Here is a 56092-nt window from a genome sequence, read left to right as displayed (position 1 = left end):
CCGGGTCCGCGCGCGGCTCAGGCGCTGATGCTGGCGGTCCGCGCGCGGGCCCTGCTGCAGGGCCGCCTGGCCCCGTCGGCCGAGGATGTCGCCGCGCTGGCGCGTCCGGTGCTCATTCACCGGATGGCGCTGTCCTTTGCCGCCCGGGCGCGCGGCGAATCGCTGGGCGGCGTGATCGACCGGATCGCGGGCCGTGTCACCGGCACGCTCGAGGTGGCTGCGTGACACCACCCGCATCCCATGGCGGTGCAGATCTCAGGCGCTCGGGCGAGGCGCTGTCGGGCGGGTTGCCCCCGCTTCTGGTCGCCGCCGATCATCTGGCAAGCTCGGTCCTGCCCGGCGCGCATGGTCGCCGGCGTGCAGGCTCGGGGGCCGAGTTCTGGCAATTCCGCCCGCTGAGCCCCGGCGACGGGATCACCCGCATCGACTGGCGCCGCTCGGCGCGTGGCGATGATGTTTATCTGCGCGAAACCGAATGGCAGGCTGCGCGGGCCGTGAGCCTGTGGGTCGATAGCGGCGCCGCGATGAATTTCACGGGCGATGACGGGCGCGAGACCAAGTCGCGCCGCGCGCGTCTTCTGGCGATGGCGCTGGGTCTTGCCTTGCTGCGCGGCGGTGAGCGCGTGGGGCTGGCCGAGGCCGACATGCCCCCCCGCGCGGGCCGCGCGCAGGCCAATGCGCTGGCCGTGGCCCTGGCCGAAGAGCCGGGCGCCGGGGCCGAGCATGGCGCCATCGACCTGCATACCGCGCCGACCGGCGGGCATGTGGTGATTTTCTCGGATTTTCTGGGCGCGCTCGACCCGATCGAGCAGGCGCTGGCGCTGGCTGCCGCGCGCACGATGCGCGGGATTCTGGTGCAGGTGCTGGACCCGGTGGAAGAGGGCTTTCCCTTCGACGGTCGCACCCGGTTTGAAAGCATGTCGGGGCATATGGCTTTCGAGACATTGCGCGCGGGCGACCTGAAAGCCGCCTACCTGGAGCGGCTGGCGCAGCGCAAGGACCGCTTGCAGGCGCTGGCGCGGCAATCGGGCTGGCACGCGACGACGCTGCATACGGATCGCCCGGCCTCGGAAGGGCTGCTGTGGCTCTATCAGGCGCTGGGCGGAGGGCGGCGATGAACGCTCTGGGCTTCTCTGCGCCCGTGCTGCTCTGGGCGCTGCTGGCGCTGCCGATCCTGTGGTGGCTTCTGCGCGCCGTGCCGCCCGCGCCAGTGCGTCGCCGCTTTCCCGGCATCGCGCTGCTGCTGGGTCTGAAGGACCGCGATCCCGAAAGCCAGCGGACGCCGTGGTGGCTGCTGCTGATCCGCATCGCCGCGCTGGGCGCGCTGATCGTGGCGCTGGCGGGGCCGGTGCTGAACCCGACCCGCGCCTTGCCGGGGCAGGGGCCGCTGGTCGTGGTGATGGATGCCAGCTGGGCCAGCGCGCGCGACTGGCCGCGCCGGATCGAGCGGGCGACGCAGGCCCTGGACGAGGCGCAGCGCGCCGGGCGTCCGGTGGCGGTGGTCACGCTGACCGATCCGCCCGTGGGCGCGCTGGACTTCCGCGCGGCCGAGCATTGGCGCGAGCGTCTGCCCGGCGTGACGCCGCGTCCCTGGTCGCCGGAGGCGGACCTCCCCGACTGGGTGGCGGACCTGCCCGAGGGGGCCGAAACCCTGTGGTTCAGCGACGGTCTGGCCCGCGACGGGCGGGCCGCGCTGCTGGCTGCCTTGTCGCAGACCGGCCCGGTTCAGGTCTTCGAGCCCGAAACGCCGGTGATCGCGCTGGCCCCTGCGACCTTTGACGGCGAGGGCGTGCATGTCACCGCGCGCCGCACCGGCGGCCCGGCCCAGGCGCTGACGCTGCTGGCCGTGGGCCGCGACCCGGCGGGCGCGCAGCGCGACCTTGCCCGCGCGCCGCTGAGCTTCGAGGCGGGCGCGACCAGTGCCGAGGCCAGCTTCGACCTGCCGCCCGAATTGCGCAACCGCATCACCCGCTTCCAGGTCGAAGGGCTGCGCGGCGCGGGCGCGGTCAGCATCGCCGATGACAGCCTGCGCCGGCGCAAGGTGGGGCTGCTGGCGGTGCGCGAGGGGAATGAATCGCTCGCCCTGCTGTCGCCGCTGCATTACCTGCGCCAGGCGCTCGAACCGAGCGCCGATCTGATCGAAAGCGTGTCGATCGACGATCTTCTGCTCGCCGGGCCCGACGTGATCGTGCTGGCCGACATGCCCGCGATGACCGAGGGCGAAACGCGGGACCTGTCCGACTGGGTCGAGGATGGCGGCTTGCTGCTGCGTTTTGCCGGGCCGCGCATGGCGGGTGCCGGGGCCTCGGCCTCGGGCTTCGTTGCGCAGGCCGAGGACCCGCTTCTGCCGGTGCCGCTGCGCGCGGGCGGGCGCACGGTGGGCGGCGCGATGAGCTGGGGCGATCCGCGCACGCTGGCGCCCTTCGCCGATGAATCGCCCTTTGCCGGCCTGCCGATTCCCGCCGATGTCGGCATTCGGGCGCAGGTTCTGGCGCAGCCGGGCCCCGATCTGGCCGACCGCACCATCGCCGCGCTGGCAGATGGCACGCCGCTGGTCACGCGGGCGGCGCGGGGCGCGGGGCAGGTGGTGCTGTTCCACGTCACCGCCAATGCCGAATGGTCGAACCTGCCGTTGTCGGGGCTCTTCGTCGACATGCTGGACCGGCTGTCGGTCTCGACCCGGGGCACGGTGCCCGAGGCGGGCGAGCTGCAGGGCACAAGCTGGCAGCCCGAAGAGGTGATGGACGGCTTCGGCTTGCTGACGGATGCCGAGGATCGCGCCGCCATCGCGGGCGAGGATCTGGCGCCCGTCCTGCGCGGCGAGGCGCAGCCGGGCCCCGACATCCCGCCGGGTCTTTACGCCGGAACGGCGTTGCGGCTGGCGGTCAATGCGACCGGCGCGCAGACGCCGCTCAATGCCGCGCAATGGCCGGTCGGGACCAATCTGGAAACAGGGCTCGAGCGGCAGGAAGTGCCGCTGGCGGGCTATGTCTTCGCGCTGGCCGCGGTGGTCCTGATGCTCGATTCGCTGGCCACGCTGGCGCTGGGCGGGCGGCTTCTGCGCGCGGCGATGGTGGTTCTGGCGCTGGGCGTGATCGCCCCCCGCGCCGAGGCGCAGCCGGTCGATACCCGCATCCTGGAAGCGACCGAGGCGGTGGTCCTGGGCGCCGTCTCGTCGGGCGATCCGCAGGTCGACGATGTCGCGCTGGCCGGGCTGCGCGGGCTGTCGACGGCGCTGTACCTGCGCTCGTCGGTGGAACCCAGCCTGCCGATGGCGGTCGATATCGAAACCGACGAGTTGTCGGTCTTTCCCTTCCTCTACTGGCCGGTGACCGCCGAAAGCCCGCTGCCCTCGACCGAAGCCTATGCCCGGCTCAATGCCTATCTGCGCACCGGCGGCATGATCCTGTTCGACACGCGCGACGCCGAGCAGGCGCGCCTGACGGGCGGAACCACCGCGCAGGCCCGACGCCTGCAGCAGATCGCCGCCGGTCTGGATATTCCGCCGCTCGAACCCGTGCCCGACGACCATGTCCTGACCCGCACCTTCTATCTGCTCAGCGATTATCCCGGCCGCTATCAGGGCGGCACCGTCTGGGTCGAAGCGTCGCCCGCCGATGCCGAACAGGCCGAGGGCATGCCGTTTCGCAATCTCAATGACGGCGTGACGCCCGTTGTGATCGGCTCGAATGACTGGGCCTCGGCCTGGGCAGTGGATGACAGCGGCATGCCGCTTCTGCCGGTCGGGCGGGGGACCACGGGCGAGCGCCAGCGCGAGCTGGCGCTGCGCTTCGGCGTCAACCTGATCATGCATGTGCTGTCGGGGAACTACAAATCCGATCAGGTCCATGTTCCCGCATTGCTTGAAAGGCTTGGCCAATGACCGGCGCCTCGGTGGTTTTCGACCCGCTTCTGGGCTGGCTGCCGCTGGCCGTTCTGGCCGCGCTGGCGCTGGCCGTGACGCTTGTGTCGGTGCTGCGCGGGCTGGCGGGCTGGCCGTTCCGGTTTCTCGGCTTCGTGCTGATCCTCGCCGCGCTGGCCAATCCGTCGCTGCAAAGCGAAGACCGCCAGCCGCTGCCCGACATCGCGCTGATCCTGCGTGACGAGACCGGCTCGAACCGGCTGGCCGGGCGACCGGACCAGAGCGATGCGGCGGTCGACCAGCTCGGCGCCGAACTGGCGCGGCTGGGCGTCGAAGAGCGCGTGGTGTCCGTGCCCGATGCGCCCGACAATGGCGGCTCGACCCTGCACGGCGCTCTCGACGCCGCGCTGGCCGATCTGCCGCGCGACCGGCTGGCGGGGGTGTTCGTGGTGTCGGACGGTCTGGCGCAGGACGCGCTGCGCGCTCCGCCACAGGCGCCCGTTCACCTGCTGCAGACCGGCGAGCCGGGCGACTGGGACCGCCGCCTGATCGTGCGCAACGCGCCGGCCTATGGCATTCTGGGCGAAACCATGACCCTGACCCTGCGGATCGAGGACGAGGGCGACGTGCCCGAGGACATTCGGGGCCGCCCGGTCCAGGTGGGCTTTGCGCTGAACGGCGAAGACCTGCGCTATGCCACCGCGCCCGTGGGCGTGGACATGAATCTGGACCTGACGCTGGATCGGGGCGGCATGAACGTCCTGCGATTCGAGCTGCCCACCGGCGCGGGCGAGCTGACTGACCGCAACAATTCCGCCGTGGTCCAGATCAATGGCATCCGCGACCGGCTGCGCGTGCTTCTTGTCTCGGGTGAGCCGCATACCGGCCAGCGCACCTGGCGCAACCTGCTGAAATCCGATCCGTCCGTGGATCTCGTGCATTTCACCATCCTGCGCCCGCCGGATCGTCAGGACGGTGTGCCGGTCAACGAGCTTTCTCTCATCGCCTTCCCGACGCGCGAGCTTTTCGTCGAGAAGATCGACGAATTCGACCTCATCATCTTCGACCGCTACCGCCGCCGGGGGATCCTGCCGACCTCGTATTTCAGCAATATCCAGCGTTACGTGACCGAGGGGGGCGCGCTCTTGGTCGCGGGGGGGCCGGAACTGGCCTCGGCCGAAAGCATCTACCACTCGCCCCTGGGCCGCATCCTGCCCGCCGAACCCACCGCGCGGGTCTTCGAGCAGCCCTTCACGCCGCGCCTGTCGGATCTGGGCCAGCGCCACCCGGTCACCGCCGGGCTCGACGCCGATTTTCCGCCCGAGGCCGAGGGCGAGGCGCCCGGCTGGGGCCGCTGGCTGCGCCAGATCGAGCTGATCCCGGGCTCGGGCCAGGTGGTGATGGACGGCGCGGGCGACCGCCCGCTTCTGGTGCTCGACCGCGCGGGCGAGGGGCGGGTGGCGATGCTCGCCTCGGATCAGGCATGGCTGTGGGATCGCGGCTTCGAAGGGGGCGGTCCCCAGGCCGAATTGCTGCGCCGCCTCGCCCATTGGATGATGCGCGAGCCCGAACTGGAGGAAGAGGCGCTGGTGGCCGAGGCGCAGGGCCTGACCCTGCAGATCACCCGCCGCTCGCTCTCGGACGGGCCGCATTCGGTGACGATCACGCGCCCCGATGACAGCCGCGTCGAGATCCCGCTCGAAGAAACGGCGCCGGGTCGCTTCACCGCCGACTGGCAGGGTGACGAACCGGGGCTCTACCGGCTGCAATCGGCCGATCTCGACACCGTGGCCGTGCTGGGCACCGCCAATCCGCGCGAATACGAACGCGTCGTTGCTGATCCCGCGCCGCTCGGCGCGCTGATCGAGGCCACGCGCGGCGGTATTGCCCCGGTCGCCGCGGGTCTTCCCGCCTTGCGCGCGGTCGATGCCGGGCGGCAGGCCTTCGGGCGCGGCTGGCTGGGGATCACCCCGCGCAACGCCTACGTCACGACCGATCTGCGGCTCACGCCGATGCTGCCCGCCTGGGCGTGGCTCCTGCTGGGCGCCAGCTTCATCCTCGGCGCGTGGATCCGCGAGGCGCGGCGCTGAGCCTCGGGTCCCGGCGCCGCACCGTCTTTGTTCCGGAAATATCCTCAGGGGGTGCGGGGGCAGAATGCCCCCGCCGGGTCGCGCGAGGCGCCCGTGCCGAAGGCGCGGGGGACGAGGGCGAAACCCCTCCCCCGTGACAAATCAGAAGAACTGCTCGCGGATCAGCCGCTCTTCCAGCCCGTGACCGGGGTCGAACAGCAACCGATGGCGCACGCCCGGATCCGAGCGGATCTCGACCGAGACGACATCGCGCACCGATTGCCCGTCGCCCTCGGCCATGACCGGCCGCTTGGCGGGATCCAGCACCTCGAAGCGCACCTTCGCCGATTTCGGCAGCAGGGCGCCGCGCCAGCGGCGCGGGCGGAAGGCCGCGACCGGAGTCAGCGCCAGCACGTCGGCGCCGATCGGCAGGATCGGGCCATGGGCCGAATAATTGTACGCCGTGGACCCCGCCGGCGTCGCCACCAGCGCGCCGTCGCAGACGAGCTCTTCCATCCGCACCAGCCCGTCGATCGAGATCCGCAACCGCGCCGCCTGCGGTCCCGCGCGCAACAGCGAGACCTCGTTGATCGCCAGCGCCTCGTGCACCCGTCCCTGCGCGTCGGTGGCTTTCATCGACAGCGGGTTCAGCACGTTTTCCTGCGCCGCGGCCAGCCGTGCGGGCAGGTCCTCGGTATCGTAGCTGTTCATCAGAAAGCCCACGGTGCCGCGATTCATCCCGTAGACCGGCACGTCGCGATGCTGGGTCGCGTGCAGCGTCTCCAGCATGAACCCGTCGCCGCCCAGTGCCACGATGGCCCCGGCCTGCGCCAGCGGCGCATCGCCGTACAGCGCCACAAGTTCCGCGCGCGCCTGTTGCGCGGCATCGGTCTGGCTGGCCAGAAACACGATCGGCCCGCGCCGCGGCGTCTGCTGCCCGTCTTGCTGGTCCGCCACGCTGTTCTCCCACAGGCCCGCTTTCGTCAGGTTTCGCAAATGCGCGCCGGGCTCGCAATCGGAAAGGGCATTTCGCATCCGGCCCAGAATGCGGCGTTTTCATCGCTTTCCCGCGTCGCGGCCCTGCGATAAACAGCGCCAACCGCCATCGCCGCCACTGCCGGAGACGTCCATGACTGCCCAGAACGGTTTCTTCACCGAAGACCTCGCCACCCGCGATCCCGAGATCGCCCGCGCCATCGGCCTCGAACTGGGTCGCCAGCGCGACGAGATCGAGCTGATCGCGTCCGAGAACATCGTCTCGAAGGCGGTGATGGAGGCGCAGGGTTCGGTGATGACGAACAAGTACGCCGAGGGCTATCCGGGCAAGCGCTATTACGGTGGCTGCCAGTATGTCGATATCGCCGAGGAACTGGCAATCGAGCGGGCAAAAGAACTGTTCGGCTGCAACTTCGCGAACGTGCAGCCCAATTCGGGCAGCCAGATGAATCAGGCCGTGTTCCTGGCACTGCTGAAGCCCGGCGACACCTTCATGGGGCTCGACCTGAACTCGGGCGGTCACCTGACCCATGGCTCGCCGGTCAACATGTCGGGCAAATGGTTCAACGTCGTGTCCTACGGCGTGCGCCAGCAGGACCAGATGCTGGACATGGACGAGGTCCGCGCCAAGGCGCGCGAGCACAAGCCCAAGCTGATCCTTGCCGGTGGCACGGCCTATAGCCGCACCTGGGACTGGGCCGCCTTCCGCGAGATCGCCGACGAGATCGGCGCCTATCTGCATGTCGACATGGCGCATATCGCGGGTCTCGTGGCCGGCGGGCAGCATCCCTCGCCGCTGGAGCACGCGCATGTCGTCACCTCGACCACGCACAAATCCCTGCGCGGTCCGCGCGGCGGCCTGATCCTGACCAATGACGCCGACATCGCCAAGAAGATCAACTCGGCGGTCTTCCCCGGTCTGCAGGGCGGCCCGCTGATGCATGTGATCGCGGCCAAGGCCGTGGCGTTCGGCGAAGCGCTGAAGCCCGGCTTCAAGGATTACGCGGCGCAGGTCGTCAAGAACGCGCAGGCGATGGCCGACCAGCTGATGAAGGGCGGGATCGACATCGTGTCGGGCGGCACCGACAACCACCTGATGCTGGCCGACCTGCGGCCGAAGAAAGTGACCGGCAAGGCTGCCGAGGCCGCGCTGGGCCGTGCGCATATCACCTGCAACAAGAACGGCGTGCCGTTCGACCCGGAAAAGCCCTTCGTGACCTCGGGCATCCGTCTGGGTACGCCCGCCGGCACCACGCGCGGTTTCGGCGAGGCCGAGTTCCGTGACATCGCCGACTGGATCGTCGAAGTGGTCGACGGGCTGGCTGCGAATGGCGAGGACGGCAACGCCGCGGTCGAGGACGCCGTGCGCGCCAAGGTCCAGGCGCTGTGCGACCGCTTCCCGCTCTATCCGGGGCTCTGACCGCTTGAGCGGTCAGGCAACACGCAGCCTTGAGCGCGCGCTGGGCGATTTCGCCCGCGCGCGCCTTCCGCATGCGGTGCAAGAGCCAGCGATGTTCGTGCTGAAGCATCTGTGGGCGGGCCTGTTCGGCGGGGTGCTGATGGTCGCCATCTTTGCCACCAACGCGGTCTGGAATGACGCCTGGACCGTCGCGCGTTATGACGTGCTGCTGGCGATTGCGGTCGTGGTGCAGGGGGGATTCATCCTGTTCCGGCTGGAAAGCCGCGAGGAAATCGCCGCGCTGGTGGGGTTCTCGATCCTCGGGATGGGGATGGAATGGTACAACACCGCCGCCGGCAACTGGACCTATCCCGAACACGGGGTCTTCGCCATCGCGCATGTGCCGCTTTTCGTGGGGGCGATGTACTCGGCCGTCGGTGTCTGCGTGATCCGCATGATCCGCATTTTCGAGATGAGTTTCACCCCCTTCCCGCCGCGCTGGGCGGCGCTGGGGCTCGCGGCCCTGATCTATGTGAATTTCTTCACCCAGCACGTCTTTTTCGACATCCGATACGCGCTGTTCGCGGCGCTCGCCGTCCTGTTCTGGCGCACGAAGATCTGGTTCACTCCGTTCCGTGGCCGGCGCTGGTACATGCCGATGCTGCTGTCGCTGTTCCTGTCCGCCCTGGGCGTCTGGCTGGCCGAGAATCTGGGCACGCTGACCGGGACCTGGCTTTACGACGGGCAGGAAACCCATGAATGGGTCAGCCTTGCCACGCTGGGATCCTGGGCTTTGTTCCTCTATGTTGCGCTGATGGTGGCGCTGGCCGTGATGCCGGGGGCCACGCGGCGCCAATCCGTCATTCCCCGCACAGCCTGAGATCTTCATGCCGCTTCTGACCCTGACCCGCGACGGAACACCCTCGGAAATGCCGGGCCTGCTGATCGTGCATGGCCTGTTCGGCTCGGCGCGGAACTGGGGGGCGATTGCCAAGCGGATGTCGGACAGCCGCAGCGTCGTGTCCGTCGACATGCGCAACCATGCCGACAGTTTCTGGGACGACGCGCACGACTATCCCGCCATGGCCGCCGATCTGGCTGCCGTGATCGAGGCCGAGGGCGCGCCCATGGACGTGATGGGCCATTCGATGGGCGGCAAGGCGGCGATGCTGCTGGCGCTGACGCGCCCCGATCTGGTCAACCGGCTGGTCGTCGCCGATATCGCGCCGGTCGCCTATACCCATACCCAGAACCATCTGGTCGAGGCGATGCAGGCCATGGACCTGACCGGGATCGAGAACCGGCGCGAGGCGGATGCCCGGCTGGCGCAATCCGTGGACACGCCCGCCGTGCGGGCCTTCCTGCTGCAATCGCTGGATCTGAAGCCGGAACCGGCGCGCTGGAAGCTCAATCTGGATGTTCTGGGCCGGTCGATGGATCAGATCATCGGTTGGGTCGATACCGAGGGCCTGACGCCCTTCACCGGCCCCACGCTGTTCCTGTCGGGCGCCGAGTCCGATTACGTCCAGCGAGACGCCCGCCCCGGGATCCTGTCGCTGTTCCCTGAAGCGAAATTCGCCAAGATCCCCGGCGCGGGCCACTGGCTGCACGCCGAGAAACCGCGCGAATTCGAGGCGGCGCTGCGGGTCTTCCTGGATTGATGGGCCGGGTCGGCCCGCTCAGATGTTTTCCAGCTTGCGCGCCACGAGCCAGCTGACCGGCAGCCCAAGGACGGCGCCGATCACGGCGGCGACGATGATCGCCTGGAACTCGTACAGGTTCAGCGAGACCGCCGCGACGACACCGATCCCGGCAAGGGTCGTGCCGATCACCGCGTAGAGAATCATCATCAATCTGGCCATGAGGGGTCCTCGTTCCGTGGTCGTTTGTCCCGAGTTTCACCCTGCGCGGGCGCAATGTCCTTGATCTCGCGCAAGTGACGCGGCGAAAGCAAAGGGCAGGCTCATGCAGCCGGGCAACGCACGCGGAAATTCATCACCCCGCTATCCCCGTCCGCGCTGCCCTCGATCACCTGGCAGCCGGTGGCCCGTTCGGCGGCGACCCGCATCGCGCCCAGGATCTCGACATGCTCGCGCCGTCGCGCATAGCCCATGCGGATCACCTGCACATGGGTGCGCGTCCCGCTTTCGCGGCGATACACGGCATAGTCGCGCCCGGCGATGGTGACGGTTTGCGCCTCGGCCCCCCAGTAACGGCGGTCGGGGGACGCACAGGCGGCCAGCATCAGCACGATCAGGAACGGAACGATACGCATCGGCGCAGGATGCCGGGGCGCGGTTAACGGGCGGTTAACAGCGAGGGGCCCGCGTTGTGCGACGAGCGCTCTTGCAGGGTCGCGCCGCCATGCGCTATCAGGGCCGCGCGGGTGATTAGCTCAGTTGGTAGAGCGTCTCGTTTACACCGAGAATGTCGGCGGTTCGAGTCCGTCATCACCCACCAGCCTTCCTTCATGTTTGGGTCTGCACGAGCCGCGGTGCCGGTTGCCTTCGCCTGCGGCGCCCGCACCCGGCGCGGCAGGCATCGGCGCTGAGGAACTCCGGCATCGTCACCGTCGGGGCAGCCGGGTTCTGCATGGGCCCGGGTGCCGAGTCGCCCTGTCGCTGTCCGGGCAGCGTGAGCAGCGGCTTTCGCGCCTGGAATCAAGTCGATTCGCGCCGTGATTCCCTGCCGAAACGGGTGCGGGAACGCCACGTCTCTGCCGAAAATCTCAAATAAAATATCAATCAAACAATGGGTTATGAGATTTCCGTCTATCTCCCACAATAAGTGTGTTTACAACACTATCACTTAGTGTCATAACTACACCATAGAAAGACAGAACACCAACCCACACACAGCTCAAAAGGAAAACACCATGTTCAAGATCGCCCTCATCGCCACCGCCCTGTCCGTCACCGCCCTTGGCGCCCACGCCGCGCCGACGAGCCTGGACACCCTCGCCCCCGCCAGCCCGCAGGCCTCGCTTCTCGACATCGCCGGGCCGGCAGCCGAGGCCGCCGCCGACTACGAACAGACCGCCTATTACTGCGGCTGGGTCACGGTCTACGACGCCTGGGGCAACTGGGTGACCGTCTGGCAGTGCTACTGATCCGACGGGCGGTGCCGCCGCTCCCGCGGCACCGCGAAACCCCCACAACCGATTAACCCCCGATTTTTCTCGCTCTCAGTTCAAAAGGAAAACACCATGTTCAAGATCGCCCTCATCGCCACCGCCCTGTCCGTCACCGCCCTTGGCGCCAACGCCGCTCCGACGAGCCTGGACACGCTCGCCCCCGCCAGCCCGCAGGCCTCGCTTCTCGACTTCGCCGGGCCGGCAGCCGAAGCCGCCGCCGACTACGAACAGACCGCCTATTACTGCGGCTGGGTCACGGTCTACGACGCCTGGGGCAACTGGGTGACCGTCTGGCAGTGCTATTGATCCGCAAGGCGGTGCCCCGGCCCAAGGGGCACCGCCATCCTTTCCGGACCCGCACACGGCAAAAAATTCCTGTCATGGCCGCCCGGATAGGTTAGTCATTCCGTCAGACACAGAGACAGGCACCATGAGCTACACATACGAGTTTCCGCGCCCCAGCGTGACGACGGATATCCTGGTATTCTCGATTCGCGACGCGGTTCTCCAGGTCCTGCTTATCGAGAGAAAATTCGATCCGTTCAAAGGCGCCTGGGCCATCCCGGGCGGTTTTGTGCAGATGGAAGAAGACCTTATGCAAGGGGCCCTTCGCGAGCTGGAAGAGGAAACCGGGCTTGCCGGGATCCCGATCCGGCAGCTGGGCGCCTATGGCGAGCCGGGCCGCGATCCGCGCGGCCGGGTGATCACCATCGCCTTCATCGCCCTTGTCCCCTCGGCCGATCTGATCGCGAAAGGCGGGAGCGATGCGCAGGATGCGCGCTGGTTCCCGGTGGACGACCTGCCGCCGCTGGCCTTCGATCACGCGCAGATCGTCGCGGATGGCCGGGCGCAGCTGGCGCGGGACGTCACGGCGTCGATCAAGGACAGCGCGCTGGTCGCCTTCGATTTCCTGCCCGCGAAGTTCACGCTCTCGCAGGCGCAGGAGGTGTTCGAAACCCTGCGCGGCGAAGCGATGGACAAGCGCAATTTCCGCAAATGGCTGTCCAACGAATGGACGATCGAAGATACGGGCGAAAAGTCCACAGGCGGGCGCCATCGTCCCGCCGCGCTGTTCCGGCTGAAAGTCTCGTGACGGCTGCCGATCACTCGGTCCCGGGCTCGCCCTGCAACAGGGACAGCCTGTCACGCAATTGCCCGGGCCAGGTTTCCTGATCGGGCTGCAGCCGCCCCGCCTGTTCCAGCCGCGTGACGATATCCAGCGCTTCCTGCAGCGCCTCGACCGCCGGACCCGGGGTTTCGGCGCGCGACAGGTTGTAGAGGTTCGACACAAGCTGCGCCTGCACCGCCGGATCGTCGGGCGCCCGCGCGACAAAGAGGCGCCGGATCGCCAGCGCGTCGCGATAGGCGGCCCGCGCGGCCTCAAGATCGCCCGCCTGCAGGCTCAGCCCGCCGACCCCGTCCAGGCTGAGAACAAGGTCCTGCTGCCAGAGGGCATTGTCCGGCTCGATGGCGACGAGCCGCCGCGCCAGATCCAGCGCCTCGCCGAATGCCTGCCGCGATTCCGCGTCCTCGCCCGCCACCGCGTAAAGAAAGCCGCTCCTGTTCAGGATCTGGACCAGGTCGCGCAGCCATTGCGGATTGTCCGGGTCGCTGCCGAGCAGCTGGCGCAGGATGTCGGCCGCTTGCCCGAAGGCATCGAGCGCGGCCAGACGGTCGTTCCGGCCGAGATACAGATCGGCCATGCGGTTCAGCCCGAACGCCACGTCGTGCTGCCATTGCCTGTGGGTCGGATCGAGCGCGACAAGATCGCGGGTGAGGGCCAGCGCTTCGGTATAGGCGGCGAGGGCTGCATCGGGCGCGTCCAGCATCCGACGAAGATCGCCGATCTTGTTCAGGGTGATCGCGATGTCGCGGCGCCATTGCGTGTTGCCTGGATCGGTCGCGACGAGCCGGCGGACGATCGACAGCGCCTCTTCATAGGCCGAGAGCGCCGCGTCTATTTCGCCTGCCGAACGGTGCAGATCGGCGATCCGGTCCAGCCCGATGGCCACGTCGCGCTGCCATTCGGAATTGGCCGGATCCGTTGCGGCGAGGCTACGGCGGATTTCCATGCCTTGCCGATACGCCGCCTGCGCCGCTTCGACGTCGCCGCCCTGCAGGCTCAGGTCGCCGACCCTTTCGAGCGTGATCGCGATGTCACGCTGCCATTCGGTATTGCCCGGATCGGAGGCGGACAGATCCCGCACGATACCGAGCGCTTCGCGATAGGCCTCGAGCGCCGGTCCCGGATCGCCCAGCCGCCGGTACAGATCCCCGATCTTGTTGAGGCTGATCGCGACATCGCGTTGCCATTCGGTATTGCCCGGATCGACGGCGGCAAGGTGGCGCACGATGTCGAGACTTTCCTCGAAGGCGTCGCGCGCGGCCTCGGGGCTGCCCGTGGCCAGAAGGACATCGCCGATCTTGTTCAGCTTGATCGCGACATCGCGCTGCCACAGGGTGTTGCCGGGGTTGATCGCCACCAGCCGGCGCGCAATTTCCAGCCCCTGCCGGTAGGCGGTCAGCGCGGCGGCCGAGCGTCCCGCCCGCAGGTGCAGGTCGCCGATATGGGTCAGGCTGACTGCGTAATCGCGCTGCGCGCGGGTATCGGCGCCGTCCTGTTCCGCAAGGCGCCGCCGGATGGCAAGCGCTTCGGAAAAGACCGCAAGCGCCTCGTCGATGGCGCCGGTGCGCAGATGCAGCTCGCCGAGCCGTTCCAGGATGATCGAGGTGTCGCGTTCTTCCGCGGGATCATAGGGCCCGAACCCGGCCAGCCTGCGGCTGATGGTCAGCCCCTCGCGGAAGGCGTCGGTCGCGCCCGCCACGTCGCCCGCCTGCAGGCGCAGATCGCCCACCCGCTCCAGCGCGACCGCGATATCCCGCTGCCACAAGATGTTGTCGGGCTCTTTCTCCACGAGGGCCGCCAGAACCTCGTACGCGCGCTCGGCCGATGACAGGGCCCGTACGCGCTGGCCCGCCCGGGCATAGACTTCGGCAAACTCGACCCGCATGGCCGCCTCGATGCGCAGCAGCTGGGAATTGGCCGGCTCGGCGGCGAGCAGGCCCATCACCGCCTCTTCGGCCCGCGACAGGATCGCTTCGAGGCTCTCCAGCCGCAGCCCTTCGGCGTCCTGCAAACCCTGCGCGATGTCGAAGACCAGGGCGTTGATGGCTCCGCTGGCGGTGCTGAAATTGCGCTCGGCCCGGTCGCGCTCGGCGGCGACCTGGATCAGCGCGCTTTCGGCGCGGGCGGTCTGTGCCTCGGCAAGGCGGGCATTCTCTTCGGCGCGGCGGCGTTGGGCCTCGGCTTCGTCCCGCGCGGCGGTCGCGATCCCGGTCTGCTCTTGCGCCAGCCTCTCGTTCTCCAGCGCGGCGTTCCGCTGCACCCAGGCGAACGAGGCCAGCAGGCTGACGAAAACCAGCGCGACCAGCGCGCCGCCCGCGATCCGTCTCTGGCGCCGCGACTGGGCGCGCCGGCTGGCAAGGATGAAGGCGCCATGCAACTCGGTCGGCTCGGGCGCGTTGCGGGGCTGCGACAGAAGCCAGCGTTCCGCATCGTCCAGATCCTGACCGCGCAGAAGCTGTGAACCAGACCGGACCGAGGTCTGCCAGCGGGCGGCCAGTTCCGCCAGCCGCGTATGTTCGCGGATCCAGTCGATATCGAGGCTGACGGCATAGCGGATCTTGGCCAGCCCGGTCGCGTAATCATGCGCGTCGGTCAGGAAGATGTAGTTCAGTTTCGAGACGACCGCCGGTACCTCGCCGTCGATCTCGCCGATGACGACGGGAATGATCCGCTTGTTGAGCGACTCGGCCAGCCCCAGCTCCCACTGGCAGACCGGCGACCGGATCGAGGACGGCGAAATCGCAAACAGGATCGTGTCGCTTTCGCGGATCAGCTTTTCCAGCCGGGGCTTCCATTCCTCCGTCGGCAGGATGTCGTGAATGTCGCGGAACACCGTGAGGTCTTCGTCGGACGACAGGGCGTCATAAAGCTGCCCGATCCGATCGTCGTCGTTCCGGGAGTAGGAAATGAAGAGTTTGGTCGTCGTGCGCTGCTCTGTCACCGGCTCTTTCCCCGTGCCGAAGTGTGAGCCCCGTCGCGGACGGAGTCCAGTCCGGCGGCGGGATTGCAGCGGGGCCTGTCGGGCAAACGGGCGGGGCAGTGGCCGGGCTTATGCCACGGCCAGCCCGTACAGGGTCCGGGCGGCGGCGGCATCGTCGATCCGGTCGGCGGCCTCGGCCAGGAGACCGCGGTATTCGGCGCGGGATTCGTGGCGGGTATGGGGCCAGTCGCTGCCCCAGACGAAGCGATCGCCGGGCAGGAGCGTCAGCAAACGGTCGATATGCGCCCTGGGATCGCGCTCGGCCCGGTAGGGCGCACTGATCTTGACGAAGACCCGCTCGCGCGAAGGCAGGGATTCCAGCGCGTCGATCCAGGGTTCCCGCTCGGCCGTTGCGCGGGGCAGGCCCAGATGGTCGATCACCACCGGAACCGCCAACTGGCCAAGCGCGGGCAGATACCCGGCCAGTTTCGGGCTTTCGAGCTGGATCTCAAGATGCATCCCCAGCGCCCGCAGCATCGCGGCAAGGCGCTGCACGACCGGATCCGACGGATCGGGCAGATCGGCGCCCTGTACGAGGTTCCACCGCAACCCCGTCACGCCCGCCGCCGCAAGCGCTTGAAGCGCGCTTTCGTCAACATCGAGGGCGGTGACGGCGATGCCCGAGAACAGCCGGCGGTCCAGCCCGGCCAAGGCATCGACCAGCTGCGAATTGTCGGTGCCCAGGAAGCTGACCTGAACGATCACGCCGCCCGAGAGGCCCGCGGCCCTCTGCCGGGAAAGCCAGTCCGCCAGGGGCGCCGTCGCGGATGGCACATAGCGCGCGCCGGACACGGGCAAGAGACGCTCGTAGACATGCGCATGGCAATCAAAACGGATCACGGAGCCCCCCAGTCTCACCGACACCTTCTATGGTTCTATATAGAACTAGTTGACTGAAGGGGTCAATTGCTCTATCCCGAGATCAGGAGGATTCCATGACCGCATTCAGCCCCCTGAGCGACACGCGCCTGCCGGCCTATCAAAGGCTGCGCGACGACATTGCCCGCCGCATTGCCGCGGGCGAGTGGGGGCCCGATGACGTCCTGCCGTCGGAGAACAAGCTGTCGGCCGAACACGCGCTCAGCGTGGGCACGGTCCGCAAGGCGATCCAGCAGCTTGTCGACGAGGGTCTGCTCGAGCGTCGGCAGGGGTCGGGGACCTTCCTGCGCAAACCCGCCTTCGACGCGACGCTGTTCCGCTTCTTTCAGGCACGCGAAGCTGATGGCGCACCCAGCATTCCCTCAAGCCGGCTGATCTCGCGCGAGCGGGTCGTGGCGCCTGCTTTCGTGGCAGCGGCGCTGGGCACCGACGCGGTGATCCGCATCGAGCGTCTGCGCTGCCTCTCCGAGCAGCCGTTCCTGTCCGAGACGCTGTATATCCCCGCCGACCGCTTCCCCGGCTTCGAAACCATTCCTGAAACCGAGATCGGGCCGCTTCTGTATCCCGTCTATCTCGACCGGTTCGGCATTTTCGTCGCGCGGGCCGAGGACGAGGTGCGCTTCGGCACTGCCGATGCCGCCACGGCCCGCCGTCTCGATATCGCCGAAGGCGCGCCCGTCGCGCTGATCGAGCGACTGGCCTTTGCCATGTCCGGCGAGCCGGTCGAATGGCGCATCGCCTGCGGTCCCGCCGACCGCTTCCGTTACCGCAGCCGCATCGGCTGACCCACCATCATCCAAGGGAGGACCACGATGAAAACCCTCATGCTCGGCGCTGCTGCGCTGCTTCTCGGCACGACCGCCGCCCAGGCGGACTATCCCGAACGCCCGATCGAAATCACGGTGCCCGCCCCGGCCGGCGGCGGCACCGATACCAGCGCCCGCATGCTGTCGACGCTGCTGGAAGCCGAGCTTGGCACCTCGATCGCCATCCTGAACGCGGCCGGCGGCGGCGGCTCGGTCGGTGTCACCCAGTTCATGCAGGCGCGCAATGACGGGTATTCGCTGCTGGCGACCTGGAACAGCCCGATCACCACCGTGCCGCAGATGCAGCCCACGGCTTACGCGCCCGACAGCTTCGTGCCGGTCGCCTCGACCTCGCAGACCGCCTATACGCTCTGCGTCGCCCCCGATTTCCCCGCCGAAACCGGCGAGGAATTCCTGGCCGAGCTCGCGGCCAATCCGGGCCGCTATACTTATGGCAATGACGGGATCGGCGGCACGATGCAGCTGGCCGCCGAACGCATCTTCCAGGCGCGCGGGATCGAAACCGTCGCCGTGCCCTTCGGCGGTGCGGGCGAGACGCTGCAGAACTTCCTCGGTGGCCATGTGGACATCTATGGCGGCTCGATCTCGCCGGTGCTGCCCTATGCCGAGGCCGGCGAGGCGAAATGCCTGCTCGTCACCTCGGCCGAGGCCGTGCCCGCCCTGCCGCAGGCCGCGGGCCTGGGCGATCTGGGTCTGGGCGACGAGGAAACGCTGCTGTGGCGCATGGTTCTGGCCCCGGCCGGCACCGATCAGGCCATCGTCGACCGTCTGATCGCCGCGCTGGAGACCACCGTCACCTCGCCCGAATACGTCGAGTTCCTGGCGGGCGTGGGCGAAGTCCCGAACGTCGTCACCGGCGCGGCCCTGGGCGAGCGCCTGCAGGGCGAATTCGACGCGCTGGCCGAGGTGGCCCAGTCGCTCGGACTGGCACAATGACCGCGCGCGGGCAGGATATCGTTCTTGGCGTGCTTTTCGCAGGCCTTGGGCTGGCCGCAGCCTGGCAGGCGATGGGCTACCGGGGCGCCAGCGGGACCTACCCGCTGGTGCTGGGGCTCGGGCTTGCCACGCTGGGGCTCCTGCTCGCGCTTCGATCCCTGTGGAGCGGCGCCCGGGTGCCGCGTCCGCTGGTCGATCACCCGCGCCATGTCGCGGTAACGGTGGTGGTCGGTGCGGGCTATCTCGCGCTGGTCCCGGTGCTGGGCTTCTACGCCGCCTCGGCGCTGGTCGCCCTGGTGCTGCCCGCCGCGCTGGGTTTCCGGCGTCCGGTCTTCGCCCTCCTTGCCGCCGCCGGCTTCATGGTCGTCGTCTGGCTGGTCTTTACCGGCCTTCTGGCCAAACCCCTGCCGACCGGCTTCTGGTCGCGCTGGTAAGCAGGAGCCCCTGACATGGAACTTCTGACGCAGATCGCGGGCTCGGTCCTGTCGCTGGGCTCGGTCGCGGCGATGCTGGGCGCGTCGCTTCTGGGCGTGCTGATCGGCGCGCTGCCGGGCCTGAACCCGGTCATGGCCATCGCGCTTCTTCTGCCGCTCACCTATTCGATGGAGCCGCTTATCGCGCTCGGCATGGTGGCGGGGATTTATAACGGCTCGATGTATGGCGGGGCGATTCCGGCGATCCTGATGCGGATCCCCGGCACGCCCGCCGCCATTGCCACCACCTTCGACGGCTTCCCGATGACCCAGCGCGGCGAGGCCGCCCGCGCGCTCAAGATCGCCTGCTGGTCCTCGGCCATCGGCGGCACCGCCTCGGCGCTGGCGCTGATGACCATCGGCCCGCTTCTGGCCCGCGCGACGCTGCATTTCGGCCCGGCCGAGTATTTCTGGATCGCCATGTTCGGCATGGCCTCGATCGGTGTTCTGGTCGGCGACGACGCGCTGAAGGGGCTGATGGCGGCGGTGCTGGGGCTGCTTCTGGGCACCGTGGGGTTGGACAACCTGTCGGGGATCCCGCGTTTCACCTTCGGCGAACCGTGGCTGCTGAGCGGGCTGGATCTGATCGTGATCCTTGTCGGGCTCTACGCTTTGCCGCCGGTCATCGCGCTGGCCGAGCAGGCGGACCTGAAGGGGCTTTCGGCGGCGGCGCTGAAACTGGGCCGGGCGCGGCTCGGCTGGGCCGAGATCCGGGGCATGGTTCCCACCTGGATGCGGTCGTCCTTCATCGGCATCGGCGTAGGCATCCTGCCCGGCGCGGGTGGCAATATCGCGGCTTTCCTCAGCTACAGCGCGGCGAAAAGCGCCAGCAAGGACCCCGACAGCTTCGGCAAGGGGAACCCGCAGGGCGTGGCGGCGGCGGAATGCGGCAACAACGCCGACAACGCGGCTTCGATGATCCCGGCGCTGGCTCTGGGGATTCCGGGCAACGTGGTGGCGGCGCTGGTTCTTGGTGCGCTTCTGATCCACGGGCTGCAGCCGGGGCCGCAGCTTTTCCACCAGAACCCGGCGCTGGTTGGCGGGTTCATGGCTCAGATGCTGATCACCTCGCTTCTGATCCTTTTGGTGGGGGGCGCGGCCGCGACCCGCGTCTTCGCGCAGGTTCAGCGCCTGCCGGGGGTGCTGCTGGTGCCGATGATCCTGGTTCTGATGGCGGTCGGCGTCTATGTCATCAATGGTCGCGTGGTCGATCTTTGGGTCATGTTCGCTGCGGGTCTTGCCGGCTATCTGCTTGAAAAGCTGTCGTTCCCGCTGGCGCCCGTGGTGCTGGGCCTGATCCTGGGCCCGATGGCCGAGCAAAGCGTGCGCCGCGCGCTGCTGATCAGCCGGGGCGATGCGACCGAGCTGCTGACGCGCCCGATCTCGGCGGTGATCGCCGTGGCGACGCTGGGACTGATTCTATGGCCCTTGCTGCGGGCCTTTCAGCGCCGGCGCCGCGCCGCCGCCCGGGACTGAGCACTCCGCTCCGGCGCACCGAGACGCGCAGAGCCACACCGCGTTACGATCTGAACAGGGGCCATCCTCGCCGCAGCGAGGGTGGCCCTAACGCTGTCAGCGGTCCGGTGCGGACCTGTCGCGCCGTCCCGAAAGGGCGCTGAAGTCTTCCCCCCGCGCATCCGGCCACCACGCGAATTCTGCGCTCGACCGGGCATGGACTGGAAAAATCCAATTAAATCAGTATTTTGCCATCCTGTATCACAAATGAAATTCTTGTATGCAATTTTTCTTTACAGAATACAAAATGCCGGTTTAGCGTAATGGGACAGGAGACATCATGCCCCATACCTTGCGCCAGAAGATCGCTGACCTTGTTCTCAACGGAGAGCTTAAGCCGGGCGACCGGCTGGACGAATTGTCGCTTGCCGACCGTTTCGGCGTGTCCCGGACCCCGATCCGCGAGGCGATCCGGCAGCTCGGCGCCTCTGGCCTGATCGAAATCCGGCCCCGCCGTTCGGCCGTCGTGCGCAGCTTCGACCGCACCGAGCTGAGCGAAGCCTTCGAGGCGATGGGCGAGATCGAGGCGCTGTGTGCCTCTCTTGCCGCCGTGCGCATGAACGAAGCCGAGCGGCTGAAGCTGCGCGCGATCATGGCGGCCTCGGAAGATCTGAGCGCGCGCAATGACAGACCTGCCGCGCTGGAGATGGATTTCGAGTTTCATGGCCATCTGCACGACGGCGCCCGCAACCGGATGCTCAAGACGGTGGCCGAGGAAACGCGGCTGCGGATCACCCCCTACAGTGCCGCGCTCTACATGATGGAGGGCTACAATGCCGACCTCCGGCGTCCGCATCTGCAACATGCGGCCATTGCCGATGCCGTTCTGGCCGGGAACGGCGACGACGCCGCGCGGCTGATGCGCGAGCACATCGCGCAGGCGCTTATCTCTCTCCAGCAATTTTTCGAAGACACGCAGTCGCGGTCAGACGCTCCCAAAGTGAAAGGCGAAGTCAGGTGACACATTCCTATCAAGGGCCCGGACGCGCGCCGATGTATGCCACCGAGGCGATGTGCGCGACCTCGCATCCTGCTGCGGCCCGTGTTGCGCTGGACATTCTGGGGCAGGGCGGCAACGCCGTCGATGCCGCGGTCGCCGGTGCCGTCGTGCTTGGATATTGCGAACCGGCGATGTGCGGGCTGGGCGGCGATGTGTTCGCGCTGATCCACGATGCGAAGACCGGGGAAAGCCGGGGGCTGAACGGGTCGGGGCGCGCGCCTGCCGCGCTCGATGCCGCCGATCTGCGCGCGCAGGGAATGACGGCGGTGGGGCTCGATTCGATCCATGCCGTGACGGTGCCGGGCGCTGTCGACGCTTTCGACCGGCTGATCGCGCAGGAGGGGCGGCTCGATCTTGCCGCGGTGCTGGCGCCGGCGATCCGCGTGGCCGAACAGGGCGTGCCGGTCCATCGTCGCACCGCCATCGACGGGACGACCTTTGCCCCCCGGTTGAAGGGCGCAGGGCGGGACCATTTCCTGCGTGACGGGCACAGCTATCGCGAGGGCGAGGTTTTCAGCGCTCCCGGGCAGGCCGAGGCGCTGCGTCTCATCGCCCGCGAGGGTGCGCGCGCCTTCTACGAAGGCCCGGTGATGGAAGACATCCTCGACACGCTTCGGGCCGAGGGCGGCCTGCATACGGCCGAGGATTTCGCACGCACCGAGGCCACGCCGGTCACGCCGATCCGGCGCGCCTATCGTGGTCACGACCTGGTCGAGCTGCCGCCCAACGGGCAGGGCGCGACGGCGCTCTTGCTGTCCGGGCTTCTGGAGCGGTTCGATATCGCCAGCCTCGATCCGAATGGCGCCGAGCGCGTCCATATCGAGGCCGAAGCGACGCGGCTGGCCTATGCCGCGCGCAACCGGTTCATCGGCGACCCGGGCCAGGGTGCGCTCAATCTCGACGGAATGCTGTCGGAAGCGGCCATCGACGAGATGGCAGCCCAGATCGATCCGACCCGCGCGGGGCAACCCCTTCCGCCCCGTCCCGAGGCGCTTCACAAGGACACGGTCTATATCACCGTGGTCGACGGCGAGGGTCTGTGCGTGTCGCTGATCTATTCGCTGTTCTGGCCCTATGGGTCGGGGTTTGCGTCCAAGCGGTTCGGCATCCCGCTGCACAATCGCGGGGCCGGGTTCACCTTGCAGGACGGGCATGTGAACGAGCTGAAGGGCGGCAAGCGGCCCCTCCACACCTTGCTGCCCGGCTTGCTCGAGGTCCCGGGTCAGTACGCGATGCCTTTCGGCGTGATGGGCGGAGCCTATCAGGCGACCGGCCACGCGCATTTCGTCTCAAACCTTGTCGATTTCGGCATGGATGTGCAGGCGGCGATCGACGCCCCGCGCAGCTTTCTCGACATCACCTCGGGCAAGCTGGAAATCGAAAGCACCTTCGACGAGACCGTCGCGGCCAAGCTTGCCGAAATGGGGCATGACGTGACGCGGGCCGACATCGGCATGGGCGGGGCGCAGGCCATCCGCCGGGACGCCGCGACCGGGCTCCTGACCGGCGGCAGCGATCCGCGCAAGGACGGCGTGGCGCTGGGGGGCTGAGATGAGCACTCAACCCTCCGGACCCCGAATGAGACTCAGCTTTTCCGGGACGCTGCGGGGGGTTGCAGCCTTTGCCGTCGTCGCCCTGCTGATGGTGCAGATCGTGATCGTCGCCCTGCGCTATGTCTTCTCGCTGGGCGCGCCCTGGGCGACGGACCTGTTGACCTATCTGTTCTTCCTCATCGTGTCGCTGCCGCTGGTCGGGGTCATCCTGAACAATGAAAGTGTCCGGGTGGACGTGTTCAGCGGCCGGTTCCCGCCACGCCTGCGCCGCGCCATCGATCGCGTCGCATTGCTGGGCCTGCTGTTCCCGGCCTCGGCCTGGGCCGCGTGGAACGCGGTGCCGATGGTGCGGACATCGTGGCGGGTGCTGGAAAGTTCGCCCACGCTCGGCGGGCTGCCGGGATTCTTCGTTCTCAAGACCGTGACGGCTCTGGTTTTCGCCGCGCTCGCCCTCGTCGCGCTGATCGTCGGACTGCGGCCCGGCCTGTACGGGAAGGATGACCAGACATGAGCGCGGCGCTTCTGGCCCTTCTGGGCGTGCTGCTGCTGGGCGGCATCCTGTCCGGCGCGCCCGTGGGCTTCGTCCTGCTGGGTGTGCCGACGCTGGTGGCCTTTCTGGGAGCCGGGCTGGGCGTCTTCGACCTTGCCTTTCTCTCGGCCTTCCCGTCGCGGGCCTTCGGCATCCTGACCAACGACGTGTTCCTGTCCGTGCCGCTTTTCGTGCTGATGGGCGGGCTACTGGAGCGGTCCGACATCGCCAAGCGCATGATGCTGACGGCGGGCGCCTTGTTCGGCAACCGCCGGGGCGGCATGGCCTATGCGGTGGTGATCGTGGGCGCCCTGCTGGCGGCATCGACCGGGGTGATCGGCGCGACCATCTTCATGCTGGGCCTGATCGCGATGCCCGCCATGCTGCAGGCCGGGTATTCCAGATCGCTGGCTTCGGGCGTGATCTGCGCCTCGGGCTCGCTGGGCCAGATCATCCCGCCGTCGATCCTGCTGATCCTGCTGACCGATCAGATCTCGTCCGCGTATCAGGCCGGACGGCGCTCGGCCGGGGAATGGGCGGTCGAGCCGGTCTCGGTCGGCGACCTGTTCGCGGGGGCCTTCATCCCGGGCCTGATGCTGGTCGGGCTGTACCTGATCTATATCTTCATCACCGCGCTGCGCCGCCCCGAAAGCTGCCCGCCGGTGATCCAGCGCGACGAACAGGGCCACAGAACCCGGCCCGGACTGGGCGAAGTGACCTATTCACTGGTCCTGCCGCTGCTGCTGATCCTGATCGTGCTCGGCTCGATCCTTGGCGGGATCGCCACGGCGACGGAAAGCGCGGCGCTGGGGGCTGCGGGCGCGCTTGTGATGACGGCGATGGACCGCGCCGGGGTGCCGCGCTGGCGGCGGGCGCTGATGATCGCGGTCCTGCCGGCCGCCTTCGCGCTGGTTCTGGTCAAGGTTCTGGGCGGGGCGCAGGCATCGCCGCTGACGGCCGCGATCGGCACTGGGGCGCTGGTCACGCTGAGCCTGGGTACGCTGGCCGCGCTGATCCAGGAGTTGCGGCGCGGTGGTCTGTGGGATGTCGCGCTGAGCGCGGCCAGCATGGTGTCCATGCTGACGCTGATCGTGCTGGGGGCGACCATGTTGTCGCTGGTGTTCCGGGGCCTGCATGGCGAAGCCATGGTCGAAGAGTTCCTGCACGGGCTTCCGGGCGGCAGCCTTACGGCGGTGCTGGTCGTCATGGCCATCATCTTCGTGCTGGGCTTCATCATCGAATATGTCGAGATCATCTTCATCGTCGTGCCGATTGCCGGACCGCCGCTGATGGCTGCCGGGGTCGACCCGGTGTGGTTCGCCATTCTCATCAGTCTGAACCTGCAGATCAGCTTCCTGACGCCGCCCTTCGGCTATGCGCTGTTCTACTTCCGGCGCGTCGCGCCCCCAAGCGTGCAAACCCTCGACATCTACAAGGGGATCGTGCCGTTCATCCTCTTGCAGATGGTCGCGCTGACCATCGTCTTCCTGGTCCCCGACCTCGCGACATGGTTGCCGGACGCGATCTACCACTGAACGGCGCAGACAACAGGGAGTACAAGATAATGAAAAGAAGAACATTCCTCTCCAGCGCAGCGGTCGCTCCGGCGGCTCTGGCAGCCCCGACGATCGCCCGCGCGCAGGCTCAGCATAACTGGAAACTGGTGACCTCGGTGCCGCGTGGCCTGCCGGGGCCGGGTGTTTCCGCCCAGCGATGGGCCGAACGCATCACGCAGATATCCGAAGGGGCGATCAACGTTCAGGTGTTCGGCGCCGGCGAACTTGTCGCGCCTTTCGCCACACAGGAAGCCGTGGAAAGCGGCACCGCCGAGGTCTATCACGGCTCGGGCACGTGGTTTTCGGGCCGCGACATTGCGCATGCCTTCTTCACCGCCGCGCCCTTCGGCCTGACCTATGACGAGATGCACGCCTGGATGTATTTCGGTGGCGGGCAGGAGCTTCTGGACGAATTCACCAATGACCGCGGCCTGAAGATCTTTATCGGAGGCGGTTCGGGTGTCCAGACCGCCGGCTGGTTCAAGCGGGAGATCACCTCGCTCGACGATCTTCAGGGGCTGAACTTCCGCGCCGCCGGGCTTTATGGCGAGGTGCTGCGCAAACTGGGGGTGAACCCGACCTCGATCCCGCCCGGCGATATCTTTGCGGCCCTTCAGGCGGGCACGCTGGACGGGGCCGAATGGGTGGGGCCGTCCAACGACCTGGCGTTCGGCCTGCAGAATGTCGCGGGCTACATGTACGCCCCGTCGCCCGTCGAAATCTATGGCGGCATCGAGTTCGGGATCGGCATGGAAGCCTGGGAAGCGCTGACCGACAGCCAGCGGCTCATGGTCGAGACGATCACCGAGGCCGAGGCCAACAAGTCCTCTGCCGACACGTTCCACGCGAATCTCGCGGCCTTCGACAGGCTGCGCTCGAATCCCGATCTGACCATCGCCGAGTTCCCCGACGATGTCTGGGACGGGATCGAGACCGCCTGCGCCGAAGTCATCGAAGAGGTGAAGGAGACGAGCGACTTCCACCGCCGCTTCGTCGATGCCTATTACGACTACGTGCGGCAGGCGACCGGCTACAAGCAATTCTACGACACCGGCTTCATGGTGCGTCGTCAGAACTTCTTCCTGTGACACCAAGGGCGGACCCGTCGTCAGCCGGGTCCGCCCCAGACCGAAAGACACCCCGTCATGACCATGGATCCCGCGCTGCTGGTTCAGTTGCTGGTGCTGCTTCTGCTGATCGGCGCCTTTGCCGGTGTGCTGGCCGGCCTTCTGGGCGTCGGCGGCGGCATCGTGCTGGTGCCCGCCTTTTATTACGGCTTCACGCTTCTGGGTTTCGCCAGCGACGAACTGATGCAGATCTGCATCGCCACCTCGCTTGCCACGATTGTCGTCACTTCGGCCCGGTCGCTGAATGCCCATAACAAGCGCGGGGCCGTCGATTGGGCGATCCTGAAAAGCTGGGCGGCGGGTATCCTGATCGGCGCGGCGCTTGCGGTCTTCGTGGCGGCGCAATTGCGTTCGTCCACGCTGCAGGGAATCTTCGGCGCGCTGGCGTTGATCGTCGGCCTCTACATGGCCTTCGGACGCGAGAAATGGCAGCTCGCCCCCGAGATGCCCGGCGGAATCGTCCGCGCCGTGGCCTCGCCGTTGATCGGCTTTTTGTCGGTGCTCATGGGGATCGGCGGCGGGTCGTTCGGCGTTCCGTTCATGACCCTGCACGGGGTCGCCATCCACCGTGCGGTGGCCACGGCGGCAGGGTTCGGCCTGATGATTGCCGTGCCATCGGTGATCGGGTTCGCCTTTCTGCCGATTGCCGTCCATCCGCCGCTGACGCTGGGCGCCATCAATATTCCCACCTTCCTTGTCGTGGTGTCGATGACGCTGCTGACCGCGCCGCTCGGGGCGCGGCTGGCGCATGCCACGCGGCCCGTTCTGCTGAAGCGGATCTTCGGCGTGTTCCTGATTCTGGTGGCGCTCAACATGCTGCGCCGCGCGTTCGGGTTCTGACACGAAGGAGATCGCCATGACCGGCGAAACCCCCGTCTATTCCGGCCCCGATATCTGCGCCCTGAGCGCGGTCGAGGTTGTCGATATGCTGCGCCGCCGTGAAGTGTCGCCCGACGAGCTGATCGCCGCATCGCAGACGCGGCACGCTCAGACCGACCCCGCCATCAACGCGATGCCGACGCCCTGTTTCGACCGTGCCCGCAAGGCGGCGCGCGCGCTGTCCCCGCCCTCTGAGACGCGCGGCGCGCTCCATGGTTTGCCTGTGGGGATCAAGGATCTGACGGCCGTCGCGGGGGTGCGCAGCACCTGGGGCACTCCGGCGCTCGCGGATTACGTGCCCGAGGCGTCGGACCCTCTGGTCGAGCTGATCGAGCGGCGCGGCGGTCTGGTCATCGGCAAGACGAACACGCCGGAATTCGGCGCCGGCGCCAACACGTTCAACGCCATCTTCGGCGCGACCCGCAACCCGCATGACACGCGGCTCAATCCGGCGGGATCGTCGGGCGGAGCGGCGGCCGGGCTGGCGGTGGGGCAGACCTGGCTCAGCCATGGTTCCGACCACGGCGGCAGCCTGCGCACGCCCGCCGCGTATTGCGGTGTGGTCGGCCTGCGGCCCAGTCCCGGCCTCGTGGCGGGGGGGCCTGCGCAGGGGGGCTATATCACCGAGGGCGTGCAGGGGCCGATGGCCCGGTCGGTCACGGACCTGGCCCTGTTTCTCGACACGATGACCGGGTTCGATCCGCGCTATCCGCTGTCCTACCCGGCCGATCCCGCGCCCTACCGGGACGCGGTTACCCGGGCCGAACCTGCCGATCTACGCATCGGCTACATGCCCGATCTGTCGGGCGAAAGCGCCGTCGATCCCGAGATGCGCTTCCATATCGACGCGGCGATGAGCCGGTTGTTGGCGGCGGGGGCGTCGGTCGACATCGTGACGCTGGACCTGTCGGGGATGCGCCGGGCCTATTACGTCCAGCGCGGCCTGCTCTGGGCCACGCTGATGCGCGACATCGAGCCCGAGATCCGCGCGGGGTTCAAGCCGACGCTCGAAGGCAATCTGCGCGACGGGCTGGCGCTGACGATGGACGACATCATCGATTCGCAGCTGATCCGCTCGCGGCTCTACGATGCGGTTCAGGGTGTCTTTGCCCATGTCGACGTGCTGGCATGCCCGGTCGTGGGCACGATGCCGCACAAGGTAGAGGAAGAATGGGTGCGCCGGATCGACGGAAAAGAGCTGAGTTTCTACATGGATTGGCTGGATTGCGGTTTCCTGGCCACCGTGCTCGGGCTGCCTGCGCTGTCGGTGTCCGCGGGTCTGGATGCGGCGGGTATCCCGGTCGGGTTGCAACTGATCGGCAAGCCGCGCGGCGAGCGGGACCTGCTGGCTGCCGCGCGCGCGGTTGAGATGGTTTTCGGCGGTCCCCTGCCGGTGATCGACCCGGTCATCCGACACGCGTAACGGCGGTCGGACAAGCGGACATGAAAACGCCCCGGCGCGAACGCCGGGGCTGGGGCTGCCAACATGATTGGGGGCATGCGACAGCCCGTTCGGGATGGTCCGGTAACCCGGACTTACATCGCCGGCATCAGGACCGTGTCGATCACGTGGATGACGCCGTTCGACTGGTCGACATTCTCGATGGTGATGTTGGCGCTGTTGCCCATGCCGTCACGGATGGTCACCGGCGCGCCGGTCGCGGCCTGAACCAGCGTGAAGGTGCAGCCGCCGACCGTTTCGAAGCTGTGCGTGCCGCCATCGGCCTGCGCCATGTTTTCCAGCTGGTTGTAGAACACTTCGCCCGGGATCACGTGGCAACCGAGGATGGTCTGCAGCTGCTCGCGGTTTTCGGGCTCGAGCAGGCTCTCGACGGTGCCGTCGGGCAGCGCGGCAAAAGCTTCGTTGGTCGGCGCCAGCACGGTGAACGGACCTTCGCCCATCAGCGTCTCGGCCAGACCGGCAGCCTGCACGGCGGCCACGAGGGTGGTGTGATCGGCCGAGTTCATCGCGTTTTCGACGATGTTGCGGTCGGGGAACATCTCGGCGCCGCCCACCATCGGGTTCTGCGCCAGAGCGGCGCCGGCGGTCATGGTGGTCAGCGACAGGGTGGCAGCGATAAGGGTTTTCATAAGAACTCTCCGATTTGTGGTAACGGGCTTCATTGCCCTATGCCCCGAGATACGAAGCGAAACCGGACGAGTTTCAGCCGGACGAAAATTGTTGGTCACAGAAGCGTGAGCGCTCATGGGGCTCGTGCAACACGCCTTGGCGTCACCCCGGATCGCGGCCCGGCCAACAAAAAGGCGCCGGGGCTTTGCCCGGCGCCTGTCCTTGTTTGCGGTGGTGCGTCTGCGGTGTCGCCCTCAGTCGCCGAGGGTGAGTTCGGCGGTCATCAGAACCGGCCCGGTCGGCCCGGCATCGGGCGAACCGCCCAGCGGCTCGAGGCTGACGGCCAGCGTCACCCCGGCGTCCAGCTCGGCCGGGATCTCGATCGCCTCGCCGCGCAGGATGCCCAGCGAGCGGGGCACGCCATCGGCGCCGATCGACCACAATTCGTAATCGCGCCCCTCTTCGGCTTCCGGCCCGCGATGCGCGACCTGCAGCACACCCGCCTGGTAGCTGGCGTCGAAGGCCAGCTCGCCCGCATCGAGGCGCGCGACCAGCGGCGCCGCGGTGGGCTGCGGCCAGAACAGCACCGCCAGCACCACGACCGCCGCACTCAGCGCGCCGGCGAACCACAGCCGCCAGCCCGCGCCCTGACGACGGGTCGCCAAGGCGGGTTCCGGGGTCGCGGCGGGTTCCCCGAACAGCGCGGCTTCGACCTTTTCGAGCGTGCCGGGATCGACCGGCCCTTCCTCGTAGGCGGCGTTGAGCAACGCAAGCCTGCGCTCCCAATGCGCCACCCGCTCGGCAAAGGCGCCGTCGGTTTCCGAGCGCGTCTGCGCGCTGCGGCGTTCATCGCCGGACAGGACACCCAGGACATACTCGGCCGCGAGCAGATCGTCGCGGTCGTCGGGGGGCCAGTCGTCGGGTTCGAAAATGTCGCTCATTGGTCCATGCACTCCCGCAGGCTCAACAGGCCGCGGCGCAGCCACGTTCGCATTGTGTTAAGCGGAATGCCATGCCTCTCGGCCAGTTCCTTGTACGAGAGCCCGTCCATATAGGCGCCTTTCACCGCCGCGGCGCGTTCGGCGTCCATGGCGTCGAAACAGGCGACGACGCGCTGGGCCTCGCCCCGCGCGACCAGCGATTCCAGCACGCCCGCCTTGCGGTCGGCGATCCGGTCAAGCGGGTCCTGCCCGTCCTCGTCGCGGGCGGTTTCCTGGTACATCCCCGCGCGGGCGGGACGGGCGCGCAGGCGGTCCAGCGCGTGGTTGCGTGCGACGGCAATCAGCCAGCTCATGCCCATGCCTCTGTCGGGACGGAATTGAGCGGACCGCTGCCAGACGCGAATGAAGACTTCCTGCATGGCATCGTCCACCTCGGTACGGTTGCCGAGGATACGGTACAGGACGCCGGAAAGTTTCGGCGCGGTGCGGGCGTAAAGATCGTGAAACGCCTGTCGATTCTGCGCGGCGACGGCCTGCAGCAGCACCCCTATCGGATCATCGGACAAGACAGTCTCCCTCGCTACAACGCGCCTCGCGTTCAGCTAGCCCGCATTCCGGACGGGTCCAGCGAAGAATCCGGCTGGACAGAGGGGCGCCTTGGGGCTAGGCATTCTTCATACAAAATGCCATTCCAAGGGGAGAAGCGGGTGGCTGACGAGGAGATCATCCAGTCCCGTCCGGTCGGCGCGCTGGTTCACGCGCTGCGTATCCTGCGCCATCTGTCGGCGATGGGCCGGGCCGAGGGCGTGAGTGCCATTGCCCGTGCCACCGGGGTCAATCCCTCGACCTGCTTCAACATCCTGCGCACGCTCACCGCCGAGGGGCTGGTCAGCTTCGACGCCCATGACAAGACCTATCAACCGGCGATGGGGCTGGTCGAGCTGGCCGTGGGGGTGCTGGGCACCAATCCCGGCGACCTGATCCGCCCCGAGCTGGAACGGCTGGCCATCGAGTACAAGGTGCTGATCTGCCTGTGGCACATCACCGCCGAGGACCGGATCGTGCTGATCGAGCGCGCTTTCGATCCCGCCGTCACGCGCGTCGACCTGCCGCTGGGCAAAAGGCTGCCGGTCTATACCGGCGGGGTCGGACGCATTCTGGCCGCGCATCGCAAGCTGACCGAGGCCGAGCTGCGCGCGCAATTCGTGGACCTGCGCTGGCAATGCGCGCCCGAATCCGCCGACGAGTATATCGACAGCGTGCGCGACGCCGCGGCCAGCGGTTATGGTGTCGATCTGGGGCAGCTCTATATCGGGGTCGATGTGGTCGGCGCGCTGGTGGTCGATGCGCAGGGTGTTCCGCGCTACGGTATCTCCAGCATTTCGCTGTCGGGCCAGATGGATTCCGACCGGCGCCGGGCGGTGGGCGAGGATCTTGTCGAAACCTGCGCCCGCATCGGTGCCCAGATGTTCGCCCTGACCAAGGGCAAGTTCGCTAACGTCAAGAAGAAGACCTGAAAAGGAGCCCGCGATGGAAAATCCGGTCCGCTACGAAGCCCATGGCGATATCGGCGTGATCCGCGTCGACAACCCGCCGGTCAACGCCACCAGCCACGCCGTGCGCGAGGGGCTGGTGGCCTGCGCCCGCGAATTCGCCGCCTCGCCGCAGAAGGTCGCGGTCATCGTGGGCGAGGGGCGCACCTTCATTGCGGGCGCCGACATCACCGAATTCGGCAAGGCGCCGCGCGAGCCGCATCTGCCCGATGCGATCAACGTGATCGAGGCGCTGGACAAGCCCGTCGTCTGCGTGATCCACGGCACGGCGCTGGGCGGCGGGTTCGAGGTCGCGCTGGGCAGCCATTACCGGGTGATGCTGCGCGGCGCGCGGATCGGCCTACCCGAGGTCAATCTGGGCCTCCTGCCCGGTGCGGGCGGCACGCAGCGCCTGCCGCGGCTGATCGGCATCGTGCCTGCGGCCGAGATTTTCACCTCGGCCAAGATGATCTCGGCCGAGGATTGCCTCGCGCTGGGGATCGCCGACGACTTGTCGAACGACGACCCGTTCGAGGCCGGCATGGCGATGGCGCGCAAGGTTCTGGCCGAGGGGCTGCCGGTGCGCCGGGTGTCGGAAATGTCGGTGCCGCCCACCGACGAGGCGGCGCTCGAGGCGCTGAAAAAGAAGGTGGCGCGCGCCAATCGCGGCCATGTCTGCCACCTGAAAGCCATCGAGGTGGCGGTCGAGGGCACCAAGCTGCCCTTCACCGAGGGGATGAAGCTGGAACGCGCCGCGTTCTGGGAGATGATGCAGACGCCCCAGCGTGCGGCGATGATCCATGCCTTCTTTGCCGAGCGCAAGGTCGCCAGCCTGCCCGAGATCAAGGGCGTCGAGCCGCGCGATCTGTCGAAGATCGGCATCATCGGCGGCGGCACGATGGGCGGCGGTATCGCCGTGTCCTGCCTGCTGAGCGGTCTGAGCGTGACGCTGATCGAACGCGACGCGGAATCGGTCGAGAAAGCGCATAACGGCATCGCCCGGACCCTTGCCGACAGCGTGAAGCGCGGCAAGCTGGGCGCCGAGGCGCGTGACATGCTGCTGTCCGAGCGGCTGCTTGTGACCGACGGCTATGACAAGCTGTCCGATGCCGATCTGGTGATCGAAGCGGTGTTCGAATCAATGGAGGTGAAGAAAGACGTCTTCACCAAGCTCGACGCGGTGTGCAAGCCGGGCGCGGTGCTGGCGTCGAACACCTCGTATCTGGACGTGGACGAAATCGCGGCGATGACCAAGCGCCCCGAAGACGTGATCGGGCTGCATTTCTTCTCGCCCGCGCATGTGATGAAGCTGCTCGAGGTCGTGGTCGCGGCCAAGACCGCGAAGGACGTGGTCGCCACCGGCTTCGCGCTGACCAAGAAGCTGAAGAAGGTCCCGGTGCGCGCCGGCGTCTGCGACGGTTTCATCGGCAACCGGATCCTGAAGACCTATCGCACCGCCGCCGATATCATGGTGCTGGAAGGCGCCTCGCCCTTCCAGGTGGACAAGGCACTGGAAGAGTTCGGTTTCGCCATGGGCCCCTATGCCGTGGCGGATCTGGCCGGGATCGATATCGGCTACCTGACCCGCAAGCGGCTGGCGCCGACCCGCAAGCCGGGCGAGCGGTTCGGCGAATGGGGCGACGTGCTCTATGAACTGGGCCGGCTGGGCCGCAAGACCGGTCGCGGGCATTACATCTACGACGACGAGACGCCGAAAGGCCGTCCCGACCCGGAAGTCGAAGAGATCATCGCCAAGGAACGCCGCGCCAAGGGCATCACCCCGCGCGACTTCACCGATGCCGAGATCGTCGAGCGTTACATGGCCGCGATGATCAACGAAGGCGCCAAGGTGGTGGGCGAGGGGATCGCGCAGCGCCCGCTCGATGTCGATGTGACCAAGCTTTACGGCTACGGCTTCCCGCGCTTCCGGGGTGGCCCCATGCATTACGCCGACGAGATCGGGCTGGCCAAGGTGCTGGCGACGATCGAAGAGGCCGGCAAGGCGGGCGACGACATCTGGGAACCCGCGCCTTTGCTCAAGGAGCTGGTGGCCGGGGACAAGACCTTCGCCAGCCTGAACTGACACCGACATCCAAGGGAGGATACCATGGCAGAAGCTGTCATCGTCTCGACCGCGCGCACGGCCATCGGCAAGGCGTATCGCGGGGCGTTCAACCAGACGCATGGCGTGACGATGGCGGCTCATGCCGCCCGCCACGCCGTCGATCGCGCGGGCATCGACCCCGCGCTGATCGAGGATTCGATCTGGGGCTGCGCGATCCCGGAAAACGTCACCGGCGGCAACATGGCCCGTCAGGTGGTTCTGCGCGCGGGCCTGCCGGTCAGCGTGGCAGGCACCACGGTCAACCGTTTCTGCGCCTCGGGGCTGCAGGCGATTGCCATGGGCGCTCACATGATCACGCAGGAAGGCGCGCGCGCGATCCTGGTCGGCGGGGTGGAAAGCATCAGCCTGAACCAGCCCTCGCCGCGCAACACGCCCGAGCCATGGCTGCTAACGCACAAGCCCGAGATCTATCTGCCGATGATCGACACCGCCGACATCGTCGCGCAGCGCTACAATGTCAGCCGCGAGGCGCAGGACGAATACGCCCTGCGCAGCCAGCAGCGCATCGCCAAGGCGCAGGCCGATGGCCTGTTCGCCGATGAAATCGTGCCCATCGACGTGACGATGGGCGTCAAGGACAAGGCGACCGGTGAGATCAGCGAAAAGGCGGTGACGCTGACGCAGGACGAATGCAACCGTCCCGGCACCACGCTCGAAGGTCTGGCCAGTCTGGACCCGGTGCGCGGGCCGGGCAATTTCGTCACCGCCGGCAATGCCAGCCAGCTGTCGGACGGCGCCGCCTCGCTCGTGCTGATGGATGCGGGCCATGCCGAACAGCTGGGCCTTGAGCCGCTGGGCGCGTTCCGGGGCTTTGCCGTCGCGGGCTGCGAACCCGACGAGATGGGCATCGGCCCGATCCATGCCGTGCCGCGTCTTCTGGACCGCGCCGGGCTGATCGTCGACGATATCGACCTGTGGGAGCTGAACGAAGCCTTCGCCAGCCAGTGCCTGTATTGCCGCGACGAGCTGGGCATCGACCCCGAGAAATACAACGTCAACGGCGGCTCGATCGCCATCGGCCACCCCTATGGCATGTCGGGCGCGCGGATGACCGGGCACATCCTGCTCGAAGGGCGTCGGCGCGGCGCCAAATGGGGCGTCGTGACCATGTGCATCGGCGGCGGCGCGGGCGCGGCCGGCCTGTTCGAGATCTTCTGACGGAGGACCAGATGGACCTGAACTATACCCAAGACGAGGTCGCCTTCCGCGACGAGGTGCGGGCCTTCCTGAAAGACAAGCTTCCCAAGGAGCTGTCGGACAAGATCGCCGCCAACAAGATGCTGACGAAAGAGGATTACGACCTCTGGCATGCGCGGCTCAACGATCAGGGCTATCTGGCCGGGGCGTGGCCGAAGGAATTCGGCGGCGCCGAATGGACGGCGGTGCAGAAGCATATCTTCGAAGAGGAATGCGCCCGCGCCCATGCGCCGCGCATCGTGCCTTTCGGCGTGGCGATGCTGGCCCCGGTGCTGCAGGCCTTCGGCTCGAAAGAGCAGCAGGATTACTACCTGCCGCGCATCCTGTCGGGCGAAGACTGGTGGTGTCAGGGCTATTCCGAACCGGGCGCAGGCTCGGACCTGGCCTCGCTGAAAACCAAGGCCGTGCGCGAAGGCGATCATTACATCGTCAACGGCCAGAAGACATGGACCACGCTGGGCCAGTACGCCAACAAGATCTTCTGCCTCGTACGCACCTCGTCCGAGGGCAAGCCGCAGGAAGGGATCAGCTTCCTTCTGATCGACATGGACACGCCCGGCATCGAAGTGCGCCCGATCATCCTGATCGACGGCGTGCACGAGGTGAACGAGGTCTGGTTCACCGATGTGAAGGTCCCGGTCGAGAACCTCGTGGGCGAGGAAAACAAGGGCTGGACCTATGCCAAGTACCTGCTCACCCATGAACGCACCGGCATCGCCGGCGTCGGCTTCTCGCAGGAAGGGCTGCAAAGCCTCAAGCGCGTGGCGCGGCAGGAAATGCAGAACGGCCGCCCGCTGATCGAGGATCCGCTCTTCGCCGCGCGCCTCGCGCGGATCGAGATCGACCTCATGGCCATGGCCACGACCAATCTGCGCGTCGTCGCGGCGGCGGATGCAGGCAAGGCGCCCGGTGCCGAAAGCTCGATGCTGAAGGTCAAGGGCTCGATCATCCGCCAGCAGATCAACGATCTCGCGCGCCGCGCCATCGGACCCTGGGCGCAGCCCTTCGTGTCCGAACAGCTGTCGGACAACCTGTTCCACCCCGGCCCCGACTACGCGGCCAAGGCCACCAACGTGTATCTCAACAACCGCAAGATCTCGATCTATGGCGGCTCGAACGAGGTGCAGCGCGGTATCATCACCAAGGCTATTCTGGGATTGTAAGGGCGGGCAGACAGATGGATTTCAATCACACCGAAGAACGCCGGATGCTCGCCGATTCCCTGCGCCGCTCGCTTGAGCGCGGGGCGGACTGGGCGGCGCTGGCCGAACTGGGCGTGCTGGGCGCGCTGTTCACCGAAGACGAGGGCGGCTTCGGCGGCCACGGCTTCGACATCGCCGTCGTGTTCGAGGAACTGGGCCGCGCGGGCTCGGCCGAGCCGGTGCTGGAGGCCGGGCTTGCGGGTGGGCTTCTGGCCGATGCCGGGCGCGCCGATCTGGTCGAAGAGATCATCGGCGGCGGGCTGAAAGTGACGCTCGCGCATTTCGAGCCGGGCCTGCGCTACGATAGCGGTCCGATCACCACCTCGGCCAATGAAGGCCATCTGAGCGGGCGCAAGTCCTTCGTCACTCAGGCAGAAGGGTCCGACCGGCTGTTGGTCTCGGCTCTGAAGGATGGCGAGGTCGAGCTGTTCCTCGTCGATACCGCCGCCGAGGGCGTGACGCTGCACACCACACCCGCGCTGATGGGCGGCACGATCAGCGAGGTCACGCTCGACCGCGTCGCCGGCGAAGCGGTGGGCAATGCCCATACGCTGCAGCAACGCCTCGCCGCCGCCACGCTCGCGGTCTGCGCCGATGCGCTGGGCGCGATGGACGTGGCGCGCGACATGACGCTCGACTACCTGCGCACCCGCAAGCAATTCGGCGTGCCGATCGGCAAGTTCCAGGCGCTGCAGCACCGCATGGCCGATGTCGCGATCGAGATCGAAATGGCGCGCTCGGCGGTGATCAACGCGGCCGGGCATCTCGATGCCGCCGGCCCCACCCGCGACCGCCATATCAGCGCGGCCAAGAACCTGATCGGGCGCACCGCGCGGCTGGTGGCCGAAGAAGCCGTGCAGATGCATGGCGGCATCGCCATGACCGAGGAATACGCGCTGGCCCCGGTCACCCGCCGCCTGATCGCCGCCGATCACCGTTTCGGCGACGAGGACTGGCACCTTGCCCGCTTCATGCGGCTCGAGGCCTGATGCGGGGATGACCGGCGCCGATGATCCGGACCGCCCGGGCAATCACGCGACCCATGACGCGACCTATGACGCGACGGGCACGGCAAAGCTGCTGGGCCTGTCGCTGGACCTGGAGCCAGGCCAGGGGGCAAGCGTGTCGATGCCGGTCACGCCCGACCATGCCAACCGCCACGGCAACCTGCATGGCGGGCTGATCTCGACCGTGCTCGACACGGCGATGGGGGCGACGGCAAGCTACCTGAAGGGCGAGGGCGGGAAGATCCCGTTCTCGACCATCTCGCTCACCGTCAACTTCATCGCCCCCATGCCCCTGGGCGGGATCATCACCGCGACGGGCCGGGTAATGGGCGGCGGTTTCAAGACGGTCTTCGTCGAAGGCATCGCCCGGGCCGAAGACGGCACGCCGGTCGCGCAGGCCACCGGCACCTTCAAACGCGCGCCGATCTGACAGACGCGCGGGCGCGGCCGCGCTTCCCGCCCGCCCCGTCTTTGTTCCGCAAATATCCTCGGGGGTGAGGCGCGCAGCGCCGAGGGGGCAGACAGCCCCCTCTGGGCGCCGCGCGAAGCGAGGCGCCCGGTCGCGCGAGACCTGCCTGCCGCAGGCTGGCTGGCGAGAGCGGGCCGGGCGAGGGCGAAAGACCTTGCCGCCCGCGAGCCCGCGCGTCATCTTCCCCGCCAGAGACAGGAGAGGCGTGCAGGGAGGCGCAGCCATGGCAAGAACCGTCATCTTCGAGAAAACCGGCGGACCCGAGGTCCTGACCCTGGTCGACCGCCCGGTGGGCGCGCCGGGGCCGGGCGAGATCCGCATCCGGCACGAGGCCGTGGGGCTCAATTTCATCGATTGCTACCAGCGCTCGGGGCTCTACCCGATGGAACTGCCCGCCCGGCTGGGACGCGAGGCCGCCGGCGTGGTCGAGGCCGTGGGCGAAGGCGTCACGCATCTGAAACCCGGCGACCGCGCGGCCTATGCCGCCGCCGTCACCGGCGCCTATTGCGAGGAATGGGTGATGCCCGCGGCGCAGGTCTGCCCGCTGCCCGAGGGGATCTCGTTCGAAGAGGGTGCGGCGATGATGCTCAAGGGCATGACCGTCGAATACCTGTTCCACCGTACCACGCCCCTGAAGGCGGGCGATACCGTGCTGTTCCACGCCGCGGCGGGCGGTGTCGGACTGATCGCCTGCCAATGGGCGAAGAGCGAGGGGATCACGCTGATCGGCACGGCCGGGTCGGACGCCAAGTGCCAGCTTGCGCGCGCGCATGGCGCGGATCACGTGATCAACTACAACACCGAGGATTTCGCGGCCCGGGTGGACGAGATCACCGGCGGCAAGGGCGTCGATGTGGTGATGGATTCGGTCGGCGCCTCGACCTGGGAAGGCTCGCTTGCCTGTCTGAAACCGCTGGGCATGATGGTGTCCTTCGGCAGTTCCTCGGGTCCCGTCCCGGCCTTCACGCTGGCCGCGCTGGCGGGCAAGTCGCTGAAGGTCACGCGGCCCACGCTGTTCACCCATATTTCCCGCTCCGAGACCTGTCAGGAGATGGCGCGGCACCTGTTCGACAAGGTGCTGTCGGGCGCGGTGACGATCCGTATCGACCAGCGTTTCCCGCTGGAGGAGGTGCGCGCGGCGCATGAGGCGCTGGAGGCGCGGAAGACGACGGGGTCCACTGTCCTGACGGTGTGACCGGGCAAGCGCGAGGGTTGCGCGGCCCCGTCGCGTTACAAAGGGCGAGGGGGCTGCGCGCCCCCTCGCGCTCCCCGCGCCAAAGGGGGGCACGCCCCCCTTTGGAAACCCCGTGAGTATTTGCGGCACAGTGAAATCAGGACTTGAAGCGCTCGTCGGTGGGGACTTGCAGGGCGGTTGTGAGGGCGTTGGTCTGGGAGGCCATGGCGATGACCGCGAGGAGTTCGGCGTGCATCGCGGATGTCATGCCCTTGGCCTTGGCCGCGGCGGTGTGGGAGTGGATGCAATAGTCGCAGCCATTCGCCACGCTGACGGCGACATAGATCAGTTCCTTGACCAGCGGGTCGAGCGCGCCGGGCGCCATGACCTGTTGCAGCCTGTCCCAGACCTGTTGCAACTGCGCCGGATCATGGGCCAGCGCGCGCCAGAAATTGTTGACATGATCGGTCTGGCGTTTGGCGCGGATGTCGTCGAACACGGCGCGCGCTTCGGCGCTGGCCGTGTCGTCGTCGAGAAGCGGAAGCGTGGCCATCAGAACAGCGTGAAGACGCGGGCCGGGCCGCCGGTGCCGCGGCGGTGTTTGGGGGCGCCGACGATCAGGGTGGCGCCGGTCGCGGGGACCGCGTCGAGATTGGCGAGGCATTCCACGCCCCAGCGTCCCGAGGGCAGCCACGCGTAATGCGTGGCGAAATCGGGCGACATGCCGTGATCGAGCGACAGCGTATCGACGGCGATGCCCGACACGTCCGCCTCTTCCATCAGCATCTGCACCGCTTCGACATGGAAGCCCGGGAAATGCATCACCCCCTCGCCATCGGCGTTACGGAAAGACGGGTCGTCGATCTTCGGTCCCCAGCCCGAATTCATCGCCACGCAGGCGCCGGCGGGCAGGTCGCCATGCCTGTCCATCCAGGCGCGCAGATCGTCGGGGGTGACCTGGGCGTCGGCATTCTCGGCCGCCCTGGCGCGGATATCGACGACGGCGAGCGGCACGATCAGCTTGTCGACGGGGATTTCATCCACCGACATGCCGTCGGCCGAGAAATGCATCGGGCTGTCGACATGGGTGCCGGTATGTTCGTTGACGCGCAGTTCTTTCAGGTTGAAGCCGTGTTCGTCGAAATTGAAGAGCTGGTCTTCCCAGAATTGCTGTTCGCCGAAGAAGGTCGGGAAGTCAGGATGCAGCATGTGGGTCATGTCGGCCATCTGGCCGGGCGTCTGCGCCATCGCCGGGGCGGGTTTCAGCGCGGCGCCCGCGGCCGCGACGCCGGCGAGGCCCAGCGCGCCCTTGAACAGCGCGCGCCGTCCGATCTCCGATGTCCCCAGCATTCGCGCCTTGACGCTGTCCATCACGCAGGCATGGCACATGATCCGTCTCCCTGTTGTCGGTTATCGGATGAGCTTCGGCCCGTGCCGCGATTCGGTCAACCGAGCAGCGTTTCCACCCAGGCGGGCACGACCTGCGAGGCCGGGCCGAAGCGGCGTTCGTGAAAGACGCGGCTGATTTCCGAGGCTTCGAGATTCAATTCCACGCAATGCGCGCCCGCGCGGCGGGCCTCGGCGGCAAGGCCCGCGGCGGGATAGACCTGCCCCGACGTGCCGATCGCGACGAAGATCTCGCAGGCCGCGACCCGGTCGGCGATTTCGTCCATGTGATAGGGGATCTCGCCGAACCAGACGACGTCGGGCCGTGCGCGGGCGGCACCGCAGGAGGGGCAGGCGGTGGCGAGGCTCATCACGTCGGGGGCGGGCCAGCGATGGCCGCAAGCCGCGCAGAGTGCCGATCTCAGCGCGCCATGCATCTGGATCACGCTTTGCGAGCCTGCCCGCTGATGCAAATCGTCCACGTTCTGGGTGACGATCACCACCTCGCCCGGGCGCGCGGCTTCGAGCCGCGCCAGCGCCTCATGCGCGGCATTGGGCCGGGCGGCAAGGCAATTGGCGCGGCGGGCGTTGTAGAAATCCACGACAAGTTGCGGGTTGCGCGCGAAGCCTTCGGGCGTGGCGACCTCTTCGAGATCGTATCGCGTCCACAGCCCGTCCTTGTCGCGGAAGGTCCCGAGCCCGCTTTCGGCCGAGATCCCGGCGCCGGTGAGGATGACGATGCTCATCTCAGATCCTTTGCAGCTTGACGGGTTCGGTCCGCGCAAGGCGCAGGAAATGCGCCATGAAGGGCTTGACGGTGTCCTCTTCACGCGTGGCGGCATAAAGCCGCTTGGTCAGGCCGTGTTCGGTCACAGGCTTGGTGACGTAATCGGTGGAGTATTTCACCTCGCGCAGGACCCAGTCGGGCAACACGGCCACGCCGCGCCCGGCGGCGACCAGAAGCAGGATCACCGCTGTCAGCTCGATCGGGCGCACCAGCCGGGGCTCGACCCGGGCGGGGTTCAGAAGGCCCGTGAAAATGTCGAGCCGGGTGCGGTCCATCGGATAGGTGAACAGCACCTCGTCGCGGAAATCCTCGGCCTCGATATAGGGTTTTTGCGCCAGGGGATGCGAGGCGGCGGCGATGAAGCGCGGCTCGTAATCGAAGAGCGGGGTGTAGGTGATCCCCTCCATCGGGTCGGGATCCGAGGAGATCACCACGTCGATTTCCTCGCGCGCCAGCGCGGGGAGGGCGGCGAAGGCAAGGTTGGGGCGGATATCGACATCGACATCGGGCCAGGCGTGGCGGAAGCGCTCGAGCACCGGGAACAGCCAGTCGAAACAGGCATGGCATTCGATGGCGATATGCAGCCGCCCGGTCTTGCCGGCGATCAGGGCGCGGAATTCCTCTTCCAGCGCCTCGATCCGGGGCAGCACCTCCTCGGCCAGCTTGAGCATTCTGAGCCCGGCGGCCGACAGGCGCAGGGGCTTCGTGCGGCGCGCGAAAAGCTCGACGCCGCATTGTTCCTCGAGCCCCTTGAGCTGATGGCTCAGCGCCGATTGGGTGATGTTGAGGATATCGGCCGCGCGGGCGACGCCGCCGGCCTGATGGATCGCGCGGATCGTGCGCAGATGCCGGAACTCGATGTGCATTATGAGGTGAGCCTCATGGTGATGATGAAAACAATGAATTTGTCTCACATTGGGCGCGGCCCTACAACAGCCTCAACAAAGGAGCTTCACCATGGCCGCACCGCGCATTTCGTTCGAGTTCTTCCCGCCCAAGACGCTGGATGCCAGCTTCCGGCTCTGGGAGACCACGCGCATGCTGGCGCCGCTCAGGCCCGATTTCGTGTCGGTCACGTACGGCGCGGGCGGCACGACGCGGCAGCTGACGCACGAGGCGGTCACGACGATCGGGCGCGAATTCGGGCTGAACGTCGCTGCGCATCTGACCTGCGTGGACGCTTCGCGCGCGGAAACGCTGGCGATTGCCGACAGCTATGCCCGTGCCGGGGTGCGCGAGATCGTGGCGCTGCGGGGCGATCCGCCGAAAGGGCAGGGCCGGTTCAGCGCCCGCGCCGACGGGTTCGCGCATTCGCTCGAGCTGATCTCGGCGCTGAAGGAGAATGGGCAGTTCACCCTGCGCGTCGGCGCCTATCCCGAGCGTCACCCCGAGGCGGGCGACGACGATGCCGATATCGCCTGGCTGAAGCGCAAGTTCGAGGCCGGGGCGGACAGCGCCATCACGCAGTTCTTCTTCGAGGCCGAGACCTTCCTGCGGTTTCGTGACAAGGCCGAGAAGGCGGGGATCGACGCGGCGAAGATCCTGCCCGGGATCATCCCGATCGAGAACTGGGAGGGCATCCGCCGCTTCGCGCAGGCCACCGGCGCGGCGGTGCCCGCCTGGATGGACGAGGCTTTCACGAAGGCCGCGCGCGACGGGCACGAGCAGCTTCTGGCCACCGCGATCTGCACCGAATTGTGCGACGCGCTGATGGAAGAGGGCGTGCCGGCGCTGCATTTCTACACGCTCAACCGCGCGCATATGACCCGCGATGTCTGCTACGCGCTGGGCGTGACGCCGCAGGTGGCGCTGCAGAAGGTGGCGTGAACACGGATGGGGAAGGGGGAAGGGGGGCTGTCTGCCCCCCTCTTGGCCTGCGGCCAATTCACCCCCCGAGGATATTTCCGGAACAAAGATGCGCCCCGTTCAGGGTGCCGGCAGGGCCATAGGGCGCGGCGGTCAGAACGGCTCGCCGAACTTGTTGGCGACGAGGGCGGTGAGCGCGTCGAGCAGCGGCTCGGCCTCGGTCCCTTCGGTGCAGACCCGGATCTCGGTCCCGCGCGAGGCGGCGAGCATCAACAGGCCCATGATCGAATCGCCCGACACGCTCATGCCGTCCTTTTCGACCTCGGCCCGGGCGTCATGCGCTTCGACGACCTCGACGAATTTCGCCGAGGCGCGGGCATGCAGGCCCTTTTCGTTGACGATCTTCAGAACCTTCTCGGCGCTCAAACCCCGATCCCCCCGCTCATTTCGTACGAGTTGATATAGCGCCGCCCGGCATCGAGCGCGAGGCTTGCGGCTTCGGGGACCGGCAGGCTGCGGGATTTCGCCAGCTTGATCAGCATCGGCAGGTTGGCACCGTAGAGGATGCGGCGATCGGGGGTGCAGCAGGCCGGCATCGACAGGTTCGAGGGCGAGCCGCCGAACATGTCCGTGACCACGACCACGCCGCCGCCGGAATCGACCTCGTCCGCCGCCGCGCAGATTTCCGCCTGCTTGGCGGCGCGGTCATGCTCGTATTCTATCGCGATCGCCCGGATCCCGACCTGTTTTCCCACGACATGCTCGACGGCGCGAAGATATTCGCGTGCCAGTCCGCCATGCGCGACGATCACGATTCCGATCACGCCCTTACCCTTGCTTCTCCGACGCGGCCATCAGTTTGCGCCGTTCCAGCTCCCTATGTCTCTTTGACACCCGCCACCCCTGATCTGCAAGCACCCGGGCCATTTTTTCTGCCAGTGCGACGCTGCGATGCTTTCCGCCCGAACAGCCGAAGGCGATGGTGAGCGAGGCTTTGCCTTCGTCCACATAGGCTTCGAGCAGCGAGGCGATGAGGTCGTGCACGCGGGTGAAGAAATCCGCAAATCGCGGGTCGGCTTCGATATGCGCCGCGACCTGGGGGTTGCGGCCGTCATGCTCGCGCAGTTCCGGGACCCAGTGCGGATTGGTCAGGAAGCGGACATCGAACACCATGTCCACCCCGCGCGGCAGGCCGCGTTTGTACGAAAAGCTCTGGATCGACAGCGCCATGGGGCGTCCGTCGCGGGGCGCGAACCAGCGCGAGATCTCGGCGCGCAGATGATGCGGCGTCAGGCCCGTGGTCTCGATCAGCACATCGGCGCGGGCGCGGACGGGTTCGAGCAGGGCCAGTTCGTATTCGATGCCGATGAGCGGCGCATCGTCGGGGCTGAGCGGATGGCGGCGGCGGGTTTCCGAATAGCGCCGGACCAGGGTGTCGGTGTCGCAGTCGAGATACAGAAGCTCGACCGCCGCGTTGGGCAACCGGTGCAGCCGGTCGACGAGTTCGATCAGCGATTCGGACGAGAAGTCGCGGTTGCGCACATCGACGCCCAGGGCCAGCGGCCGTGGCAGGGGAGGGCCGTCCAGAAGGCGCGGGATCAGCGACATCGGCAGGTTGTCGATCGCTTCGAAGCCCAGATCCTCGAGCGCGTTGATGGCCGAGGACCGCCCGGCGCCCGAGGGGCCGGTGACCATCACCACGCGGATCGGATTGGCAGTGTCCTGCATATTTCAGTCCGGAACTCTCATTGCATGGAGATAATGACGCAATCCCGCAGCGAAAGACGAGTCCGCCTGTCCGGGCAGACACGGTATCGTGACGCCGCCCAGGGGGCGCGGGACCGGATCGGGCAGGCGCGCAGGCGGTGCGGCAAGGTCGATGGCCAGCACGATCCGCGCCAGCCTCAGGGGCACAAGCCGCAAAAGCCCCAGTCCGCGCGCTTCGATCAGCCCTTCGGTCGGGCGAGGGGCGCGGGCGAAAAGCGTGTTTCCCTCGCGGCTCAGGAGGACCTGGTCGTCGGCCACGAGCCGCGCGCCCTGTCCGATCAGCGCCAGCGCGAGCCGGGACTTTCCCGCGCCCGAGGGGCCGAGGATCAGCACGCCACGCGCCGGGCCGAAGGCAACGCAGCTGGCATGAAGATTGGGCGGATGCGGGGCGCCGTCGCTCACAGCGGCAGGCCGACGACGAACCGCGCGCCAAGGGGCGGCGAGTTCTTGTCGGCATTGGTGGGGCGGATATTCTCGGCCCAGATGACGCCGCCATGGGCTTCGATGATCTGCTTCGAGATGGCCAGACCCAGCCCCGAATGGTTGCCGAAATCCTGCGGGCGTTCGGAATAGAAGCGCTTGAACACCTTGGTCAGCGCGGCTTCGGGGATGCCGGGCCCGGTATCCTCGACCACGACCAGCACGCGGTTCTCGCGCTTGCGGGCCCAGATGCGAACCGCGTCGCCTTGGTTGCAGAAGCTGATCGCGTTGGTGATTAGGTTGACGAAGACCTGGGCCAGCCGCGCTTCGAGCCCCTGGATCATGATCGCGTCGCGCGGAAGCTCCGAGATGAATTCGACGCCTTTCGCCTCGGCCTCCTGCGCCAGATGCTGGGACAGGTTGTCGAGCGTCTTGCACAGATTGAAGGTTTCTTCCTCTTCCTTGACCAGTTCGGAATCCAGCCGCGAGGCGTTCGACGTGTCCGAGATCAGCCGGTCGAGGCGCCGCACGTCATGCTCGATGACGTCCAGAAGCCGCGTCACCTGGTCTTCGCGCTTGGCTACGCGCAGGGTGCCGACGGCCGAGCGCAGCGAAGCGAGGGGGTTCTTGATCTCGTGCGAGACATCGGCGGCGAATTGTTCGTTCGCGTCGATCCGGTCATACAGCGCGCTGACCATGCCGCGCATGGCCGAGGACAGGCGCCCGATCTCGTCGGGGCGGCCCGTCAGGTCGGGGATACGCACGCGGCCCGGCGACATCCGGCGGGCGTTCTTGTCGCGGCCGAGTTCGGCGGCGGTGGCCAGATCCGCCAGCGGGTTGGCGATGGTCGAGGCCAGCACCAGCGACAGGCCCACCGACACCAGAAGGGCCACGATGAACATCTGCAGCACCTGCTCGCGCTCGGCGCGCAGCATGCGTTCGATATCGGTGGGGATCTGCTGCATCACCACCGCGCCCAGCACGCTGTCGCCGTCGATCACCGGGGCGGCGGCGAGCATGCGGAAGCCGTCATCGAGCCGCAGGATCCGGCTGGCCGAGCGGCCCTGCATCGCGGCGGCGTGCAGGTCGGACAGAAGCGCGCTGGCTTCGGGTTGCGGCGAGCGGTTGCCGGGGACGATGGCCGCCAGCCCGGACCACACCGCGTCGAGAAAGTCCGAGATCAGGGTCGGGCTGCGGTCCAGCGGCATCTGGTCCAGCGGCACCACGCCCGGACGCCCGGTGCCGCGGCGCGCGGTTTCGACCCGGCCCTCGGCATCGAGCAGCAAGGCCTCGGTTTCGGTGTCGAGATGCAGCGCGGCGATGGCGGCGACGCGCGCGTCGCGCATGGGATCGCTGGCATAGGGCTGGCCGTCGCCCACAAGGCCGGGCAGCGCGACCATCAGATCGGCCAGCGTTTCCGCCTGCGAGACCAGCGCCTGTTCGCGTTGCTGTGCCAGCGAGTCGCGGAACGGGTTGGTGACCAGCACGCCCGCGACCAGCAGGACCAGCGCCAGCATGTTGAACAGGATGATCTTGCGCGCCAGTGGCGAGTGGAAAATCGAGAACAGGCCGCGGCGCGCACGGTCGATGCGCACCTCGGTATCGACCGCGCTTTGCGGCCGGACCCAATCGTCGCCAAGGACGACGTCGCTTCCCGGCGCCCCGGACTGCGTGCTCACCTGTGCCCTCACCGCCTTGTAACTCTGGCCTGCTTTATACGGACCCGATCGCCCGGCGACCCGGATCGGGCCGCCAACCTGCGATCAGGCTTCGTTGTATTTGTAGCCGATACCGTACAGAGTTTCGATGGACGAGAAGTCTTCGTCAACGCTGCGCATTTTCTTGCGCAGGCGCTTGATGTGGCTGTCGATCGTACGGTCGTCGACATAGACCTGATCGTCATAGGCCACGTCCATCAGCTGGTCGCGCGATTTCACGAAACCGGGACGCTGCGCCAGCGCCTGCAGGAGCAGGAACTCGGTCACGGTCAGCGTGACTTCCTTGCCCTTCCACGTCACCGCGTGACGCAGCGGGTCCATGGTCAGCGAGCCGCGCACCATGACCTTGGTTTCCTCGGTCGTGCCGACCTCGTCGGTATCCATCGCCTGCTGGCGGCGCAGCAGCGAGCGGATACGCTCGATCAGCAGGCGCTGCGAGAAGGGTTTCTTGACGTAATCGTCGGCGCCCATGCGCAGGCCCAGAACCTCGTCGATCTCGTCATCCTTCGAGGTCAGAAAGATCACCGGCATCTGCGTTTTCTGGCGCAGGCGCTGCAGCAGCTCCATGCCATCCATGCGCGGCATCTTGATGTCGAGCACCGCCATGTCGGGCAATTTGCGGTTGAACGCGTCCAGCGCGGACTGACCGTCGTTATAGGTTTCGACCTCGAAGCCCTCGGCTTCGAGCGAAATGGAGACAGACGTCAGAATGTTCCTGTCGTCGTCAACAAGTGCGATCTTAGACATGTGCCTGTCCTTGTGAGCTGCTCATTGGTCTTATTTTACACACATTTTGCGGTTTTCGCGGTGGAGAATCAACTGTTCAGTGAACAAAGCAAGGGCGAGTGAGTCCAAAATACCGCGGTCGGTGTGAAGTTTTGACTGACGCGCGGTAAAAAGCTGCGCTTGCCGCTTCCGTCTTGCGGACACCAAATGGCGCGCAAACCGACGCTTCTGCGACAGTTTGCGATAACAGCGCCATGTTGGCGCTAAAGGGGTAAATGTGTCCTGTTCCTTCCCGAAATCGCCATGATATAGGCCAAGTGTCGGTTGAGGAGACCGGTCGACGGACCACCCGAAGGCAGGGGGCTGGCCCGGATATTTTCCCATTCGAGGCCCGGGCGCCTCGGCGAAGGAGCGAGCGACATGACCACAGGACACGTTAACCCGAATTTCAAGCTCGAGGATCAGGGTATCACCGGGCTGGGCTCCGTGGCCTATAACCTGATCGAACCGGCGCTCGTGGATGTCGCGATCAAGCGCGGCGAGGGGACATTGGGCAAGGGCGGCGCGTTCCTCGTGTCCACCGGCCAGTTCACCGGCCGCTCGCCCAAGGACAAATTCGTTGTCCGCACCCCGTCGGTGGAAGACACGATCTGGTGGGACAACAACCAGCCGATGGCGCCCGACGCGTTCGACCGCCTGTATGACGACATGCTCGCCCATATGCAGGGCAAGGATTACTTCGTTCAGGACCTGTTCGGCGGCGCCGACCCCGAGCACCGGCTCGATGTCCGCGTGGTCTCGGAACTCGCCTGGCACAACCTGTTCATCCGCCACATGCTGCGCCGCCCGGCCCGCGAAGAGCTGGACAGCTTCACCGCCGAATGGACAATTATCAACTGCCCCTCGTTCAAGGCCGATCCCGCGCGTCACGGCTGCCGCACCGAAACCGTCATCGCGCTGAACTTCGACCGCAAGATGATCCTGATCGGCAACACCGAATATGCCGGCGAGAACAAGAAGGGCGTGTTCACGCTGCTCAACTACATCCTGCCCGGCAAGGGCGTGATGGCGATGCATTGCTCGGCCAACCACGCGATCGGCAATCCCGATGATGCGGCGGTGTTCTTCGGCCTGTCGGGCACCGGCAAGACGACGCTGTCGGCCGATCCCTCGCGCACGCTGATCGGCGACGACGAACACGGCTGGTCGGATAACGGCATCTTCAACTTCGAAGGCGGCTGCTACGCGAAGACCATCAACCTGTCGGCCGAGGCCGAGCCGGAAATCTACGCGACCACGTCGAAATTCGGCACCGTGGTCGAGAACATGGTTTTCGACCCCGAGACGCTGGAGCTGGATTTCGAGGACAGCTCGCTGACCGAGAACATGCGCTGCGCCTATCCGCTCGACTTCATCTCGAACGCGTCGGAAACCGGCCTGGGCGGCACGCCCAAGCATGTCATCCTGCTGACCTGCGACGCCTATGGCGTCCTGCCGCCGATTGCCCGGCTGACGCCCGCGCAGGCGATGTATCACTTCCTGTCGGGCTTCACCTCGAAGACGCCGGGCACCGAGCGTGGCGTGACCGAGCCGCTGCCGACCTTCTCGACCTGCTTCGGCGCGCCCTTCATGCCGCGCCGCCCCGAAGTCTACGGCAAGCTGCTGCAGGAAAAGATCGCCGCGTCGGGCGCCGAATGCTGGCTGGTCAATACCGGCTGGACCGGCGGCGCCTTCGGCACCGGCAAGCGGATGCCGATCAAGGCCACCCGCGCACTGCTGACCGATGCGCTGAACGGCTCGCTGTCGAAGACCGAGTTCCGCAAGGATCCGAATTTCGGTTTCGAAGTGCCGGTCGCCTGTGCCGGCGTCGATCCGAAGCTGCTGGATCCGCGGTCGACCTGGGCCGATCCGGCCGCCTATGACGCGCAGGCGGCGAAGCTGGTGAACATGTTCTCCGAGAACTTCGCGCAATACGTCCCCTATATCGACGACGACGTGAAAGCCGCCGCGATCGGCTGAGCGGATGACCCGTCTGGCACATATCCTGGCAGGCCCCGTCCTTGTGGCGGGGCTTTGCCTGTCCGGAGCCTCGGCCGCGCAGCCGCTGGGCGCGGTCTCGCCGCGCGTCTCCGAACTGGAACTGGGTCTGTTCTGCGCCCCGCCCGAAGGCGGTCGCCGGCCCGCGCCCGACACGATGTCGGGTTGGGTGCATGTCCCCGACGAGCCGGTCGAGATGGTGGCGCGTGGCACCGTCGCGCCCGCTGTACTGGGCATGGGGTTCGGCGTTCGTTTCCGGCTTGCCGACGATGCCGTCGCCGAGACGCGCTACACCGTCACCCATCCCCCAATGCTGCCCACCGGCATCACCGAACAGCACTGGTCGGGCAGCATCGCGCCGGGCCTGACCGACACGGTCTTCTTTCAGTTCGACATCCCCGAGGAATTGCAGACCGGCGACTGGACCTTCAGCGTGGAGGTGGACGGCGAAGTCCTGTTCACCACGATGTTCACGGTGGTCCCGCCCGCGGATCTGCCCGGCGCCGCGCATCTCTGCGCCGCGCCCTCGCTTCTGTCCTAGCCCATCAGGCCCCGGCGCAGCAGGTTCACCGCCGACAGCGACAGCAGGATCAGCGTCCAGCGCTTGAAACGCACGGGGTCCATCGCGTCATGCGCGCGGTATCCCAGCCCCATGCCGATCCCTGCGGGAATGAGCATCAAGGCCGACAGCACCGCCGTCTGCGCGTTCAGCACGCCGGTGCGCAGATGCGACAGGGTCAGCACCACCGCGCCCATGGTGAAGATCACGCTCATCACGCGCACCATCTCGGTCTTCTCGACCTTGGCCGCCATCAGGTAGACGATCGACGGCGGCCCCCAGATCCCCGAAATGCCGCCGTAAAGCCCGCCGATCAGCCCCGCGCCGAACTCGACAGGCGCGCGCATTCCGGGGGGAATGTCGGGCGTCCAGCCGCTCAGTTGCAGCCCCGCGAAGAACAGGACGGCAATGCCCAGCAGCAGGAACATCACCTGTTGCGGCAGCACCACCACGAAGGGCGCGGTGATCAGGATGCCGACAATGGTGGCCGTGATGATGCGCCAGAACTTGCGCCCCGAGGCCAGCGCGGGCGCGAAGCCATGGCGCACCGATTGATGCGCGTTCGTCACCAACACCGGCAGAAGAAGCGCCGCCAGCGCGGTCTGCGCCGGCATGAACGAGGGCAGCACCGCGATCATGATCAGCGGCATGGCAAAGCCGATCGCGCCCTTGACGAAACCCGCCCCCAACGTCACCGCGCAGGCCAGCAGAAAGGCCCAGAGCGGCAGACCTGCGATCATCATGTCCATGGAATGTCCTCGATCTTGCCGGGCGCTTGTAACCCGCACGGCGGGCGCCCGCACGGGGAATTCCGTTGCGACATTTTCATGCTTGAATTGACCCATCAGTGAATTAATGTTGCGCTGCGATTGCGAAGGCGTTAGTGCTGCACCAGCAAATACAGGAGTCCTCCATGCCCCATGACGGACAGGATATGCCCGCCCCCGCAGCCCTTCTGGCCGATCTTCAGAGCCTCGTCGCCGCCGCGCTGCCGCCGCTCGAGGCGCTGTTGGGGCGTGCCACCGAAAGCGTCCGCGCCCGCGTCGGCGCAGAGGGCAAGGTCGGGGCCGCCCTGCTGGAGCGCGAGCAACGCGCGGTCCACGGGCTGGCATGGCTTGCCACCTATGTGGAATCGGTGCGCCAGATGCAGGCCTGGGCCGGGCGGCTGACCGATACCGGCGGCTTCGGCGAGATCGAGGCGCTGATCCTGCAGATCGGCGTGGGCGAGTACCTGTGGCAGGTTCAGGGCGGCATCCCGATGAACCAGGGCGAGATCCTGAAGCTGACCGATATGGGCCTGCCCCTGTCCGAGATCGCCGCCTTCATGGCCGATCCGGCGATCGAAACGCTGGCGGTCCAGGGCAATTCCCCCGCCGCGCGCGCCCGTCTTGTCGCGCTCATGCGCGAGAATCACGGGCGTTCGACCTTCGGCGCGACCGGGCTCGACGAAGAGCTGGAAATGATCCGCGACCAGTTCCGCCGCTTCTCGGACGACAAGGTCGCGCCCTTCGCGCATGACTGGCACCTGAAGGATGATTTCATCCCGATGGAGATCATCCACGAACTGGCCGAGATGGGTGTCTTCGGCCTGACCATCCCTGAAGAGTTCGGCGGCTTCGGCCTGTCCAAGGCGTCGATGGTCGTGGTGTCCGAGGAACTGTCGCGCGGCTATATCGGCGTGGGCTCGCTGGGCACGCGCTCGGAAATCGCCGCCGAGCTGATCCTTGCGGGCGGCACCGAGGCGCAGAAACAAAGCTGGCTGCCGCGTCTGGCCTCGGCCGAGATCCTGCCGACGGCGGTGTTCACCGAACCCAATACCGGCTCGGACCTGGGATCCTTGCGCACCCGCGCGGTGAAGAACGCGGACGGCGATTACGAGGTCACCGGCAACAAGACCTGGATCACCCATGCCGCGCGCACCCATGTGATGACGCTGCTCGCGCGCACCGATCCGGATACCAGCGATTATCGCGGCCTGTCGATGTTTCTTGCCGAAAAGACGCCCGGCGACGACACCGATCCCTTCCCGACGCCCGGCATGAGCGGCGGCGAGATCGACGTGCTGGGCTATCGCGGCATGAAGGAATACGAGCTGGGCTTCGACGGCTTCAAGGTGAAGGCCGAGAACCTTCTGGGCGGTGAAGAGGGCAAGGGCTTCAAACAGCTCATGCAGACCTTTGAATCCGCCCGCATCCAGACCGCGGCCCGCGCCATCGGCGTGGCGCAGAACGCGCTGGAAGTGGGGATGCAATATGCCGAGGACCGCAAGCAGTTCGGCAAGCCGCTGATCGCCTTCCCGCGCGTGGCCGACAAGCTGGCGATGATGGCGGTCGAGATCATGATCGCGCGCCAGCTCACCTATTTCTCGGCCTGGCAGAAAGACCACGACAAGCGCTGCGATCTCGAGGCGGGGATGGCCAAGCTGCTGGGCGCCCGCGTCGCCTGGGCGGCGGCGGATAACGCGCTGCAGATCCATGGCGGCAACGGTTTCGCGCTGGAATACCAGATCAGCCGCATCCTGTGCGACGCGCGCATCCTCAACATCTTCGAAGGCGCCGGCGAGATCCAGGCGCAGGTGATCGCCCGGCGCTTGCTGGGCTGAAGACGGGGCACGGGGCAAGAGGTACGGGGTCCGGGGCGCGGGCGTGCCTGCGGGCCGCGTTCGGCTCGGGCTCGTGGCACGCGGGGCAGGCCGGCGACAAAGCCGCCGCGCATCTTTGTTCCGCAAATATCCCGGGGGTCCGGGGGCAGCGCCCCCGGCTTCGTCGGTCTCGCGCCGGCAGTCAGGCCGGGCGCCGCAGCCTTGCCGCGGGGGCCACGCCCAGCATCGGATGCAGCCGCCCCGCCAGCATGTACATGGCGCCCAGCCCCAGCCCCACGGCGGCAAAGATCCCCTGGATCGGGGCGACCATCAGGATCACGGCGCCCAGCCCCGGCGTCAGGATCCCCGACACGTCGCGAAAGCTCGAATAGACCGCCGCCATCTCGGTCCGCTCCGAGGGTTTCACCGCCATCAGGAAGGGCAGCCCGCCCGAAATGTCGAGCAGGATCAGGAAGCCCGAAGCGGCGAACAGGCAGGCCACCGCAAGCAAGGGCAGCGGCGAGAGCGCGGCCAGCAGAAAGCCCGCCGAGGCACAGAGAAAGCCCGTGCGCACCGCCACACGGACCGAACTGCGCTGCACCCAGCGCAGCATCAGCGGTGAGAGGAAAAGCATCGCGTTGGTGACCGAAACGAGCGCGCCGCCCAGCCCTTCCCACATCCCGTTCTCGATCGCATAGATCGGCAGGTAGACGATATAGCCCCACCAGCCGCAGGACCGGATCACCGCAAAGAGCCAGCCTGCGATCAGTCGCTTCTGCGCAAAGAACCGGCCCAGAAAGGCCAGCGGATTGGGCGCGGGGCCGCGCGCGCGGGCAATGAGCCGGCCATTGCCCAGCCGCAGCGCCCAGAAGGCGGCGATGAGCACCACGCCGAACACGATCGCCAGGAGGAAGGGCAGCGGTGCCCAGATCTTCATCAGCGCCACCCCGGTGACCGGCCCCGCCGACCAGGACAGCGCGGAATAGAACATGCGCAGCGTCTCGGTCCGGCCCAGATCGTTCTTGGCGACGTAATCCAGCACATAGGCGTTGAGACAGATGAAACAGGTCACCGTGGCCAGGGTGCAGGTCATCAGCGCCACCACCACCCACATGCCCCCGGCGGCCCCCGCCACTCCGCCCACGACGTAGAGCGCGGCGCCCGAGGTATAGAGCCAGCGGCGCGGGATGCGCCGGTTGATCCAGGGCAGCAGCAGCCCCACCGCCAGCGAGACAAGGCCGATGACGAAATAGACTTGCGACACCCGCCCGGCATCGCCCAGCGCGTCATACATGGCCAGCGGGAAGACCGACAGCAGGATTCCGCGGATCATCGCCTCGAGCCCCGAAAGCGTCGCGAAGGCGCGCGCTCCGGGCTTGCGCGCGGCGGCGGCGGGCGGGTGGCGCAGCCACTCGGGAATGGAACGCTCGAACATGGCCGGATCCTCCGGCCCCGACCTGACGCCCTTTGCCCGCCGCTGTCGCCTTCAGGGGCGACAACCGGGTGTCGCAATCCCGCCGTGGCGCTGTCGGCGATGGGGCAGGGGGGCTGTCTGCCCCCCTCTTTGGCGACGCCAAATTCACCCCCCGAGGATATTTGAGGAACAAAGATTGCCGCTTGCCGATGCAAGGCCGGCGTTTCCCTGGCCCGAAAGACGCTTCGGCGCCTGACGACAGCAGGCGCACCCTCCGGTCATGCCCGGAAAACGCGCCGCGCCGTCAGCGGGTCGGGACCGGCGTGTCGCCGCGGTAATCGTAGAAACCGCGCTGGGTCTTGCGGCCCAGCCACCCGGCCTCGACATATTTCGTCAGAAGCGGGCAGGGGCGGTACTTGGTATCGGCCAGCCCGTCGTAAAGCACGTTCATGATGGCAAGGCAGGTATCCAGCCCGATGAAGTCGGCCAGTTCCAGCGGCCCCATCGGGTGGTTCGCGCCCAGTTTCAGCGCCATGTCGATCGACTGCACGTTGCCCACGCCTTCATAGAGCGTGTAGACCGCCTCGTTGATCATCGGGATCAGGATGCGGTTGACGATGAAGGCCGGGAAATCCTCGGCCGAGGCGGCGGTCTTGCCCAGTTTCTCGACCACCTGATGCAGCGCCTTGTAGGTCGGCTCGTCGGTGGCGATGCCGCGGATGAGCTCCACGAGCTGCATCACCGGCACCGGGTTCATGAAGTGGAACCCCATGAATTTCTCGGGCCGGTCGGTGCGCGAGGCAAGCCGCGTGATCGAGATGGACGAGGTGTTCGAGGTCAGGATCGTTTCGGGCTTCAGATGCGGCAGCAGGTCTTCGAAGATCGCCTGCTTGACCATCTCGCGCTCGGTCGCGGCTTCGATGATCAGGTCGCTGGGGCCCAGTTCGGCCAGCTTGGTCGTGGTCCGGATCCGCGCCAGCGAGGCCGCCTTGTACTCGGCGGTGATCTTCTCGCGCTGGACCTGGCGCTCCATGTTCTTGTCGATCAGCGACAGGGCGCGGTTGAGCGCATCTTCGGAGATATCATTGAGCAGCACGTCGTAGCCCGACAGGGCGAAGACATGGGCGATGCCGTTGCCCATCTGGCCCGCTCCGACGATGCCGACGCTTTGAATGCTCATATCTGTCCCCGTTCTGGTCGCGCGTTGGTTCGGCGCGACCATAGGCCCGCGCAGGAGCCGGGCGCAAGCCTTACTCACAAGCCTTACTCAGGGGGCGCGCCAGGCGCGGGTAAGGGGATTGTAAGAATTTGCCGCGACAATCCGCATTGGGTGACGGAAAGTGTAGGGGTATCATGCAACAATTCTTGCAGGAATGCGGCGGCGCCGGTTACGGCGCGGCGCCGGTGGCGGGTGTCATGGGGCCCGCGGCAGAGCGGCATCGCGCGCTCTGCCTGATCGGCGCGGGGGCGGGCGGCGGCGGGACGGCGCGGCTGACGCCGCGTCTGGCCGAACGGGTGCTGGACCGCCTTTCGCGGCCCGCGGCGCAGATCGAGGGGGTGGATCTGCATCTGGGCGATCCGGGCCTGACGGCGCGCGCGCGCGATGCCGGCGCCTTCGTGCTGCTCTTGCCGCCGCCGGGCAACCTGACCAACGCTTTCTACCGCGTGCATCCGCGTCGCAACGACCGGTTCATCGCCGCGCGGGCGCCGCTCAGGGCGCTGTTCCCGGAGGTGGATTTCGCGCCGGTGGCCTTTACCGGCCATGCGCTGGCCACCTTGTCGGCGACCTGCCCCGACCGTTTCGCGCTGGTCCGCGCCGAGCTTGAGCGGGTGTGGCGCCTGCGCCTGCTTCTGCTGCTGGAGCGGTTGCCGTCGCGCGGGGTTCTGCTCGATCCGCCAGCCGCGAGGGGATTGATGCCGCCCCGGCTGCCCGAGATGCGCGCCTTGCCCCGCGTGGCTCTGGGTGACCGGCAGGGGGCGGTGCAGATGATCTGCGCGGCGCTCAGGGGGCGCCCGGTCTGAGCCGGCATCCGGTCGGATCGGGGCGGGTCGGGGCGGGTCGGTCCCGGAACGCAAAACGGCCCGCCTTGGGCGGGCCGTTCGGAATGTTGTCGAGCGGTTGCTTCAGAGTTTCTCGGTGAGTTCGGGGACCAGGTCGAAGAGGTCGCCGACGAGGCCGTAATCGGCGACCTGGAAGATCGGCGCTTCCTCGTCCTTGTTGATCGCCACGATCACCTTCGAATCCTTCATCCCCGCAAGGTGCTGGATCGCGCCCGAGATGCCCACCGCCACGTAGAGGTCCGGCGCCACGACCTTGCCGGTCTGGCCCACCTG

The 56092-nt window shown here is 67.3% G+C and carries 55 protein-coding genes and 1 tRNA gene (1 of these 56 cut by a window edge); 34 read left to right on the top strand and 22 right to left on the bottom strand.

Annotated elements, in window-relative coordinates:
- The 4 genes in view from C4N9_RS21230 to C4N9_RS21215 are tightly spaced (each overlapping or abutting the next) and all read left to right on the top strand, a layout consistent with a single transcriptional unit that may run on beyond the window.
- Positions 1-225, top strand: partial view of an AAA family ATPase gene (locus C4N9_RS21230; RefSeq protein WP_109535350.1) — the end only. Its footprint begins 780 nt before the window's first position; only the last 225 of its 1005 coding nucleotides appear in the window; its start codon lies off the left edge, out of view; the stop codon is at positions 223-225.
- The gene (locus tag C4N9_RS21225; protein ID WP_109535349.1) at positions 222-1118 is read left to right on the top strand and encodes a DUF58 domain-containing protein; all 897 of its coding nucleotides are present in this window, start codon (positions 222-224) and stop codon (positions 1116-1118) included. Before C4N9_RS21230 ends, C4N9_RS21225 begins: the two co-directional genes overlap by 4 nt.
- Positions 1115-3883 (top strand): DUF4159 domain-containing protein, encoded by a 2769-nt coding sequence (locus tag C4N9_RS21220; protein ID WP_109535348.1) that lies wholly within the window; start codon positions 1115-1117, stop codon positions 3881-3883. Before C4N9_RS21225 ends, C4N9_RS21220 begins: the two co-directional genes overlap by 4 nt.
- Positions 3880-5952 (top strand): hypothetical protein, encoded by a 2073-nt coding sequence (locus C4N9_RS21215; RefSeq protein ID WP_109535347.1) that lies wholly within the window; start codon positions 3880-3882, stop codon positions 5950-5952. The genes C4N9_RS21220 and C4N9_RS21215 overlap by 4 nt, the downstream gene beginning before the upstream one ends.
- 141 nt (positions 5953-6093) lie before the next feature.
- Here C4N9_RS21215 and C4N9_RS21210 read toward each other — a convergent pair whose 3' ends face one another.
- Positions 6094-6888 (bottom strand): NAD kinase, encoded by a 795-nt coding sequence (locus C4N9_RS21210; protein ID WP_245902654.1) that lies wholly within the window; start codon positions 6886-6888, stop codon positions 6094-6096.
- 172 nt (positions 6889-7060) lie between these two features.
- Between C4N9_RS21210 and glyA the strand changes: the two genes are divergently transcribed.
- From glyA to C4N9_RS21195, 3 genes are all read left to right on the top strand, one after another.
- Positions 7061-8347, top strand: a complete 1287-nt coding sequence (gene glyA, locus C4N9_RS21205) for a serine hydroxymethyltransferase (protein ID WP_109535345.1) — start codon at positions 7061-7063, stop codon at positions 8345-8347.
- Between the two features lie 91 nt (positions 8348-8438).
- Complete coding sequence (locus tag C4N9_RS21200; protein WP_168192314.1) at positions 8439-9206, top strand: DUF817 family protein; 768 nt, start codon at positions 8439-8441, stop codon at positions 9204-9206.
- Between the two features lie 7 nt (positions 9207-9213).
- Positions 9214-9987: an alpha/beta fold hydrolase gene (locus C4N9_RS21195; RefSeq protein WP_109535343.1), complete on the top strand. Its 774-nt coding sequence runs from the start codon at positions 9214-9216 to the stop codon at positions 9985-9987.
- An 18-nt stretch (positions 9988-10005) separates the two neighbouring features.
- Here the strand turns inward: C4N9_RS21195 and C4N9_RS21190 are convergent, their stop codons facing one another.
- Together C4N9_RS21190 and C4N9_RS21185 are read right to left on the bottom strand one after the other, a co-directional pair.
- The gene (locus C4N9_RS21190) at positions 10006-10188 is read right to left on the bottom strand and encodes a hypothetical protein (RefSeq protein ID WP_109535342.1); all 183 of its coding nucleotides are present in this window, start codon (positions 10186-10188) and stop codon (positions 10006-10008) included.
- Between the two features lie 101 nt (positions 10189-10289).
- Complete coding sequence (locus C4N9_RS21185; protein ID WP_109535341.1) at positions 10290-10601, bottom strand: hypothetical protein; 312 nt, start codon at positions 10599-10601, stop codon at positions 10290-10292.
- Positions 10602-10710: 109 nt separating this feature from the next.
- Between C4N9_RS21185 and C4N9_RS21180 the strand changes: the two genes are divergently transcribed.
- The 4 genes from C4N9_RS21180 to C4N9_RS21165 all read left to right on the top strand — a co-directional run bounded on the left by C4N9_RS21180 (position 10711) and on the right by C4N9_RS21165 (position 12552).
- Positions 10711-10786 (top strand) — tRNA-Val (locus C4N9_RS21180).
- Positions 10787-11201: 415 nt separating this feature from the next.
- Positions 11202-11435, top strand: a complete 234-nt coding sequence (locus C4N9_RS21175; protein WP_109535340.1) for a hypothetical protein — start codon at positions 11202-11204, stop codon at positions 11433-11435.
- 96 nt (positions 11436-11531) lie between these two features.
- The gene (locus tag C4N9_RS21170) at positions 11532-11765 is read left to right on the top strand and encodes a hypothetical protein (RefSeq protein WP_109535339.1); all 234 of its coding nucleotides are present in this window, start codon (positions 11532-11534) and stop codon (positions 11763-11765) included.
- Between the two features lie 124 nt (positions 11766-11889).
- Complete coding sequence (locus C4N9_RS21165; protein ID WP_109535338.1) at positions 11890-12552, top strand: NUDIX hydrolase; 663 nt, start codon at positions 11890-11892, stop codon at positions 12550-12552.
- Between the two features lie 10 nt (positions 12553-12562).
- On the opposite strand, the gene C4N9_RS21160 is transcribed toward C4N9_RS21165, so the two are convergent.
- Both C4N9_RS21160 and C4N9_RS21155 read right to left on the bottom strand, forming a co-directional pair.
- The gene (locus tag C4N9_RS21160; protein ID WP_109535337.1) at positions 12563-15526 is read right to left on the bottom strand and encodes a tetratricopeptide repeat protein; all 2964 of its coding nucleotides are present in this window, start codon (positions 15524-15526) and stop codon (positions 12563-12565) included.
- Positions 15527-15634: 108 nt separating this feature from the next.
- The gene (locus tag C4N9_RS21155) at positions 15635-16405 is read right to left on the bottom strand and encodes an amidohydrolase family protein (protein ID WP_109535336.1); all 771 of its coding nucleotides are present in this window, start codon (positions 16403-16405) and stop codon (positions 15635-15637) included.
- Positions 16406-16500: 95 nt separating this feature from the next.
- On the opposite strand from C4N9_RS21155, the gene C4N9_RS21150 reads away from it, so the two are divergent.
- The 11 genes from C4N9_RS21150 to C4N9_RS21100 all read left to right on the top strand — a co-directional run bounded on the left by C4N9_RS21150 (position 16501) and on the right by C4N9_RS21100 (position 28262).
- Positions 16501-17229: a GntR family transcriptional regulator gene (locus C4N9_RS21150; protein ID WP_109535335.1), complete on the top strand. Its 729-nt coding sequence runs from the start codon at positions 16501-16503 to the stop codon at positions 17227-17229.
- Positions 17230-17256: 27 nt separating this feature from the next.
- Positions 17257-18207, top strand: a complete 951-nt coding sequence (locus C4N9_RS21145; RefSeq protein ID WP_109535334.1) for a tripartite tricarboxylate transporter substrate binding protein — start codon at positions 17257-17259, stop codon at positions 18205-18207.
- Positions 18204-18641, top strand: coding sequence for a tripartite tricarboxylate transporter TctB family protein (locus C4N9_RS21140; RefSeq protein ID WP_109535333.1), 438 nt, complete (start codon positions 18204-18206; stop codon positions 18639-18641). Before C4N9_RS21145 ends, C4N9_RS21140 begins: the two co-directional genes overlap by 4 nt.
- Positions 18642-18656: 15 nt before the next feature.
- Complete coding sequence (locus tag C4N9_RS21135) at positions 18657-20156, top strand: tripartite tricarboxylate transporter permease (protein ID WP_109535332.1); 1500 nt, start codon at positions 18657-18659, stop codon at positions 20154-20156.
- Between the two features lie 319 nt (positions 20157-20475).
- Positions 20476-21156 carry a GntR family transcriptional regulator gene (locus C4N9_RS21130; RefSeq protein WP_109535331.1) on the top strand — a complete coding sequence of 227 codons (681 nt, stop codon included), beginning with the start codon at positions 20476-20478 and terminating at the stop codon, positions 21154-21156.
- A 50-nt stretch (positions 21157-21206) separates the two neighbouring features.
- Entirely contained in the window at positions 21207-22745 is a 1539-nt protein-coding gene (locus C4N9_RS21125; RefSeq protein WP_109535362.1) for a gamma-glutamyltransferase family protein, read from the top strand.
- A gap of 28 nt (positions 22746-22773) precedes the next feature.
- Positions 22774-23259, top strand: coding sequence for a TRAP transporter small permease subunit (locus C4N9_RS21120; protein WP_168192313.1), 486 nt, complete (start codon positions 22774-22776; stop codon positions 23257-23259).
- The gene (locus C4N9_RS21115) at positions 23256-24812 is read left to right on the top strand and encodes a TRAP transporter large permease (RefSeq protein WP_109535329.1); all 1557 of its coding nucleotides are present in this window, start codon (positions 23256-23258) and stop codon (positions 24810-24812) included. Before C4N9_RS21120 ends, C4N9_RS21115 begins: the two co-directional genes overlap by 4 nt.
- A gap of 29 nt (positions 24813-24841) precedes the next feature.
- Positions 24842-25921: a TRAP transporter substrate-binding protein gene (locus C4N9_RS21110; RefSeq protein WP_168192312.1), complete on the top strand. Its 1080-nt coding sequence runs from the start codon at positions 24842-24844 to the stop codon at positions 25919-25921.
- 57 nt (positions 25922-25978) lie between these two features.
- Positions 25979-26800: a sulfite exporter TauE/SafE family protein gene (locus C4N9_RS21105; RefSeq protein ID WP_109535327.1), complete on the top strand. Its 822-nt coding sequence runs from the start codon at positions 25979-25981 to the stop codon at positions 26798-26800.
- 16 nt (positions 26801-26816) lie between these two features.
- Complete coding sequence (locus tag C4N9_RS21100; RefSeq protein WP_109535326.1) at positions 26817-28262, top strand: amidase; 1446 nt, start codon at positions 26817-26819, stop codon at positions 28260-28262.
- Between the two features lie 113 nt (positions 28263-28375).
- On the opposite strand, the gene C4N9_RS21095 is transcribed toward C4N9_RS21100, so the two are convergent.
- The 3 genes from C4N9_RS21095 to C4N9_RS21085 form a co-directional block, all read right to left on the bottom strand.
- A complete protein-coding gene (locus C4N9_RS21095) occupies positions 28376-28930 on the bottom strand; it encodes a fasciclin domain-containing protein (RefSeq protein WP_109535325.1) in 555 nt (184 codons plus the stop codon).
- Between the two features lie 234 nt (positions 28931-29164).
- Positions 29165-29851 carry an anti-sigma factor gene (locus C4N9_RS21090; RefSeq protein WP_109535324.1) on the bottom strand — a complete coding sequence of 229 codons (687 nt, stop codon included), beginning with the start codon at positions 29849-29851 and terminating at the stop codon, positions 29165-29167.
- A complete protein-coding gene (locus C4N9_RS21085) occupies positions 29848-30417 on the bottom strand; it encodes a sigma-70 family RNA polymerase sigma factor (protein ID WP_109535323.1) in 570 nt (189 codons plus the stop codon). The genes C4N9_RS21090 and C4N9_RS21085 overlap by 4 nt, the downstream gene beginning before the upstream one ends.
- A 141-nt stretch (positions 30418-30558) precedes the next feature.
- Here C4N9_RS21085 and C4N9_RS21080 point away from each other — a divergent pair, with 141 nt between their 5' ends.
- The 7 genes from C4N9_RS21080 to C4N9_RS21050 all read left to right on the top strand — a co-directional run bounded on the left by C4N9_RS21080 (position 30559) and on the right by C4N9_RS21050 (position 38578).
- A complete protein-coding gene (locus C4N9_RS21080; protein WP_168192311.1) occupies positions 30559-31368 on the top strand; it encodes an IclR family transcriptional regulator in 810 nt (269 codons plus the stop codon).
- Positions 31369-31381: 13 nt separating this feature from the next.
- On the top strand, positions 31382-33466 hold the full coding sequence (locus C4N9_RS21075; protein WP_109535321.1) for a 3-hydroxyacyl-CoA dehydrogenase NAD-binding domain-containing protein: 2085 nt from the start codon (positions 31382-31384) through the stop codon (positions 33464-33466).
- A gap of 24 nt (positions 33467-33490) precedes the next feature.
- On the top strand, positions 33491-34666 hold the full coding sequence (locus C4N9_RS21070) for an acetyl-CoA C-acyltransferase (RefSeq protein WP_109535320.1): 1176 nt from the start codon (positions 33491-33493) through the stop codon (positions 34664-34666).
- A gap of 11 nt (positions 34667-34677) precedes the next feature.
- On the top strand, positions 34678-35868 hold the full coding sequence (locus tag C4N9_RS21065; RefSeq protein ID WP_109535319.1) for an acyl-CoA dehydrogenase family protein: 1191 nt from the start codon (positions 34678-34680) through the stop codon (positions 35866-35868).
- A 14-nt stretch (positions 35869-35882) separates the two neighbouring features.
- Positions 35883-36896, top strand: a complete 1014-nt coding sequence (locus tag C4N9_RS21060; RefSeq protein WP_109535318.1) for an acyl-CoA dehydrogenase family protein — start codon at positions 35883-35885, stop codon at positions 36894-36896.
- Between the two features lie 7 nt (positions 36897-36903).
- Positions 36904-37344: a PaaI family thioesterase gene (locus tag C4N9_RS21055; RefSeq protein ID WP_109535317.1), complete on the top strand. Its 441-nt coding sequence runs from the start codon at positions 36904-36906 to the stop codon at positions 37342-37344.
- A 262-nt stretch (positions 37345-37606) separates the two neighbouring features.
- Positions 37607-38578 carry a quinone oxidoreductase family protein gene (locus C4N9_RS21050; protein ID WP_109535316.1) on the top strand — a complete coding sequence of 324 codons (972 nt, stop codon included), beginning with the start codon at positions 37607-37609 and terminating at the stop codon, positions 38576-38578.
- Positions 38579-38714: 136 nt separating this feature from the next.
- Here the strand turns inward: C4N9_RS21050 and C4N9_RS21045 are convergent, their stop codons facing one another.
- From C4N9_RS21045 to C4N9_RS21030, 4 genes are read right to left on the bottom strand one after another with little or no spacing between them, the layout of a single operon-like run.
- Positions 38715-39110, bottom strand: coding sequence for a carboxymuconolactone decarboxylase family protein (locus C4N9_RS21045; protein WP_109535315.1), 396 nt, complete (start codon positions 39108-39110; stop codon positions 38715-38717).
- Positions 39110-39946 (bottom strand): cyclase family protein, encoded by an 837-nt coding sequence (locus C4N9_RS21040; protein ID WP_109535314.1) that lies wholly within the window; start codon positions 39944-39946, stop codon positions 39110-39112. Before C4N9_RS21040 ends, C4N9_RS21045 begins: the two co-directional genes overlap by 1 nt.
- A 56-nt stretch (positions 39947-40002) precedes the next feature.
- Positions 40003-40689, bottom strand: coding sequence for an NAD-dependent deacylase (locus C4N9_RS21035; RefSeq protein ID WP_109535313.1), 687 nt, complete (start codon positions 40687-40689; stop codon positions 40003-40005).
- Position 40690: 1 nt separating this feature from the next.
- On the bottom strand, positions 40691-41596 hold the full coding sequence (locus C4N9_RS21030) for a LysR family transcriptional regulator (RefSeq protein ID WP_109535312.1): 906 nt from the start codon (positions 41594-41596) through the stop codon (positions 40691-40693).
- Between the two features lie 91 nt (positions 41597-41687).
- Here C4N9_RS21030 and metF point away from each other — a divergent pair, with 91 nt between their 5' ends.
- Positions 41688-42557, top strand: a complete 870-nt coding sequence (gene metF / locus C4N9_RS21025; RefSeq protein WP_109535311.1) for a methylenetetrahydrofolate reductase [NAD(P)H] — start codon at positions 41688-41690, stop codon at positions 42555-42557.
- Positions 42558-42689: 132 nt separating this feature from the next.
- On the opposite strand, the gene C4N9_RS21020 is transcribed toward metF, so the two are convergent.
- The 6 genes from C4N9_RS21020 to C4N9_RS20995 all read right to left on the bottom strand — a co-directional run bounded on the left by C4N9_RS21020 (position 42690) and on the right by C4N9_RS20995 (position 47188).
- On the bottom strand, positions 42690-42962 hold the full coding sequence (locus C4N9_RS21020; RefSeq protein ID WP_109535310.1) for an HPr family phosphocarrier protein: 273 nt from the start codon (positions 42960-42962) through the stop codon (positions 42690-42692).
- Positions 42959-43360 (bottom strand): PTS sugar transporter subunit IIA, encoded by a 402-nt coding sequence (locus tag C4N9_RS21015; RefSeq protein WP_109535309.1) that lies wholly within the window; start codon positions 43358-43360, stop codon positions 42959-42961. The genes C4N9_RS21020 and C4N9_RS21015 overlap by 4 nt, the downstream gene beginning before the upstream one ends.
- Before the next feature lie 4 nt (positions 43361-43364).
- On the bottom strand, positions 43365-44264 hold the full coding sequence (gene rapZ, locus C4N9_RS21010; RefSeq protein ID WP_109535308.1) for an RNase adapter RapZ: 900 nt from the start codon (positions 44262-44264) through the stop codon (positions 43365-43367).
- A gap of 3 nt (positions 44265-44267) precedes the next feature.
- Positions 44268-44705, bottom strand: a complete 438-nt coding sequence (locus C4N9_RS21005) for an HPr kinase/phosphorylase (protein ID WP_109535307.1) — start codon at positions 44703-44705, stop codon at positions 44268-44270.
- Positions 44702-46402: an ATP-binding protein gene (locus C4N9_RS21000; RefSeq protein ID WP_245902653.1), complete on the bottom strand. Its 1701-nt coding sequence runs from the start codon at positions 46400-46402 to the stop codon at positions 44702-44704. The genes C4N9_RS21005 and C4N9_RS21000 overlap by 4 nt, the downstream gene beginning before the upstream one ends.
- 84 nt (positions 46403-46486) lie before the next feature.
- Positions 46487-47188: a response regulator transcription factor gene (locus C4N9_RS20995; protein WP_109535305.1), complete on the bottom strand. Its 702-nt coding sequence runs from the start codon at positions 47186-47188 to the stop codon at positions 46487-46489.
- Positions 47189-47587: 399 nt separating this feature from the next.
- Between C4N9_RS20995 and C4N9_RS20990 the strand changes: the two genes are divergently transcribed.
- Together C4N9_RS20990 and C4N9_RS20985 are read left to right on the top strand one after the other, a co-directional pair.
- Positions 47588-49186, top strand: coding sequence for a phosphoenolpyruvate carboxykinase (locus C4N9_RS20990; protein WP_109535304.1), 1599 nt, complete (start codon positions 47588-47590; stop codon positions 49184-49186).
- A gap of 4 nt (positions 49187-49190) precedes the next feature.
- Entirely contained in the window at positions 49191-49745 is a 555-nt protein-coding gene (locus C4N9_RS20985) for a DUF3859 domain-containing protein (protein WP_109535303.1), read from the top strand.
- Here the strand turns inward: C4N9_RS20985 and C4N9_RS20980 are convergent.
- Positions 49742-50512: a sulfite exporter TauE/SafE family protein gene (locus tag C4N9_RS20980; protein WP_245902652.1), complete on the bottom strand. Its 771-nt coding sequence runs from the start codon at positions 50510-50512 to the stop codon at positions 49742-49744. The genes C4N9_RS20985 and C4N9_RS20980 overlap by 4 nt on opposite strands.
- Positions 50513-50676: 164 nt before the next feature.
- Between C4N9_RS20980 and C4N9_RS20975 the strand changes: the two genes are divergently transcribed.
- Positions 50677-52365, top strand: coding sequence for an acyl-CoA dehydrogenase family protein (locus tag C4N9_RS20975; protein ID WP_109535302.1), 1689 nt, complete (start codon positions 50677-50679; stop codon positions 52363-52365).
- A gap of 181 nt (positions 52366-52546) precedes the next feature.
- Here C4N9_RS20975 and C4N9_RS20970 read toward each other — a convergent pair whose 3' ends face one another.
- Positions 52547-53779 (bottom strand): MFS transporter, encoded by a 1233-nt coding sequence (locus C4N9_RS20970; protein ID WP_109535301.1) that lies wholly within the window; start codon positions 53777-53779, stop codon positions 52547-52549.
- Positions 53780-54062: 283 nt separating this feature from the next.
- Positions 54063-54938 carry a 3-hydroxybutyryl-CoA dehydrogenase gene (locus C4N9_RS20965; protein WP_109535300.1) on the bottom strand — a complete coding sequence of 292 codons (876 nt, stop codon included), beginning with the start codon at positions 54936-54938 and terminating at the stop codon, positions 54063-54065.
- 173 nt (positions 54939-55111) lie between these two features.
- On the opposite strand from C4N9_RS20965, the gene C4N9_RS20960 reads away from it, so the two are divergent.
- A complete protein-coding gene (locus C4N9_RS20960; protein WP_109535299.1) occupies positions 55112-55780 on the top strand; it encodes a DUF6473 family protein in 669 nt (222 codons plus the stop codon).
- Positions 55781-55882: 102 nt separating this feature from the next.
- Here C4N9_RS20960 and C4N9_RS20955 read toward each other — a convergent pair.
- On the bottom strand, positions 55883-56092 hold a 210-nt coding region (locus C4N9_RS20955), incomplete at its 5' end, for an electron transfer flavoprotein subunit alpha/FixB family protein (protein WP_210404083.1).

This window comes from Pararhodobacter marinus (assembly GCF_003122215.1).
Lineage (GTDB): Bacteria > Pseudomonadota > Alphaproteobacteria > Rhodobacterales > Rhodobacteraceae > Pararhodobacter > Pararhodobacter marinus.
The sequence above is the reverse complement of the archived record's forward strand: the minus strand, read 5'-3'. Positions and strand labels throughout refer to the sequence as shown.

Coding starts and splice junctions, on each gene's coding strand:
- C4N9_RS21220 (WP_109535348.1), top strand. CDS start 1,115: ATGAACGCTCTGGGCTTCTCTGCGCCCGTGCTGCTCTGGGCGCTGCTG.
- C4N9_RS21215 (WP_109535347.1), top strand. CDS start 3,880: ATGACCGGCGCCTCGGTGGTTTTCGACCCGCTTCTGGGCTGGCTGCCG.
- glyA (WP_109535345.1), top strand. CDS start 7,061: ATGACTGCCCAGAACGGTTTCTTCACCGAAGACCTCGCCACCCGCGAT.
- C4N9_RS21200 (WP_168192314.1), top strand. CDS start 8,439: ATGTTCGTGCTGAAGCATCTGTGGGCGGGCCTGTTCGGCGGGGTGCTG.
- C4N9_RS21195 (WP_109535343.1), top strand. CDS start 9,214: ATGCCGCTTCTGACCCTGACCCGCGACGGAACACCCTCGGAAATGCCG.
- C4N9_RS21190 (WP_109535342.1), bottom strand. CDS start 10,188: ATGGCCAGATTGATGATGATTCTCTACGCGGTGATCGGCACGACCCTT.
- C4N9_RS21185 (WP_109535341.1), bottom strand. CDS start 10,601: ATGCGTATCGTTCCGTTCCTGATCGTGCTGATGCTGGCCGCCTGTGCG.
- C4N9_RS21175 (WP_109535340.1), top strand. CDS start 11,202: ATGTTCAAGATCGCCCTCATCGCCACCGCCCTGTCCGTCACCGCCCTT.
- C4N9_RS21170 (WP_109535339.1), top strand. CDS start 11,532: ATGTTCAAGATCGCCCTCATCGCCACCGCCCTGTCCGTCACCGCCCTT.
- C4N9_RS21165 (WP_109535338.1), top strand. CDS start 11,890: ATGAGCTACACATACGAGTTTCCGCGCCCCAGCGTGACGACGGATATC.
- C4N9_RS21150 (WP_109535335.1), top strand. CDS start 16,501: ATGACCGCATTCAGCCCCCTGAGCGACACGCGCCTGCCGGCCTATCAA.
- C4N9_RS21145 (WP_109535334.1), top strand. CDS start 17,257: ATGAAAACCCTCATGCTCGGCGCTGCTGCGCTGCTTCTCGGCACGACC.
- C4N9_RS21140 (WP_109535333.1), top strand. CDS start 18,204: ATGACCGCGCGCGGGCAGGATATCGTTCTTGGCGTGCTTTTCGCAGGC.
- C4N9_RS21135 (WP_109535332.1), top strand. CDS start 18,657: ATGGAACTTCTGACGCAGATCGCGGGCTCGGTCCTGTCGCTGGGCTCG.
- C4N9_RS21130 (WP_109535331.1), top strand. CDS start 20,476: ATGCCCCATACCTTGCGCCAGAAGATCGCTGACCTTGTTCTCAACGGA.
- C4N9_RS21125 (WP_109535362.1), top strand. CDS start 21,207: ATGTGCGCGACCTCGCATCCTGCTGCGGCCCGTGTTGCGCTGGACATT.
- C4N9_RS21120 (WP_168192313.1), top strand. CDS start 22,774: ATGAGACTCAGCTTTTCCGGGACGCTGCGGGGGGTTGCAGCCTTTGCC.
- C4N9_RS21115 (WP_109535329.1), top strand. CDS start 23,256: ATGAGCGCGGCGCTTCTGGCCCTTCTGGGCGTGCTGCTGCTGGGCGGC.
- C4N9_RS21110 (WP_168192312.1), top strand. CDS start 24,842: ATGAAAAGAAGAACATTCCTCTCCAGCGCAGCGGTCGCTCCGGCGGCT.
- C4N9_RS21105 (WP_109535327.1), top strand. CDS start 25,979: ATGACCATGGATCCCGCGCTGCTGGTTCAGTTGCTGGTGCTGCTTCTG.
- C4N9_RS21100 (WP_109535326.1), top strand. CDS start 26,817: ATGACCGGCGAAACCCCCGTCTATTCCGGCCCCGATATCTGCGCCCTG.
- C4N9_RS21095 (WP_109535325.1), bottom strand. CDS start 28,930: ATGAAAACCCTTATCGCTGCCACCCTGTCGCTGACCACCATGACCGCC.
- C4N9_RS21090 (WP_109535324.1), bottom strand. CDS start 29,851: ATGAGCGACATTTTCGAACCCGACGACTGGCCCCCCGACGACCGCGAC.
- C4N9_RS21075 (WP_109535321.1), top strand. CDS start 31,382: ATGGAAAATCCGGTCCGCTACGAAGCCCATGGCGATATCGGCGTGATC.
- C4N9_RS21070 (WP_109535320.1), top strand. CDS start 33,491: ATGGCAGAAGCTGTCATCGTCTCGACCGCGCGCACGGCCATCGGCAAG.
- C4N9_RS21065 (WP_109535319.1), top strand. CDS start 34,678: ATGGACCTGAACTATACCCAAGACGAGGTCGCCTTCCGCGACGAGGTG.
- C4N9_RS21060 (WP_109535318.1), top strand. CDS start 35,883: ATGGATTTCAATCACACCGAAGAACGCCGGATGCTCGCCGATTCCCTG.
- C4N9_RS21055 (WP_109535317.1), top strand. CDS start 36,904: ATGACCGGCGCCGATGATCCGGACCGCCCGGGCAATCACGCGACCCAT.
- C4N9_RS21050 (WP_109535316.1), top strand. CDS start 37,607: ATGGCAAGAACCGTCATCTTCGAGAAAACCGGCGGACCCGAGGTCCTG.
- C4N9_RS21045 (WP_109535315.1), bottom strand. CDS start 39,110: ATGGCCACGCTTCCGCTTCTCGACGACGACACGGCCAGCGCCGAAGCG.
- C4N9_RS21040 (WP_109535314.1), bottom strand. CDS start 39,946: ATGTGCCATGCCTGCGTGATGGACAGCGTCAAGGCGCGAATGCTGGGG.
- C4N9_RS21035 (WP_109535313.1), bottom strand. CDS start 40,689: ATGAGCATCGTCATCCTCACCGGCGCCGGGATCTCGGCCGAAAGCGGG.
- C4N9_RS21030 (WP_109535312.1), bottom strand. CDS start 41,596: ATGCACATCGAGTTCCGGCATCTGCGCACGATCCGCGCGATCCATCAG.
- metF (WP_109535311.1), top strand. CDS start 41,688: ATGGCCGCACCGCGCATTTCGTTCGAGTTCTTCCCGCCCAAGACGCTG.
- rapZ (WP_109535308.1), bottom strand. CDS start 44,264: ATGCAGGACACTGCCAATCCGATCCGCGTGGTGATGGTCACCGGCCCC.
- C4N9_RS20995 (WP_109535305.1), bottom strand. CDS start 47,188: ATGTCTAAGATCGCACTTGTTGACGACGACAGGAACATTCTGACGTCT.
- C4N9_RS20990 (WP_109535304.1), top strand. CDS start 47,588: ATGACCACAGGACACGTTAACCCGAATTTCAAGCTCGAGGATCAGGGT.
- C4N9_RS20985 (WP_109535303.1), top strand. CDS start 49,191: ATGACCCGTCTGGCACATATCCTGGCAGGCCCCGTCCTTGTGGCGGGG.
- C4N9_RS20980 (WP_245902652.1), bottom strand. CDS start 50,512: ATGGACATGATGATCGCAGGTCTGCCGCTCTGGGCCTTTCTGCTGGCC.
- C4N9_RS20975 (WP_109535302.1), top strand. CDS start 50,677: ATGCCCCATGACGGACAGGATATGCCCGCCCCCGCAGCCCTTCTGGCC.
- C4N9_RS20970 (WP_109535301.1), bottom strand. CDS start 53,779: ATGTTCGAGCGTTCCATTCCCGAGTGGCTGCGCCACCCGCCCGCCGCC.
- C4N9_RS20965 (WP_109535300.1), bottom strand. CDS start 54,938: ATGAGCATTCAAAGCGTCGGCATCGTCGGAGCGGGCCAGATGGGCAAC.
- C4N9_RS20960 (WP_109535299.1), top strand. CDS start 55,112: ATGCAACAATTCTTGCAGGAATGCGGCGGCGCCGGTTACGGCGCGGCG.